Below are 56,102 nucleotides of genomic sequence, written 5' to 3' on the forward strand. Positions count from 1 at the left end.
GCCTGGGGGGGGGGGGGGTGGGGGGCCGGAGCCTCCGGAGCGGGCGGCATCCAGCCCGCGGGCGCCGCCGGTGCGCCGCCCTCGTCGGCGGGTGCCGGCTCGGGGGGCGGTGGCATCCACCACGGTGCCGGCTCGGGTGCCGGGGGCGGAGCCATCGGGTTGTCCAATGCGACGGTCTCGCCGTTCTCGGCCGGGGGGTCACTGGGAACGTCGCGTTGCGTGGGAGCGGACAGGACGCGACCGCAGACCGGCCACGCACCGCGTCCCTGGCGCGCCAGCACGTTCTCGGCGATGGCGATCTGCTGCTCGCGGCTGGCCTGGTGTGCCACCGGGGCGTACTTGCCGCCGCCGTTGCTGCTCCAGGTGCTCGGCGAGAACTGCAGGCCGCCGTGGTAGCCGTTGCCGGTGTTGATGCCCCAGTTGTTACCGGATTCGCATCGGGCGACGTGGTCCCATTCGTCATCGGTGGCCGCGGCGGCGTGCCCGGCGAGGGCAAGGCTGCCGCCACCGATCACTGCACCGGTGAAGGCGATTTTGGCGATGTTGACGTTCGACTGGGTGGGCTTGCGATGCCGTCCACTCATACGGTGGTGAATTCCTCTCTGTCTACGCCTGCGAGGTCAGCGTCGGGTTCGGGCCAACACAACTGCCCGGCATTAACGCACCGTGGTGCGTGCTATGGCTTCACCCCAAGGGGCCGAGGGTGGCCCCAGGTCCGCTCGCGGCGGACCGGTCGGGTCCCCCGCCTCCATCCATCAGGTATTCGTCGGTTTCCCCGCCCGTTGGATGGAGTTCGGCGCTACGGGAGGGGAAAGGCGGATCGATCGGAAGATTTTCGATGCACCCGGAGATGTACCGTAACCGGTCTTACTGGCATCGTCACGCTTGGCGCGCCCGGGTGTTTTCACTGCTGGTTCTTCTCAAAACACCAGGAAACGGCCGCGTTAGCGCAGGTCAGAGCATGGTCTACCAAGCTGTTGTCAGTCCGTGATCAATTCGTTATGTGACGTAAATCATGTCCCCCGCCGGGGTTGATTCGACGGTCCAGCTTCGCCTCTCCCTCGTCGAGGCTCGCTATCCGCCGGCGAATGGCGGCAGTACGTCGATGGTCTCGCCGGGCTGAAGCGGCGCCGCCTGGTCGCGCACCGCGACCCCGTCACGTAGGTAGGAGCAGCGTCCCAGGACCGTCGCCAGCCGCTCATTTCCGCGTGCGAGCGTCTCGGCGAGCTCGGCGACGCCGGCGCCGGTCGGAACCTGGATGCTCTCCGATTCGACGCCGGCGGCCGCTCGCGCCGCGGCGAAGTAGCGGACGGTCACCGCAACGGCGGTGGGGCTGTCGATCTGCTGCGTCATGGGTCAACCACCTATCGCACTCATCGGGCGATCCGGCTGAATGAAATCCGGATCGTTGATGCCATGGCCGGCCTTCTTGGTCCACATGGCGGCACGCCATGCCTGCTCGATGGCGTCGTCGTCGGAGCCGTTCCGCAACAGGGCCCGTAGGTCGGATTCCTCGGCGGCGAACAGGCAGTTGCGGATCTGGCCGTCGGCGGTCAGCCGGGTCCGGTCGCAGTCACCGCAGAACGGGCGTGACACCGAGGCGATGATCCCGAAGGTGCCGGCCGGGTGGTCCGGGCCCTCGTCCACCAGCCAGACCTCGGCCGGCGCGGAGCCGCGCGGCTTCGGGTCGGGTCGCAGCGCGAACTGGGTCTGCACCAGCTCCAGCAGTTGCTCCACACCGAGGCCGGCGTCGCGGTTCCAGTTGTGGTCGGCGTCCAGCGGCATCATCTCGATGACCCGCAACTGGTAGCCGTGCTGCAAGCAGAAGCGCAGCAGGTTGACGATGTCCTCGCCGGCGACCTTGGGCGCGAGTACGGCGTTGACCTTGATCGGCTTCATGCCGGCCTGCGCGGCGGCGTCCAGGCCGTCGAGCACGTCGGGCAGCCGGTCCCGCCGGGTGATCTCGGCGAAGTGGGCGCGGTCGACGGTGTCCAGCGACACGTTGATCCGGTCCAGTCCGGCCGCCACCAGGGCGCCGGCGCGCCGGGCCAGCCCCAGGCCGTTGGTGGTCAGCGCGATCTCGGGACGCGGCTGCAGGCTCGCCGCGGCGGCCACCACGTCCTCGAGGTGGCGGGCCAGCAACGGCTCGCCGCCGGTGAACCGGATGTCGGTGATGCCCAGCCGGGTGACGCCGATCCGCATCAGCCGGATCAGCTCGTCGTCTTGTAGGAGGTGCTGGCTGGGAATCCAGTCCAGGCCCTCGGCCGGCATGCAGTAGGTACAGCGCAGGTTGCACCGGTCGGTCAGGGAGATCCGCAGGTCGGTGTGCACTCGGCCGAACGTGTCGACCAGCGGGCCAGCGGTCGGCATCTGTTGGGCGATGGCTCGCTGCACGGCTTCATCGAAGGCTTGCCGGGCGACGACGTTCTTGTCGTCCGCGCCGGCGTCCACCTGCGGTGATGGGGTCTGCAGATCCCGTTGCCTCAACGTCATGTGCGTATCCGATTCGGTTGGCCGGAGGGCGACCAGAACCCGTTCGGCGTCTGGCGCACGTCGTCTCCAGCGGCGCCACCAGCTTACCGAGTAAACCGGGGTGCTCATGCGGGCCTGGTCCGAGTAAGATTGGCAGCCGACGCGTCCTGCGCAGGCGGGACGCTTCCTTTATGTCCCCCGAGTGCGTGATCGTCCAAGACAAGCAGGTGAGACCAGTGCCGACCGGCAAGGTGAAGTGGTACGACGCCGCCAAGGGCTTCGGCTTCCTGTCCCAGGAGGAAGGCGAGGACGTCTACGTCCGCGCCTCGGCCCTGCCGGACGGCGTGGAGGGTCTCAAGGCGGGCCAGCGGGTGGAGTTCGGCGTCGCCGCCGGCCGTCGCGGACCGCAGGCGCTGACCGTCACGCTGATCGATCCGCCGCCGAGCCTGACCCGCAGCCGCCGGGAGGCCGCGCCGGCCGAGCACAAGCACAGCCCCGACGAGCTGCACGGCATGGTCGAGGACATGATCACCCTGCTCGAAGGCACGGTGCAGCCCGAACTGCGCAAGGGCAAATATCCCGACCGCAAGACCGCCCGGCAGATCTCCGAGGTGGTCAAGGCCGTGGCGCGCGAGCTCGACGCCTAGCCAAGGCCGAGGTGTAGCGGAAGGCCTGATCGGGGAACACCGGTTGATAATCGCTCGACGACGAGCGCCGTCAAACCGGGAGGTGCGGTGATGGCACAGCAGGTCACCGAGGAGCAAGCCAGGGCCGTCGCGGAGGAATCCCGCGAAAGTGGTTGGGACAAACCGTCCTTCGCCAAGGGACTGTTTTTGGGGCGTTTCCCGCTCGAACTGATTCACCCGTTTCCCCGGCCGTCGGATGACGATGCCGCGCGCACCGAGGAATTCCTGGGCAGGCTGCGGGAGTTCCTCGACACCGTCGATAGCGCCGTCATCGAACGCGACGCCCGGATTCCGGACGAATACGTCAAGGGTCTGGCCGAGCTCGGCTGTTTCGGGCTGAAGATCCCGCGCGAGTACGGCGGTCTGGGCATGTCGCAGGTCGCCTACAACCGGGCGCTGGTGATGGTGTCCAGTGTGCACGCCAGCCTGGGGGCGCTGCTGAGTGCGCATCAGTCGATCGGGGTGCCCGAACCGCTCAAACTGGCCGGCACCGAGGAACAGAAGCAGAAGTTCCTGCCGCGGTGTGCGGCCGGGGCGGTGTCGGCGTTCCTGCTGACCGAGCCCGACGTCGGATCCGACCCGGCCCGGCTGGCATCGACCGCGACACCGATCGAGGACGGCGCCGCTTATGAGTTGGAGGGCGTGAAGCTCTGGACCACCAACGGCGTCGTCGCCGACCTGTTGGTGGTGATGGCCCGCGTGCCCAAGGTCGACGGGCATCGCGGCGGGATCAGTGCCTTCGTGGTGGAAGCCGACTCGCCCGGGATCACCGTCGAACGCCGCAATGCGTTCATGGGGTTGCGCGGGATCGAGAACGGGGTGACCCGGCTCCATGCGGTCCGGGTGCCCGCCGAGAACCTGATCGGGCGCGAGGGCGACGGCCTGAAGATCGCCTTGACCACTCTCAACGCCGGGCGCCTGGCGATCCCTGCGATGGCGACCGGATCGGCGAAGTGGTCGCTGAAGATCGCCCGGGAGTGGTCCCGGGAGCGGGTCCAGTGGGGCAGGCCGGTCGGCGAGCACGAGGCGGTGGCCAAGAAGATCGCGTTCATCGCCGCCACCGGCTACGCGCTGGAGGCGGTGTTGGAGCTGTCCGGTCAGATGGCCGACGAAGACCGCAATGACATCCGGATCGAGGCGGCGCTGGCCAAGCTGTGGTCCAGCGAGATGGCCTGTGTCATCGCCGACGAGTTGCTGCAGATTCGCGGGGGCCGCGGTTATGAGACCGCGGAGTCACTCGCCGCCCGCGGGGAGCGTGCGGTACCGGTGGAACAACTGGTGCGCGACCTGCGGATCAACCGCATCTTCGAGGGGTCCAGCGAGATCATGCGGCTGCTGATCGCGCGCGAGGCCGTCGACCCACACCTGAGCGCCGCCGGGGAGCTCGCCAACCCCAAAGCCGGTCTGCGGCAGAAGGCCCAATCGGCCGCCGGAGCCAGCGGATTCTACTCAAAGTGGTTGCCGCAATTGGTTTTCGGCGAAGGTCAGCGTCCCACCGGTTACCGCGAGTTCGGCCGGTTGGCGGCGCATCTGCGCTTTGTCGAACGGCATTCGCGCAAGCTGGCGCGCAACACGTTCTACGGCATGGCGCGCTGGCAGGCCGGCTTGGAGAAAAAGCAGGGCTTTTTGGGCCGCGTCGTCGACATCGGGGCGGAGCTGTTCGCGATGGCAGCGGTCTGCGTGCACGCGGAGGCGCAACGGGCGGCAGATTCCGCCGAAGGGCAGCAGGCCTACCAGCTGGCCGACGCGTTCTGTCAGCAGTCGCGTCTGCGGGTCGAGGCGCTGTTCGCCGCGTTGTGGGCCAACACCGACGACACCGACGTCGCGCTGGCCCACGCGGTGCTCGAGGACCGCCATACCTGGCTGGAGGACGGCATCCTCGATCCGTCGGAAGGCACCGGGCCGTGGATCGCGCACTGGGAGCCGGGTGCCTCCGAGGAACCCAATCTGGCCCGGCACTTCGGGGCCGACTCTGCTGTGCAGCAAAGCTGAGCTCAGCTTTGCACGACCGTGGCACGCTGGTAACCATGGCCTCCTACGTTGCTGCCGGTGGCGATTTCGAACGCGACACCGACTACATCACCACCCGGATCACCGCCGACGGCCGCGACGGCTACCCCGTCGAGCCCGGCCGCTACCGGCTGATCGTTGCGCGGGCCTGCCCGTGGGCCAACCGCACCATCATCGTGCGGCGACTGCTCGGGCTGGAAGACGTTATCTCCATTGGGTTTTGCGGACCGACCCACGATCAGCGCAGTTGGACCTTCGACCTCGATCCCGGCGGTGTGGACCCGGTGCTGAAGATCCCACGATTGCAGGACGCCTACTTCAAGCGCTTTGCGGACTACCCCAAAGGCATCACCGTGCCGGCGATCGTCGACGTGCCCACCGGTGCGGTGGTCACGAACGATTTCGCCCAGATCACCCTGGACTTCTCCACGCAGTGGACGGCCTACCACCGCGACGGCGCCCCGCAGCTGTACCCCGAGCCGCTGCGGGCCGAGATCGACGAGGTGGCACGGCGGATCTACACCGAGATCAACAACGGCGTCTACCGGTGTGGCTTCGCCGGCAGCCAGGACGCCTACAGCGCCGCCTACGACCGGTTGTTCACCGCACTGGACTGGGTCTGCGATCGCCTGGCGGATCAGCGATACCTGGTGGGCGACACCATCACCGAGGCCGACGTGCGGCTGTTCACCACCCTGGCCCGGTTCGATCCGGTCTATCACGGGCACTTCAAATGCAACCGCCAGAAGCTGTCCGAGATGCCGGTGCTATGGGCCTACGCGCGGGACCTGTTCCAGACGCCCGGCTTCGGCGACACCACCGACTTCGTGCAGATCAAGCGGCACTACTACATCGTGCACGCCGACATCAATCCCTCGGGGATCGTTCCCGACGGCCCGGACCTGGCGAATTGGCTTTCGCCCCATGGGCGAGAAGCGCTGGGCGGCAGGCCATTCGGGGACGGGACTCCGCCGGGGCCGGTGCCGGACGCCGAGCGGGTGACCGCCGGGCACGGAGCATGAGGCTCTCGCTCCCGCATTTCGCCGTGCGAATCGCCTTAGCGCGCCGAACGTGTACTGACTGCGACATTCGCCGCGATTTTTCGCATTCGATGCACGTTCGGCGAATCAGGAACTGTCGCCCCGGTGCCACTGCAGGCCCACCGCCCATTCGGCGTGCGGCACCGCGAACGTCTCGTCGGTATCCCGGTCCACGACCAGGGTGAGCAACTGCACCACCAGACCGCGTAGCGGGCCGCGTTGCGGATCGACGGTGGGGACGGTGACCGCCAGGGTGCTGCCCGGCGAATACATCTCGCCGGTGGCATCGCCCGGGTCGTCGTAGAGCCGCAGCAGCCGCCACGGCGCCCGGCTGATCACGCTGCTCACCGAGAGCTGGACCGGATGGCGCTCGTCGACCGCCAGCGTGCCCTTCGCCTCGGTCACGAAGCACTCGTCGAGGTCGAGTACATCGCAGTACAGGTACGGCCCGGCATGGGTGAGGCGCCCGTGGGAGTAGGCGCTGATCTGCGGCGGCGTCGGGGTCCCGCGGCTGAACCACCAGGTACCGAACCCGGCGAGCGCCGATACCGCCACCACCAGCACCGCCACCAGCACGGCCATCGAGCGTTTCACCTGTTCATCACCCCTGTCTCGCCGGGTCGCGGCGGGCGCCGTCGTGCTCGATCAGCACCGGGCGGTTGCCCCCCAGACCGGGGATCAACGAGTCGCCGTGGAAGGAAAGGATGGTCTGGGCCAGCCCCGGGATCAGCAGCGCGGTGATCGCGGTGAAGCCCACCCACAGGTCGGTATATACCAGTACCCCCAGCGCGCCGCCGAGCACCCAGGCCAGTTGCAGGGTGGATTCGGTGCGGCCGAACGCCGACGCCCGCGACTCCTCGGGCAGGTCGTCCTGCAGCGCGGCGTCCAGCGACGCCTTCGCGACCGCGCTGGCACCGGAGGTGATCAGGGCGGCGATGGCCGCCATCACCAGGGTTCCGGCCACCGCCGCCGCCAGCGCGACGGCGGTCACGGCCATGGTGCAGCGCACCACCAGCACCGCGGGCCGGCCCAGTTGCAGCCGGGCGCTGGTGAGGTTGCCGGCGAAGTTACCCAGCCCGGCCGCGGCGCCGATCAGCCCGAGAATGCCCAGCTGCACCCAGCCGTTGGCATCGTGCTGTTTGGCCACGAACGCCGGGTAGAGGAACAGGAAACCCACCATGGCCTTGATCGTGCAGTTGCCCCAGACCGCGGCGATGATGTTGCGGCCCAGCGGTTGGCGCAGCGGTTGGCTCAGTGCCCCGCCGGCCCGTTTGACCTGTTCGGGCCAGCTGCGGCGACGCTCGTTCGAGCGGTAACTCAAGGTGGTCGGGATCTCGCCGGTGGTCACCTCGACCCACCGCGGGATCCGCATCGCCAGGCCGGCACCTGCCATCGAGACCGCGACGACCACGAACAGCGCCCCGGGCTGGTGAAGCAGCCGGGTGAAGACGTATTCGGCGCCCGCGGCGATGCCGCCGCCGACGATCGTGCCGCCGAGCAGACCGAACATCGTCAATCGGGAATTGACCCGCACCAGGTCGATCGACGGGGGCATCACCCGCGGCGTCACCGCGCTGCGCAGCACCGTGAACGACTTGGAGAACACCATCATGGCCAGCGCGCACGGGTAGAGCACCCAGGAGCCGAAGGTGCCGGCGGCGCCGTCGTAGTTGGCGATCAGCACCAGAGCCAGCACGGTACGCAGCGCGAACGACAAAGCGAGCGCCGCACGCCGGCCGTGCTGGATGCGGTCCAGCGCCGGTCCGATCAGCGGCGCGACCACCGCGAACGGGGCGATCGTCACCAACAGGTACAGCGCCACCCGGCCCTTGCTCTCCCCGGTGGCCGCGGCGAAGAACAAGGTGTTGGCCAACGCCACGGCCATCGCCGCGTCCACCGCGAAGTTGGCGACCACCGGCCAGGTCAGCGCGGTCAGGCCGGACTTGTCGGCGCCGTCGGCGGTGGCGGCCCGCTGCACCAGCCCGTACATCCGGGAGCCCATTTCGCGGCTGCGGGCCGCGGCCACCCGGGTCACCGTGACGCGGTCCGCGGTGCCGGCGCCCTCGGGCGGGCTGTGCCGGCGGGGCGCCTCGCTGTGGTCGCGCAGCGGCGGCAGGTAGCGGTTGGCGCTGGGCATCGGCGGGCGCTGCCGCTGGTCACTGGGGTAGTTGGCCATGCCGGGATGCTCGGCGGCCGAGCCGTTTCCGGGTCCGGAGCCAGGACGACGGCGCCGGCCCGGGTCGGGGAGATCACGCCGCCGTGCAGACACAATTCGATTCTTCCCTATGACGAACGCCCCGCCGTGCAGGCCGCGATTGTGCCTGCGTGTGGCTGAGCGGACCGTGCTGCGGCAGTATAGGGACGTCATTCCAGTGAAAAGGACCCGCGTGATGCGACCCAGCGCAGATTCAGACACCGCGACCATCGCCGTGCCCGCGGTGCTGGCCGCGGCCGTCGACCAGGCCCGCGCGGCCGTGGCCGAGTTCAGCGGCGCCGACACCGTCGGTGAGCACCTGGGCGTCGACTACGAGGACGCGACCGCTGCCACCCATCGGTTCGCCGCGCTGCTGCCCGGCTACCAGGGCTGGCAGTGGGCCGTCGTCGTCGCCGCCATCCCGGGCGCCGCGCACTCCACCATCAGCGAGATGGTGCTGGTTCCCGGACCCACCGCCCTGTTGGCGCCGGAGTGGGTGCCGTGGGACCAGCGGGTCCGGCCCGGCGACCTGGGTCCGGGGGACCTGCTGGCACCGCCCGCCGACGATCCGCGACTGGTCCCGGGCTACACCGCCAGCGGCGACCCGGAACTCGACGAGGTGGCCGGTGAGATCGGTCTGGGCCGGCGGTGGCTGATGAGCCCGTTGGGCCGGGCCGAGGCGGCCCAGCGCTGGCATGACGGCGAGTACGGTCCGGAGTCGGCGATGGCGCGCTCGACCAGACGGGTCTGCCGGGACTGCGGCTTCTACCTGCCGCTGGCCGGCGTGCTCGGCACGGCGTTCGGGGCCTGCGGCAACGAGATGTCCGCCGACGGCCGGGTGGTCGACGCCGAGTACGGCTGTGGCGCCCACAGTGACACCCCGGCACCGGCGGGCACCGGTTCCCCGGCCCATGACCCTTACGACGACGGCGTGCTGGAGATCGTCGAGAGCGCTGCCCCCGCCGAGATCGCCCCTGCCGAACCGGCTGAAGAGGTGGCCGCCGAACCGGCTGAAGAGGTGGCCGAAGCCCCGGCCGAAACCGGCACTGCCGTCGAAATCGACACTGCCGCCGAAACACCGGCCGCCGAAACACCGGCCGCCGAAGCCCCCGCCGAACCGGAAGAGCCGGACACTCCTTAGCCGAAGTTGAACAGGTACTCGCCCGGGAGCACCAGGGCCATGGTGTAGATGGTGTTGATCACCAGCCCCGGCAGCCCGAGCACATAGTTGATGATGTCCCGCGGGATGTCGATCGCCTCGCTGAAGGCCATCCCGAAGTCGAGGCTGGCCAGGCTGGTGATGACGTTCTGGACGTCGTTGAACAACGTCCCCGGCAGGCTGAACAGGCTGTTGAAGAACCCTTGGGCGGCAGCCAATTCCGCGTTGAACAGACCGGCGATATCGAACGCGTCGGCGGTGCCCGGTGTATCGAAGGCGGCCACGTCGGCGATGATGCCGTCGATGCCGTCGACCAGCGCGCTGCCGGTCAACGCCACCTCGGTGGAGACCGCGGCTACCTCGGCGGCCGCCTGCGTGACGATCTCCGGTGCCGCTGCCACCGGCGCCAGGCCGGCGGCCAGCAGTACCGCGGTTGCTGCGATGCCGCTCAGCATTCGAGTGCCGGACTGCGTTGCCTCCATGGCTCCCTCCCACTTTCGTCGAAGGACATTACCCCACTTGCGGGACGCGTCAGCGGTGTTCGGCGGCTGCCTTGATGCGCGCCAATGAGGCGTTCATGCCCGCGATCAACTCCTGCTCGAAGTTCTCGACCCCGCCCATGAACTTGTTCGTCAAAAACGTGGACACCGAGGTGATTCCGTCGTCGGCGTGCCGGCTCTCGGTGACCCGGGTGCCCTCGGCGGTCGGCTCGAGTTCATAGCTCCACACGCTGTGGTTCTCGGTGACCCGGAAGGCCAGCTTGCGATCCGGGACGTACTCGGTGATGACGGAGCTGGTGGGCCAGTAGAGCCTGCCGCGCCGGTTGACGTTGATGGTGCGGGTGCCCGAACGAACCGCGCCCAGCGGTTTCATCCACCGGCACTGCGGGCTCCACTCCGGCATCCGCCGGAAGTCGGAGATCAGGTTCCATACCTCGGTGACCGGTGCTTTGATGTCGATCTCTGCCTGCAACAGCGGGGCTGCCATTTCATTCCTCCTTGAATCCGCAACTTTATTCGTGTTCCAGCCCGGATTGGGCGCCGCGCGCGCCGCGCCGTGCCGCGCCGCGCTGCAACAGAAAGATCGTGGTGCCCAGCACGCCGACGCCCAAGCCGGCAACGCTGACCGGCCGCCACTCCTGGAGCGCCGGTACCGCGAACGCCGCGACGGTCGCGCCGCCGAAGCCGGCGACCCCGGCGCCGATCACCGGCCAGACGCGCAGCAGCGCGGCCGGCAGCGGCGGCGGCTCGGGGGAGGGCTCAGGCGGCAGCTGGGGGGTCATCGCCGTTGACGTTAGCGCGTCGCCGGTAATGTTCGGCCAGTGGCCAGGGTCATCGACGTCGTCGATATCACTGACCCCGCCGATTCTCGGCTGGACGATTTCCGCGACCTGAACAGCATCGACCGTCGCCCGGACCTGCCCACCGGCAAGGGGCTGGTGATCGCCGAAGGGGTGCTGGTGGTGCAGCGGATGCTGGCCTCGCGCTTCGCACCCCGGGCGTTGCTGGGCACCGAGCGCCGGCTCACGGAGTTGGCGCCGGACCTCACCGGCGTCCCAGGAGTGCCCTATTACCGGGTGTCGCCCGAGGTGATGGCCGAGGTGGTGGGTTTTCACCTCAACCGCGGTGTGCTGGCCGCCGCCTCACGAGTGTCCGAGCCGACGGTGGCAGATTTGGTCGCCGGCGCCCGGACCATCGCGGTGCTCGAGGGTGTGAACGACCACGAGAACCTGGGGTCGATCTTCCGCAACGGCGCCGGCCTGGGCGTCGACGCGGTGGTATTCGGCAGTGGCTGCGCCGACCCGCTGTACCGGCGTGCGGTGCGCGTGTCGATGGGGCACGCCCTGCTGGTGCCGTTCGCCCGGTCGGCGGACTGGCCGGCTGATCTGGCGATGCTGCGGCAGAGCGGGTTTCGCCTGCTGGCCATGACCCCGGACCCGGGGGCCGAGACGCTGTCGACGGCGATGGCGAAGGTGCGCGGCGAGCCGGTGGCCGTGCTGGTCGGCGCCGAAGGACCGGGTCTATCGCAGCAGACCATGCGTGCCAGCGATGTTCGGGTGCGCATCCCGATGTCGCGAGGCACCGACTCCCTCAACGTCGCGACGGCGGCCGCGCTGGCGTTCTACGAGCGCACTAGGCTGCCGGAATGAGTTCCACCCAAACCACGCCGTGGGCAACGGGTTTGACCGTGGCGGCGTTCGTCGCAGCAGTCTCGGGAACCGCCATCGCGGTGCTGAGCCTGGGATTGACCCGGGTGCACCCCGCGGTGGCAGTCGGGCTCAACCTGATCGCGGTGGGCGGGCTGGCGCCCACGGTCTGGGGCTGGCGGCGCGCCCCGGTGTTGCGGTGGTTGGCGCTGGGCGCCGCAATCGGCGTGGCGGGAGCGTGGCTCGTGCTGGTGGTGCTGGTCGCTCAGCGCTGACCGGTCGAGCCGGTTGAGCGCACCCCGAGCAGTACGTCCTCCCAACCGGGGACCGACGGCTTGCTGCGACGGGACCGGGCCGTCGAGCGCTGGCGGACCGGCTCCTCGTCCGCCACCGGCGGGGCGGCCGGCTCCTCGAAGTCCAGCTCGGCGACCGTGGCCACCGGCCGCAGTGGACGGTCGAAGTCCGGGTCGATCAGCTCCATCGCCGAGTCGTCGACGGCCGTCACCGTGCCGCCGTGCGCGCCCGGGGCGAACCGGAAGTGCGCGACGTTGTCGGAGCGGCCCGCCTTCCAGGCCAGCTGCACCGTCCAGCGTCCGTCGTCGTTGCGCCACGCGTCCCAACTGCTGTGATCGGGGTTGAGGCCGCGCCCCATCAGCGCACTGCTGACCACCTCGAGCAGCGTCGCCACCGCCGGCCCGTCGGCCAGCACCGGGTGCGCGGCGGCGGCCAGCTCCGCGGCGCGCGACCGCTCCAGCAGCACCGGGTGGGCGAACCGCTCCACTCGGGAGACGTCCACGCCGGCCGCCGCGGCCACCTGCTCGACCGACGCACCGGCGCGGATACGGGATTGGATGTCCTTCGGACGCAGCATGATCCCTCCCAGATCGATCTGGGTCTGCCCGACACGGTTGCCCTCTCCGCGCACCGATGACCGCAGCCGGTCGTCGATACGCAGTCGGAACATGTCGGCGCGTTCGTCCTCACCGCAGACGCTCTCGCAGATGACGTGTTTGCCGTCGACGTCAAGACCTACGACTGTCAATTCCTTCATGACTTCTCCTCGCGAAGGCCCGTTAGCTGCGGACTCTAGTGCAGCAACCGGCCGCGGCAGCGGTGACACGCTGGCCTTATAACGAGTTGATTACGGCGGTTCGGCGGGTCGCGCTCAGAGCCTTTCCACGACCCAGTCCACGCACTGCGTCAGTGCGCTGACGTCGTCGGGCTCGATTGCCGGGAACATCGCGATCCGCAGCTGGTTGCGGCCCAGCTTGCGGTAGGGCTCGGTGTCGACGATGCCGTTGGCTCGCAGCACCTTGGCCACCGCGGCGGCGTCCACCTCGTCGACGAAGTCGATGGTGCCCACCACCTGTGACCGCAGCGCCGGGTCGGCGACGAACGGTGTGGTGAACGGCCGCTCCTGCGCCCAGGAGTACAGCCGCTGCGACGAATCCGCGGTGCGCTTGACCGCCCAGTCCAGCCCGCCGTTGCCCAACATCCAGTCCAGCTGCTCGGCCATCAGCGCCAAGGTGGCGATCGCCGGGGTGTTGTAGGTCTGGTTCTTGGTGCTGTTGTCCACCGCGATCGGCAGGGACAGGAACTCCGGCACCCAGCGGCCCGACGCGGCGATCGCCTCGATACGAGCCAGCGCGGCCGGGCTCATGATCGCCAGCCACAGCCCCCCGTCGGAGGCGAAATTCTTCTGCGGGGCGAAGTAGTAGGCGTCGGTCTCGGTGATGTCGACCGGCAGGCCCCCGGCGCCGGACGTCGCATCGATCAGCACCAGGGCGTCACCGGCGCCGTCGGGCCGGTGCACCGGCACCGCCACCCCGGTCGAGGTCTCGTTGTGCGCCCACGCGATGACGTCGACGGACGGGTCGGCGGCCGGCTCGGGGGCGCTGCCGGGCTCGGCCTTGATGATGATCGGGTCACCGACGAAGGGGTTCTTGGCCACCGCCGAGGCGAACTTCGCACTGAACTCGCCATAGGTCAGGTGCAGGGAGCGTTTGTCGACCAGGCCGAACGCCGCGGCGTCCCAGAACGCGGTGGAGCCTCCGTTGCCCAGCACCACCTCATAGCCGTCGGGCACCGAGAACAGCTCGCGGACCCCGGCGCGGACCCGGCCGACCAGGTCTTTGACCGGCGCCTGGCGGTGCGAGGTGCCGAACAGCGGCGCCGCCGTGGTGACCAGCGCGTTCAACTGCTCCGGCCGGACCTTGGAGGGCCCACAACCGAACCGTCCGTCGGCGGGCTTGATGTTGTCCGGGATCGTGAGCTGCTCAGCCATGGTCTCTAGCGTAGACAGCGCCCGGGGGCCGCCTGCACGGCAGGTTTATCGTGACAAAGATCACGCCCGGCGCTCGACACCTGTCACGACCACAGGCGTGGTGCAAGGTCTGGACGGGTAGCCGATACCTGCGGTACCGTTGTACATAACAAGCCCAAATGTAAACGTCAGTGGGGGTGTCTCCGATGGCTCAAAAAACGGCTCAGAAACCGGCCCGAACCGGCATCGTGCGGCGGTGGCGGGCCAACATGGAAGTGTCCGACGACACTGCCTACGTCGACATGCTCAACACCCTGTCGGAAGGCTCGGTGCGGCGGCACTTCAACCCTTACCTCGACATCGACTGGGACAGCCCGGAATTCAAGGTGTTCGAGAATGATCCGCGGTGGATCCTGCCGGCCACCGATCCGCTGGGTAAGCACGCCTGGTACCAGGCGCAGCCCGAGGACCTGCAGATCAAGATCGGCATGTGGCGCCAGGCCAACGTGGCCAAGGTCGGCCTGCACTTCGAGTCCATCCTGATCCGCGGCCTGCTCAACTACGCGTTCTGGGTGCCCAACGGCTCACCGGAGTACCGCTACTGCCTGCACGAGTCGGTCGAGGAGTGCAACCACACCCTGATGTTCCAGGAGATGGTGAACCACATCGGCGCCGACGTGCCCGGCATGCCGCGGTTCCTCAAGTGGCTGGCGGCGTTCATTCCGCTGGTTGCCGGCCCGTTGCCGATCCCGTTCTGGTTCGGCATCCTCGCCGGCGAGGAGCCCATCGACCACATTCAGAAGGACATCCTGCGCGAGGGCAAGACGCTGCACCCGATCATGGAGAAGGTGATGGCGATCCACGTCGCCGAAGAGGCGCGGCACATCTCCTTCGCGCACGAATACCTCAACAAGCGGGTTCCGACCCTGCCGCGTCGCAAGCGGTTCTGGCTCTCGCTGTTCGTGCCGGTCACCATGCGAATCCTGTGCTCGGCGATCGTCGTTCCGCCGAAGGCGTTCTGGCAGGAGTTCGACATTCCCCGCTCGGTGCGCAAGGACGTGTTCTTCGGGTCGGCCGACGCCCGCCGGATGCTGTCGGACATGTTCGCCGACGTGCGGATGCTCTGCCACGACACCGGGCTGATGAACCCGGTCGCCAAGCTGGTGTGGCGGATGTGCCGGATCAACGGGGCGCCGTCGCGCTTCCGGGCCCAGCCGCAGCGCGCGCACCTGTCGCGCGTCGCCTAAGCCAGCGAGTCCGCCGCCTCATGCCGCACGTCATCAGCCAGGCATGCTGTAACGACGCGTCCTGCGTCTTCGCCTGCCCGGTCTACTGCATTCATCCCAGCCCGGATGAACCGGACTTCGCCACCACGGAGATGCTCTACATCGACCCGGACGCCTGCGTGGACTGCGGGGCCTGCGTGCGGGCCTGCCCGGTCGGCGCGATCTACCCGGACACCGCGCTGCCGCCCGAGCAGCTGCCGTTCATCGAGATCAACAAGTCCTACTACCCCAAGCGGCCCGAGGGTGTGAAGCTGCCGCCGACGTCCAAGCTGGCCCCGATCCTGCCGGCCGCCGAAGTACACAAGCGCGGCAGGCATCCGCTGACGGTGGCCATCGTCGGCTCGGGCCCGGCGGCGATGTATGCCGCCGACGAGCTGCTGACCCAGCCCGGTGTGCTGGTCAACGTGTTCGAGAAGCTGCCCACGCCCTACGGGTTGGTGCGTGCCGGGGTGGCCCCGGACCATCAGCACACCAAGCTGGTCACCCGCTTGTTCGACGAGATCTCCCGGCGGCGGGGCTTCAACTTCTTCTTCAATGTCGAGGTCGGCAAGCACCTGAGCCACGCCGACCTGCTTCAGTACCACCACGCCGTGCTGTACGCCTCCGGCGCGCTGCATGACCGCCGGTTAAAGGTCGACGGCATGGACCTGGCCGGCACCGGCACCGCCACCGAACTGGTCGGCTGGTACAACGGGCACCCCGACTTCGTCGATCTGCCGGTCGATCTGAGCCACGAGCGGGTGGTGATCGTCGGCAACGGCAACGTGGCACTCGATGTGGCCCGCATCCTGACCTGTGACCCCGACACGCTGGCTGGCACCGACATCGCCGATCATGCCCTGGCGGTGCTGCGCGAGTCCCGCGTGCAGGAAGTGGTGATCGCGGCACGGCGCGGGCCGATCGACTCCGCGTTCACCCTGCCCGAACTGGTCGGCCTGACCCAGACCGCCGAGGTGGTGCTCGACGCCGAGGACCATGCCCGGGTGCGCAACGACCTGGCGACCGTGCGCGACGACTTCACCCGGCAGAAACTGGAGATCCTGGCCAAGCTGGGTGACGCCGCCGCGCCGGCCTCCCGGCCCCGCATCCGGTTCGCCTACCAGCTGACCCCGGCCCGGGTGATCGGCGAGAACCGCGCCGCCGCAATCGAATTCACTGTCACGGGCACCGACCAGGGCCGCCGGATCGAGGCCGGGCTGGTGCTGACCTCGATCGGCTACCACGGCACCCCGATCGCCGACCTGCCGTTCGACGACGCCGCCGGTGTGGTGCCCAACGAGGGCGGTCGCGTCGTCGACCCGGCCACCGGGCGGCCGGTTGCGGGAGCGTACGTGTCCGGGTGGATCAAGCGTGGGACCAACGGCTTCATCGGTACCAACAAATCCGACTCGCTCAACACGATCCAAGCCCTGGTCGCCGACTACAACGCCGGGGAGCTCAGCGAGCCGATCGGCGGCCCGCGCGCGGTGGCGCGGATGGTGCACGCCCGTCAGCCCGAGGTGATCGACGCCGCCGGCTGGAAGGCCATCGACTCCGCTGAGATCGCCAGCGGCGACGCACAGGACCGGCCGCGGGTGAAGTTCACCCGGGTGCCCGACATGCTCGACGTGGTGGACGATTACTCCGACGTGCCGCTGCTGCAGAACCTGCTGGGAGCGCTGCGGCGGCGTTGATCAGTGATGCCTCGGCGCACCCTCGCCGAGCGTGTACTCGCTGCGAAAAACGCGCAGAATTTCGCGGTGGTCACACGTTCGGCGCAAGTACGACCACGGATCAGCCCACGGGGTGCGAGAGCCGATCCCAGCCGGCAACCGAATCCGCGCTGCGCGGGCCCGGTCCGACGTAGATCGCCGACGGGCGCACCAGCTTGCCCAGCCGCTTCTGCTCCATGATGTGGGCGCACCAGCCCGCGGTGCGCCCGCAGGTGAACATCGCCGGCATCATCGCCGGAGGCACCTCGGCGAAGTCCAGGATCACCGCCGCCCAGAACTCGACGTTGGTCTCGATGGCCCGGTCCGGGCGGCGCTCTCGCAGCTCGGCCAGTGCCGCCTGCTCCAGGGCCGCGGCCACCTCGTAGCGGGGCGCGGCGAGTCGCTTGGCGGTGGCGCGCAGCACCCGGGCGCGCGGGTCCTCGGCGCGGTACACCCGGTGACCGAAGCCCATCAGCTTCTCGCCGCGATCCAGGATGCCCTTGACCACCCCGCGGGCGTCGCCGGAGTCCTCGACCTCGGCGATCATCGGGATCACCCGGGCCGGGGCGCCGCCGTGCAGCGGGCCGCTCATCGCGCCGATCGCACCGGACAGTGCCGCGCCGACGTCGGCGCCGGTGGAGGCGATCACCCGGGCGGTGAACGTCGAGGCGTTCATCCCGTGCTCGGCCGCCGATACCCAGTAGGCGTCGATCGCCTCGACGTGGCTGGGGTCGGGTTCGCCGCGCCAGCGGGTCATAAACCGCTCGGTGATGGTGGAGCAGCCGTCGATCTCGGACTGCGGCACCGGCGTCTGCGAGCCGCGCGCCGACTGCGCGACGTAGGACAGCACCATCACCGCCGCGCGCGCCAACTGGTCACGGGCGGTGGCGTCCTCGGTGTCCAGCAGCGGCTTGAAGCCCCACTGCGGCGCCAGCATCGCCACCGCGGCCTGGGCGTCGACTCGCACATCACCGGTGCGCACCGACAGTTCCTGCGCCTCGGCGGGGGCCAGTGGGCGATTGAAGTCGCCGTCGACCAGCAGGGCCCACACGTCGCCGAAGCTGACGCGAGAAGCCAGGTCCTCGATGTCGACACCGCGGTAGCGCAGCGCGCCGCCGTCCTTGTCCGGTTCAGCGATCTCGGTGGTGAAGGCCACCGTGCCTTCCAGGCCGGCGACGAAGTTATCCGGGACTGCAGCAGTCATGCCTCCGATTCTCCCACTCGCAGACCCGGCAGTTGCTACCGGTCGGTAATGACGGCCGGGATGCGCAACGGCGTAGCGTTGTGCGGTGCACGAGACAGGCCCCGACAACGAGCACCTGGCGGCGATGCGAGTGGAATACCGGGAGAAGGACAACAGCGGCGACCTCGACGTGGACTGGCTCGAGGACGGCTGGGAGGTTTTGCTGCGCAACTGGATCGGCGACGCCGAACGCGCCGGCGTCCCCGAGCCCAACGCCATGGTGCTGGCCACCGTCGAGGACGGCAGACCGGTCAGCCGTTCGGTGCTGTGCAAGAACCTCGACGGCAACGGCGTCACCTTCTTCACCGACGACGGCTCGGCCAAGGCCGCCCAGCTGGCCGCCACGCCGTACGCATCGGCGACGTTTCCCTGGTATCAGCTGGGCCGCCAGGTCCACATCCGCGGCCGGGTCACCAAGACCGACGCCGCGATCCCCGCCGAGTACTGGGCGCACCGGCCCCGGGCGTCGCAGCTGGGTTACTGGGCATCGCAGCAGTCCCAGCCGATCGCCTCGCGCGCGGCGCTGCTCGAGCAGCTCGTCGAGGTCACCGCGCGATTCGCCGACGCCGAACAGGTTCCGGTCGCGCCCACCTGGGCCGGATATGTCATCGCGCCGGAAGTGGTGGAGTTCTGGCAGGGCCGGGAAGGCCGGCTGCACAACAGGATCCGGGTGAGCGGCGGGCGCATCGAGCGCCTACAGCCCTGACAATCGGGTTCTGCCGGTTACTGACTTTACTTTGTAGTAACTTCTCATTCTATTCGGAATTTCTCAGGTTCACGGTTCCAGTAGCGGGAAGGCCGGCGTGAGATGGCTCTTGGCTGTGTTGACGCGAATCGCCGGTCGGCTGCGGTTTCTGCCCGCCGGCGCACTCGGGTGATCGGCGCGGGTGCGGCACTGAGCGCGGTTATAGCGTTCGGCATGGCCGCGCCGGCTCCAGCTGGCGCGGAGGTGATCGACGATGTGCTCGATCAGGTATTGGCGCCGTTCGCAGATGCGGCGACTAACACCGTGGACTGGGCCGCGCTGTGGAGCCCGGCCGCGTGGGAGGCGTTCTTCGATCCGGCGCACTGGGATGCCGCCTTCGCCGCGGTAGCGACTCCCGGCGTCGCGGATGCGACCGCGTGGATTGACCAGCTCATCTATACCCCGCTGCACACCGGCATCGAGGCCTGGATCAACAGCGCCGGTCCGACCCCGATCCTGGACGGGCTCAACGACTTCAGCAAAGCCCTCGGTTGGGGCGCGATGATCGCCGACGGCACGGCCGGGACCGAGGCGACCCCCGACGGTGGTGCCGCCGGGTGGTTATTCGGCGACGGCGGGGCCGGTTGGGACAGCACCGTCGCCGGCGGCGCGGGTGGTGCCGGCGGCGCGGCGGGGATGTTCGGCAATGGCGGTGATGGCGGTGATGGCGGTGCCGGCGCCGACGGCATCAACGGTGGGCACGGCGGGGACGGCGGCGCCGGCGGATGGCTGATGGGCAACGGCGGCCGCGGTGGCGACGCCGGCCACAGCGGGATCGGCGGCGCTTCCACCGCACTGCCCGCTCTCGGTGGGACCGGCGGCACCGGCGGATCCCTGTTCGGCGACCACGGCGCGGCCGGCCATTACGGCACGCGGACCGACGCACCGCCGGTCACCGACGACGGCGGGTTGGCCATCACCGGACGTTGGTTCACCGACAGCGACGGTCGGGTCGTCGTCTTGCACGGGCTCAACCACAACTACAAGGTGCCGCCGTACGAGCCGTCGGCGGACGGATTCAGCGACGACGACGCGAAGTTCCTGGCCGACAACGGCTTCACGTCGGTACGGCTGGGGTTCGCTTGGGAAGCCGTCGAACCCGAGCCCGGCGTATTCGACGCGGCCTACCTCGCCTCCGTCGCGCAGACCGTGCAGACCCTGGCCAACCACGGCATCGTCAGCCTGCTCTACCCGACCCAAGGCCTCTACAGCAGCACCTTTGGTGGCCAAGGCTTCCCGGACTGGATGGTGCAGACTGGGGGATTGCCCAACCCCCAGCTGGGCTTCCCGCTCAACTACGTAGTCAATCCCGCGGAGAACCACGCCTGGGATGCCTTCTGGAACAACGCCAAAGCGCCCGACGGCGTCGGGCTGCAGAATCACTACGCCTTGATGTGGCAATACGTCGCCAACTACTTCCAGGGCAACCCCAATGTGCTGGGCTACGAGCTGATCAACGAACCGTGGCCGGGCTCGCAGTGGCTGGGAAGCCTGTTCGGCAACCCGCACTTCGACAGCCAGGCGCTGACCCCCTTCTACAACCAGGTGGGTGCCGCGATCCGGTCCGTCGACCCGCACACTCCGGTGTTCTTCCAACCGAACACCATGTTCGGCAATCTTCCGATAGACACCCATCTGGGCAAGGTCGACGATCCGAACACCGTCTTCTCCTTCCACACCTACTGCCTCCAGTCGGCAGTCTTCGGCATCGACTTCGGCTGCGGGGCCTACTACGACCTGGCGCTGACCCGCGGCGAGGACTACGCGGACTCACACGGGATTCCGGCCTTCCTAACCGAGTTCGGATCCACCGCGCGGCTCAAGGCCATCGACGCCATGATCCCGGTCGCCGATCGGTTCCGGCTCAACTGGACCGAGTTCGCCTACGCCACCAGCGAGGTGACCAGCTCGGACCCGATCGGCCAGGCGTTGGTCTTCGACCCCAGCAAGCCGCCGGTCGGCGACAACGTCGATTGGGACAAGCTGGCAATCATCGCCGCGCCGTACCCGCAGGTCGTCGGCGGCACCCCGGAATCCTGGTCGTATCACGACGGTGTGTTCCAGTTGAGCTACTCCACCGAGCGGGCTGACGGGCTGGGCAGCTTCGCGGCCGGGACCCAAACGGTCATCTCGGTGCCGCCCATCGAATACCCGGACGGCTACCACGTGGAGGTCACCGGCGGCACGGTCGTCTCAAATGCCAACGCTCCGGTGTTGTTCATCGAATCCACCAGCGGCGCAAGCACCGTCAGCGTCGTCGTGCGCCCTGCCTGAGTTGTCGTGCGCCCTGCCTGGACGTCACGGCAGCTGGTCGCGGTCTTGCGGACAGTAGATGGTCGCCGCCGCCGCGATGAATTTCACGATGCTGCTGGTGCGAGGGAGGATGGCGCCGTCACCGGACTGAACCTCGTCGGAGCCGTTCGTCAGGCGCTCGACCAGGTCGCGGAACGGCACACCGCCGTCCAGTTGGTCGCAGACCCGGTGGGCCTGGGTGATGAGCTCGGGAGCGTTTGGCACGGCGGCTGGATTGCGCTGGCCGAGTAACGTCAGAAACCGCTCGTCCTGGCTCGGGGCCGCGACTGCGGGCCCGGCCAACGGCAGTGCCGTCCCAAACAACAGCGCGAGAGCAGCGCAGCGGCGAAGGCGCATGGGCACGGTATTCACCGTCGCACATAGCCCCCGGTGCGTACAGCGGTTTCGACGGCCCGGCGACTAGGATTTCGTCCGTGCCGGAGCTAGTCGAGGCAGCCCGCTGAGGCTGTTCGCCGACACCACACCGCTGCGCAGCCCCGACTCGCCGACGCCGTGCACGGAGCGGCCGGCGCGGTGGTGGGAACGGCCGCCGCGGCGGCCGGCGGTGGGGTGCTGGTGATCGTCGGAGTGCTGCTCGCCGCCCTCGTGGCGCCGGCTTTCCTCGGCTACCGCCGGCCGGGACCGGCAGTGCCGCGATGACGGTTCCGCGATACCCGGCCCCGGACGGGCGCGTCGGCCCCGAACCGACTACCTTTTCCTATACACGTTCCTAGTACACGCCCGATCGACTGGTTAGCCGAATAGCGCAAAGGGGTTCCTTGTGGCCGCAACCGACGAATTCGCCACCCTGAAGTACCCGGGCGGCGAGCTGGAGCTGCCGATCGTCCAGGCCAGCGAGGGGTCCGACAGCCTGGCCATCGGTTCGCTGCTCGCCAAGACCGGCTACACCACGTTCGACAACGGCTACGCCAACACCGCGCCCGTCAAGAGCGCCATCACCTACATCGACGGCGACGCCGGCATCCTGCGCTACCGCGGCTACCCGATCGAGCAGCTCGCCGAGAAGTCCACCTTCATCGAGGTCAGCTATCTGCTGATCTACGGCGAACTGCCCACCGCCGAGCAGCTGGCGACGTTCACCGGCCGGATCCAGCGGCACACCATGCTGCACGAGGATCTCAAGCGGTTCTTCGACGGCTTCCCGCGCAACGCCCACCCGATGCCGGTGCTGTCCAGCGTGGTCAACGCGCTCTCCGCCTACTACCAGGACTCGCTGGACCCGTCCGACAACGAGCAGGTCGAGGTATCGACCATCCGGCTGCTGGGCAAACTGCCCACCATCGCCGCCTACGCCTTCAAGAAGTCCGAGGGGCAGCCGTTCCTGTACCCGGACAACTCGCTGAGCCTGGTGGAGAACTTCCTGCGGATGACCTTCGGCCTGCCGGCCGAGCCCTACGAGGTCGACCCGGAAGTGGTGCGCGCCCTGGACATGCTGTTCATCTTGCACGCCGACCACGAGCAGAACTGCTCGACGTCGACGGTGCGGCTGGTCGGCTCGTCGCGCGCCAACCTGTTCACCTCGATCTCCGGCGGTATCAACGCGCTGTGGGGCCCGCTGCACGGCGGGGCGAACCAGGCGGTGCTGGAGATGCTGGAGCAGATCCGCGATCAGCACGGCAACGTCGGCGACTTCGTCAAGAAGGTCAAGAACCGCGAAGACGGCGTCAAACTGATGGGCTTCGGCCACCGGGTCTACAAGAACTACGACCCGCGGGCCCGCATCGTCAAGGAGCAGGCCGACAAGATCCTCGGCAAGCTCGGCGGCGACGACGAACTGCTCAACATCGCCAAGGACCTCGAAGAGGCCGCGCTGACCGACGACTACTTCATCGAGCGCAAGCTCTACCCCAACGTCGACTTCTACACCGGCCTGATCTACCGGGCGATCGGCTTCCCGGCCCGGATGTTCACCGTGCTGTTCGCGCTGGGCCGGCTGCCCGGCTGGATCGCGCACTGGCGCGAGATGCACGACGAGGGCGACTCCAAGATCGGCCGGCCGCGTCAGGTCTACACCGGCTACACCGAACGCGACTACGTCACCATCGGCGGGCGGTAACCGCCGTGACGAACCCGGGCAAGCCCCAGATCACCGTGCCGAGCGGTCCGGCCCCCACCGAGCTGGTCATCGAGGACATCGTCGTCGGAGACGGCCCGGCGGCCGCGCCCGGCGCTCAGGTCAACGTGCACTACCTCGGTGTGGACTACGACACCGGCGCGGAGTTCGACAGCTCGTGGAACCGCGGCGAGTCCCTGGAGTTCCCGCTCGACGGGCTCATCGCGGGCTGGCAGGACGGCATCCCGGGGATGAAGGTGGGCGGCCGGCGCCAATTGGTGATCCCGCCCGAGCTGGCCTACGGCCCGGCCGGCACCGGACACCAACTGGCCGGCAAGACCCTGGTCTTCGTGATCGATCTGCTCGGCACCCGCTGAGTGCGCGCCCGGCTGATCACGGCAGCGCTGGTTGCGGTGCTGCTGGGCGCGTCCGGCTGTGAGCGGCAACAAGATTCGCCGCCCGGCACCGATCCCGGCGCCGCGGTGCCGGTCTCGGTGGTCCGGCACGGCAACGAGATCACCGTGGCCGGAACGGTGTCCGACCCAGCGGCCCGACGGGCGCTGCTGGACGCGGTGATCACCTCCACCGACGACGTCACCGTCATCGATCGGCTCGACGTGGCGCCGGGCGTCACGACACCGAACTTCTCCGGATCGGCTCCGGTCTTCGAAGCAGCGGCCGCGATCGGCGATTTCGCGTTGAGCGTCAGCGGCGACACCGTGACGCTGACCGGGACCGCGGCGAAGGCCGCCGAAGCGGCCGCCGTAGCGGAGGCGGCGAAGGACGCCTGGCCGCGGGCGGGCATCGCCAACGAGCTGGCGATCGGCTAACCGAGCTCAGCGCGGCGGCGGCAGCCGCAACATCAGCCGCGCCCCGCCCATCGGGCTGTCTTCCAGCGTTGCCGTGCCGCCGTGCAGCCCGGCTTGCTGAGCCACCAGGGCCAGCCCGAGACCTGAGCCCGAATGCGATGCCGTCGACCCGCGGGAGAACCGTTCGAACACCACCTGGCGCTCCTCCTCGGGAAGCCCGGTGCCGTTGTCGTCGATGGCGATCTCCACGCCCGCGCGGGAGGTGACCGCCGACAGCTGCACCTGGGTGGCGCCGCCGTGCTTGACCGCGTTGGCGATCGCGTTGTCCACCGCCAGCCGCAGCCCGGCCGGCAACCCGACGATGATGCAGGTCGGCGATGGCACCAGTGAGACGTTCAGGTCGGGGAAGACCCGCATCGCGTCGTGCGCCGCCCGGTCGAGCAACTCGGTGATGTCCACCGGCACCTGGTCGTCGGCCGTGGACAGTTCGCCTTGGGCCAGCCGCTCCAGCGCCGACAGCGTGGCCTCGATCCGGGTCTGGGTGCGCACGACGTCGTTGAGGACTTCTTTGCGTTGATCATCGGGCAGGTCCAGGGTGGTCAGCACCTCGAGATTGGTGCGCATCGCCGTCAGCGGGGTGCGCAGCTCGTGGGAGGACACCGCGGCGAAGTCGCGTGCCGACGCCAGCGCCTCTTTGGTGCGGTCCTGCTCTTTCCAGATCCGCTGCAGCATGCCGCGCATCGCCAAGGCGATCTCGACGGCTTCACTGGCGCCGCGCACCTCGATCTCCGGTCGCTCGTCGCCGGCGTCGATGGAGCGGGCCTGCTGGGCCAGCCGGCGCAGCGGCCGCACCGCGAACGCGGCCAGCAGCCAGCCCAGCACGGCGGCCGCGCCGATCGCGAAGGTACACAGCAGCAGCACCCGCCGGTGCAGGTTGTTGGTGTCGGCGACGGTGGCGTCGTAGGTGGCGCCGACCGCCAGCGACCGCGGCCCCGGCCCGGGGATGTCGACGGTGCGCACCCGGTAGCGCACCCCGTCGATCTCGGTGTCGGCGTAACCGGGCTCGAGCTGGGGCAGCACCACCGCGGAGTTCGACGTCACCTCACCTGCCCGGCGCAGGGTGATCACCGCGTCGGTGGCGCCGGCTGATCGGGGCAGCTCGCCCAGACCGATCAGTGGGACCGTCAGACCGGCCGCCTCGTCGAGCCGGCGGTCCAGCCAGTACTTGCGGTCGTTGGTGACCCCGACCCACACGATGGCGCCGATGATGACCGTCACGATCGCGGTCCCGATGGCGGTCGCCAGCACCACCCGGGTTCGCAGCGACGGCGTGCGGGCGAAGAGGCGCCGCAGCGCGTTCATGACGTTCATCGTGGTCCTCACTGCGTGCGCAGCACGAATCCGACGCCGCGCACGGTGTGCAGCAGCCGGGGCGCGCCGCCGGCTTCCAGCTTGCGCCGCAGGTAGCCGATGAACACGTCGACGACGTTGGTGTCGGCGGCGAAGTCATAGCCCCAGACCAGCTCGAGCAGTTGGGCGCGCGACAACACCGCGGTCTTGTGCTCGGCGAGCACCGCCAGCAGGTCGAACTCCCGCTTGGTCAGGTCCACGTCGACGCCCTTGACCCGGGCGCGCCGGCCCGGGATGTCGACCTCCAGCGGGCCGACGGTGATGGTCTCCGACGACGAGCTGGCCGACGACCCACGCCGCCGCAGCATCGCCCGCACCCGCGCCACCAGTTCGGCGAGCACGAACGGCTTGACCAGGTAATCGTCGGCGCCGGCCTCCAGGCCCGCGACCCGGTCGTCGACCGAACTGCGGGCGGACAGCACGCAGACCGGCACGTCGTCGCCCATCGCCCGCAGGGCGGTCACCACGCTGACGCCGTCCAGCACCGGCATGTTGATGTCGAGCACGATCGCGTCCGGCCGGGCCTCCTTGGCGCTGCGCAACGCTTCGGCGCCGTCGGCTGCGGTGGCCACCTCGAAACCGGACAGGCGCAGTCCGCGTTCCAGCGAGGCGAGTACATCGGAGTCGTCGTCGACGACCAGTACCCGGGGGGAGGCTGCGGCGTTGGCGGGGTTGTTCATGGCCGCCATTTTGCCTGAATATCGCCGCTGAGCGCGGGATGCTCCTCGGGGCGGTCACTTGGTTCTAGGGTCGATTGGGTGAATCCGGCCTCCGCGCTGCGCAATTTGCTGCCGTACCTGCGGCCTTATCGGGCGCGGTGGCTCACCATGATCACCATCGCCGTGGTCAGCTTGGGCGCGACCGTGGCGATCCCGCTGATGACCAAGGCGGTCATCGACGGGCCGGTGGCCCACCGTGACCAGCCCGGCCTGTGGGTGCTCGGGACGGCAGCCGCCGCGCTCGGCGTCGGTGAGGCGCTGCTGTGGCTGGTGCGGCGCTGGCTGGTGGCGCACGCCACCATGGGCGTCGAAGCTGACCTCCGCAAGGATCTCTACGCCCGGCTGCAGATACTGCCGCTGACGTTTCACGGGCGCTGGCAGTCCGGGCAGTTGCTGTCGCGGATCATGAATGACCTGGCGACCATCCGCCGGTTCTTGTCGTTCGTGGTGGTGTTCCTGCTGCTCAACACCTTGCAGATCGTGGCCGTGACGACCATTCTGCTGCTGTTGTACTGGCCGCTGGGCGTGGTGGCGGCCGTGTCGATGGTGCCGGTGACGCTGGCGGTGCAGCACTTCCGGCGCCAGTACACCCGGCTGTCGCGCCGCGCGCAGGACCAGGCCGGCCAGGTCGCCACCGCCGTCGAGGAATCCGCGGGCGGCCTGCGCACCATCAAGGCGTTCGGTCGCGAGGACTACGTGTTCGCCCAGTTCGATACCCAGGCCAAGACGCTGCGCGACCTGGGTATCGACAAGGTGGTGGTGTCGTCGAGGTTCTGGACGCTGCTGGAGGTGATTCCCAACCTCACGCTGATCGTGGTGCTGGGGATCGGCGCGTACGCGGCCGGCAACCACCTGGTCACGATGGGCACCCTGGTCGCGTTCATCACCTTGATGCTGTCGCTGGTCTGGCCGGTGTCCTCGCTGGGCTTTCTGCTGTCGGCGACCCAGGAGGCGATGACCGCCGCCGACCGGATCACCGAGATCTTCGACGCGCCCGTCGAGATCACCGACGGGCACGATCCGGTGCCGCCGTCGGGGCGACTGGAGCTGCGCGACGTCGGATTCCGCTTCAACGGCCCGTGGGTGCTGCGCGGCGTCAACCTCACCGTCGAACCCGGTGAGATCGTGGCGGTGGTGGGTGTCACGGGATCCGGAAAGTCGGTGCTGGCGATGCTGCTGTCGCGGCTCTACGACGCCTCCGAGGGGCAGATCCTTATCGGCGGGCGTGACATCCGCTCGCTGACGCTGGCGGCGCTGCGTTCGGCGGTGATCACCGCGTTCGACGATCCGACGCTGTTCTCCATGTCGGTGGCCGAGAATCTGCGGCTGGGCAGGCCCGAGGCGAGCGACGCGGAGCTGGCCCGCGCCCTCGAGGTGGCCTCCGCCGGTTTCGTGTACGACCTACCGTCGGGGCTCGACACCCGCATCGGCGAACAGGGGATGAGCCTGTCGGGTGGGCAGCGTCAACGGCTTTCGCTGGCCCGGGCCCTGGTGGCCGCACCGACGATCCTGGTGCTCGACGACACCCTGTCGGCGCTGGATGTGCACACCGAAGCCGCCGTCACCGACGCGCTGCGCCGGGTGCTGCGGGAGGGGGCGATCACCGGCATCGTGGTGGCCAACCGGGCCTCGACCGTGGCGCTGGCCGACCGGGTGGCGTTGCTTGCCGACGGGGCCATCGCCGCGGTCGGCACCCACGCCGAGCTGCTGGCCGCGGTGCCGCACTACCGCTACCTGCTGGCCGCCGACGACGAGCTCGACGACGGCGCCGAACACCTCGTCGACTGGGCGCGGCAGTGACGCCGGCGCGCGCCCTGCTGTGGTCGCTGCTGCGGCCCTATCGTGTCGCGGTGGTGCTGCTGGCGTTGATCGTAGTGGTGGAAAACGCTGCCCGCCTCGCGGTTCCGGTGCTGGCGCAGCGCGGTATCGACCGCGGCATCCCGTCGATCGCCGACGGCTCGATGCGGGTGCTGACGGTGATCATCATTGCGCTGGGGGCCGTGGTGCTCACCCAGGCCGGCAGCCGGCTGCTGTTCCTGCAGTGGTCGGGACGGATCGGCCAGCGGGTGCTGCTGGAGTTGCGGCGCCGAGTGTTCCGGCACTTCCAGCGCCTGGATATCGGCTTTCACGACCGCTACACCTCGGGCCGGGTGGTCAGCCGGCTGACCAACGACATCGACGCGATCCAGGAGATGCTGCTGTCCGGGTTCGACAGCCTGGTCAGCGCTGCCCTCACGCTGGTCGGCACCGCGGTGCTGCTGGTCGTGCTGGACTGGCGGCTGGGCCTGATGTGCCTGGCCGCCTTCCCGGTGCTGGCGGCGTTGCTGCGCTGGTTCCGGACCGAGTCGTCGAAGACCTACACCGCGGTGCGGGAACACGCCGCGCGGGTGATCGTCCAGTTCGTCGAGACGATGACCGGGATCAAGGCGGTACAGGCCTACCGCCGCGAAGCCCGCAACGAGGAGATCTTCGCGGGCGTCGCCGACCGCTACCGCGCCGTCAACGAGAGGGCGTTCAAACTGGTCGCCGTCTTCAGCCCCGGCGTCAAGCTGGTCGGCAACCTCACCACCGGCGTGGTGCTGCTCTATGGCGGCTGGCGAGTTCTGCACGGGCACATGACGATCGGGACGTTCACCGCGTTCCTGCTCTACCTGCGGATGTTCTTCGAACCGATGCAGGAGATCACCCAGTTCCTCAACACCTTCCAGTCGGCGACCTCGGCGCTGGAAAAGCTGGCCGGGGTGCTCGCCGAGAAACCCGCGGTCGCCGACCCGGACGCCCCGGTCGCCCTCGGCGAGGCCCGCGGCGAGATCGCCTTGCATGACGTGTGTTTCGGCTACCGCACCGACGCCCCGGTGCTGACCGGGCTGTCGCTGCACATCCCGGCGGGCCAGACCGTGGCGCTGGTCGGTAGCACCGGCGCGGGCAAGACGACCATCGCCAAGCTGATCGCCCGGTTCTACGACCCGACGTCGGGAGCGGTGACACTCGACGGCGTCGACCTGCGGCACCTCACCCAGGCCGAGCTGCGCCGGCACGTGGTGATGGTCACCCAGGAGAACTTCTTGTTCTCCGGGACGCTGGCCGACAACATCCGCTTCGGCCGTCCCGAGGCGACCGACGCCGAGGTGGTCGCCGCCGCGGCGAGCGTGGGCGCCGAGGCGTTCATCGCCGACTTGCCCGAGCGCTATGACACCGACGTGGCCAAGCGCGGCGGCCGGCTCTCGGCGGGACAGCGTCAACTGGTGGCCTTCGCCCGCGCGTTCCTGGCCGATCCGGCGGTGCTGATCCTCGACGAGGCGACGTCGGCGCTGGACATCCCCGGCGAGCGGATGGTGCAGCGGGCGCTGCGCAGCGTGCTGGCCGACCGGACTGCGCTGGTGATCGCCCACCGGCTCTCGACGGTCGAGATCGCCGACCGGGTGCTGGTGATCGAGGGCGGGGTCATCGTCGAAGACGGGCCACCGGCCGAGCTGATCCGCGCCGAGGGGCATTACGCCGCGCTGCACGAGGCCTGGCAGCGGTCTTTGGCTTAGAGCCCGATCCGGCGGTAACGCTGCAGTCGGGTGGCCAGGCGCTGCTCTTGGGGAACATCGCGCAGCGCGTGCAACTCGGCCGCGATGGCCGCCGACATCCGCTTGACGAAGTCGATCGGCTCGGCGGCGGCGTCGGGATGCTCGGGCACGATCACGTCGACGATCCCGTGCGCCTTCAGATCCGCCGACCGGATGCCCTGGGCGTCCGACAGTTCCGGCGCGTGGTCGGTGTCGCGGAACACGATGGCGCTGGCCCCTTCCGGGGGCAGCGGCGCCAGCCAGCCGTGCTGCGCCGCCAGCACCCGATCCGCCGGCACCATCGCCAGCGCGGGCCCGCCGCTGCCCTGGCCGAGCAGCACCGACACCGTCGGCACCTCGAGCGTGACCAGCTCGGCCAGGCAGGCCGCGATCTGCCCGGCCAGCCCACCCTGTTCGGCCTCCACCGACAGCGCCGGCCCCGGGGTGTCGATGGCCAGCACCAGCGGCAGCCGCAGGTCGGCGGCCAGCGCCATGCCGCGGCGGGCGTCTTGGAGCGCGACGGGATCGGTCAGGCGATCCGGCCCGCGCAGCTGGCCCAGCACCACCGCCGGCTGGCCACCGAATCGGGCCAGCGCCAGCAGCATGGTGGCGCCGCGTTCGGCGCTTCCGGTGCCCGACAGGAAGACCCGCTCGGTGGCGCCGTGGCGCAGCAGAAACCCGCACCCCGGCCGGTCCGGGCGCCGCGACGCGCACACCGAGTCCCACGCCGGGACGTCGGGAATCGGCGCCGGAGCGGGTCGGGCAGGGGCGGGACCGGGGCCGTCGAGGATCACCTTGAGCGCCCGCGCACAGGTGCGCCGCAGCCACTTCAGCGGGATCACGCCGTCGATCACGCCGTGGGCCTGCAGATTCTCGGCGGTCTGAATGCCCGGCGGGAACGGTGCGTCGTAGAGCTGCTCATAGACCCGCGGTCCCAGAAAGCCCACCAGCGCCCCGGGTTCGGCCAGCGTGATGTGGCCGAGGGAACCCCAGGATGCGAACACCCCGCCGGTGGTCGGGTGGCGCAGGTAGACCAGGTAGGGCAGGTGAGCGCGTTTGTGCAGCTCGACGGCGGCGGCGATCTTCACCATCTGCAGGAACGCGACGGTGCCTTCCTGCATCCGGGTGCCGCCCGAGCTCGGTGATGCCAGCAGCGGCAATCCCTCGGCGGTGGCGCGCTGGATCGCGGAGGTGATCCGCTCGGCGGCCGCCACCCCGATCGAGCCGGCCAAGAAGTCGAAGTCGCTGGCGATCACCGCGACCCGTCGCCCGTTGATCCGGCCCTCGCCGGTGATGACCGCCTCGTCGCGGCCGGTGGCGGCACGGGCGGCGGCCAGCTCGGCGGCGTAGGAGTCGCTGACCGGCAGCGCCAGCGGCTCGTCATCCCAGCTGATGAACGAGCCGCCGTCCAATACCGCCTCGCGCAGTTCGTCGGCCCCGGTCCGGCTCACCCCCGCAGCCTAATTAGGCTGGTTCGTCATGATCGGTGTTACCCGCGACGAAGCCGTCACCACTATCGAGTTGCAGCGCCCCGAGCGGCGCAACGCCCTGAACTCCCAGCTCGTCACCGAACTGCGGGCGGCCATCGTGGACGCCGCCACCCACGACGTCCGGGCGATCGTGCTGACCGGGCAGGGAACCGCGTTCTGCGCCGGCGCCGACCTGTCCGGCGACGCGTTCGCCGCCGACTACCCCGACAAGCTGCTCGCCCTGCACCAGAGCATCGCCGATGTCCCGGTGCCGGTGATCGGCGCGATCAACGGCGCCGCGATCGGCGCCGGTCTGCAACTGGCGATGGTCTGCGATCTGCGGGTGGCCACCCCCGAGGCATTTTTCCAGTTCCCGGTGGCCCGCTACGGGTTGGCACTGGACAACTGGAGCATCCGCCGGCTCTCCACCCTGGCCGGCTACGGGCGGGCCCGCGCGATGCTGCTGACCGCCGAGAAGCTGACCGCCGAGACGGCGCTGCTGACCGGGATGGTCAACCGGATCGGCACGGTAGGCGACGCGCAGGCCTGGGCGCACGAGATCGCCGGACTGGCGCCGCTGGCGCTGCAGCACGCCAAACGGGTGCTCAACGACGACGGCGCCTACCAGGAGCAGGAGCCGTCGCACAAAGAGTTGTTCGACCGGGCCTGGGCCAGCCAGGATGTCATCGAAGCCCAGGTGGCGCGCATCGAGAAGCGGCCGCCGAAGTTCCAGGGCGCCTAACAGAGGCAGCGCGGTGATCGCAAACGCGGCGGAGCCGGGTGCAGCGGGTCACCGCCATAGACTCGGCATCATGTTGCGCGGAACACTTCGGCTGGTGGTGGGCACGGCGTCCCTGGCCGCCGGTAGCTGGACGCTTCGCGCGCTGCGCGGCACACCCGGGGCCCTCGGTGCGGCACCGCACGACATAAGCGCGGTGGCCGCCCGGTCGTCGCACTACCGCGACGGGATCTTCCACAACATCGAGCGGGTCGCGGTTGTCAACATGGACCGCGAACAACAGCGCCTGATGCTGCGGGAGCTGTTCGCCGATCGCGGCGCAAGCCGACCCGCAGCAGCCGTGCCGCTGGTGGACCCCGATTTCAGCGGCGCCGCCGAACCGCTGTCGATCACCTGGCTGGGCCACGCCACGGCGCTGGTCGAAGTCGACGGCTACCGCGTCCTGACCGACCCGGTGTTCAGCGAACGCTGCTCGCCGTCGGACGCCGTCGGTCCCCGGCGGCTGCACCCGCCGCCGGTCGAGCTGGCGGCGCTGCCCGCGGTGGACGCGATCGTGGTCAGCCACGATCACTACGACCATCTCGACATCGACACCATCACCGCACTGGCCCGCAGCCAGCGGGCGCCGTTCGTCGTCCCGCTGGGCGTGGGTGCGCACCTGCGGACGTGGGGCATCCCCGCCGGCCGGGTCGTGGAACTCGACTGGGACGAGCATGTCGCGCTCGGTGAACTCACGCTGACCTGCACCCCGGCCCGGCACTTCTCCGGGCGGTTCCTGACCCGCAACCTGACTCTGTGGGCGTCGTGGGTGATCGCCGGACCCAGCCACCGGGTGTACTTCGGCGGGGACAGCGGATACACCCACAGCTTCGCTCGGATCGGCGCCGAGCACGGCCCGTTCGATGTGACCCTGATGCCGATCGGCGCCTACAACACCGCCTGGCCGGACATCCATATGAACCCCGAGGAGGCGGTCCAGGCGCACCTCGACTTGAATGCCTCGGCGTCGGGTCTGCTGGTGCCGATTCACTGGGGCACGTTCCGGTTGGCGCCGCACCGCTGGGCCGAGCCGGTGGAACGGCTGCTGGCTGCCGCCGACGCCGCGGGGATTGCGACGGCGGTGCCCAAACCCGGTGGCCGGGTGCAACCGGGCGCCGCCGCGTCCACACCGTGGTGGAGGGCGTAACGCCATGATCAGGTGGGCAGCCACTGTGCTGACCGTTGCTGTGAGCGCATGCACTCCGGCGGTGACTCCGGCCGCGCAGCACGATACCCCGCCCAACGAGGTGTCAGGCGTGGAGATCCCGGCGGGCCGCGTCGATGCGGCGGTGACCAAACTCGACGGTCTGGCGCGGGAACTGATGGACAGCACCGGAATACCCGGACTGGCCGTCGCGGTCGTCCACGGTGGAAAGACCCGGTACGCCAAGGGCTTCGGTGTTCGCGACACCCGCAAGGGTGACGGAGCGGACAATGCGGTCAACGCCGACACGGTGTTTCAGCTGGCTTCGATGTCCAAATCCGTCGGCGCCACCGTGGTGGCGCAGCAGATCGGCGCGGGGAGCATCGCCTGGGACACCCCGGTGGTGACGCAGCTGCCCTGGTTCGCGCTGTCGGACCCCTACGTCACCGACCACATCACCATCGCCGACCTGTACGCACATCGGTCCGGGCTGCCTGATCACGCCGGCGACCGCCTGGAAGACCTCGGCTACGACCGCCGGGAAGTGTTGCAGCGGCTCAAATACCTACCGCTGGCGTCCTTCCGCAACAACTACGACTACACCAACTTCGGGCTGACCGCCGCCGCAGAGGCGGTTGCCTGCGCCGCCGGCGTCCCCTGGGAGCAGTTGTCGGCCGACGCGCTGTATCGACCGCTGGGAATGGCCTCAACCAGTTCCCGCTACGCGGATTTTCTCGCCCGCCCCAACCGCGCACTCACCCACATCAAGACCGACGAGGGTTATCAGCCGCGATACCAACGCAATCCGGACGCCCAGTCGCCGGCCGGCGGGGTCAGTTCCTCGGTGAACGATATGGCCCGCTGGTTGGCCATGGTACTGGCCAATGGCAGCTATGAGGGCACCCGGATCATCGCGCCCGAAGCGTTGCTCCCCGCGATCACGCCGCAAGTGATCAGTGCCCCCGCCGCGGTCGGCACCGCCCGGCCAGGGTTCTACGGCGAGGGATTCAACGTGTCGATCACCTCATCGGGGCGCACCCAGTATGGCCACTCGGGCGCATTCCTGCTGGGTGCCGCGACCGCGTTTTCGGCACTGCCGTCGCAGGACGTCGGAATCGTCGTGCTGGCCAACGCCACACCGATCGGGGTCCCGGAGACCTTGATCGCCCAATTTCTGGACCTGGTCCAGTACGGCGAGGTCCGCGAGAACTGGCCGACGCTGTACCGGCAGGCGCTGGCGCCGATGTCGCAACCCGAAGGAACGTTGGTGGGCGCCGAACCGCCTGCTCATCCCGCCCCTGCCCGGCCACTGTCGGAATACGTCGGGGAGTACACCAATCCCTACTGGGGTCCGGCTGCCGTCACCGAGGACCACGGTGCGCTCGATGTGACCCTTGGGCCGCGGCACCAGCGATTCCGGTTGAGCCACTACGACGGTGACACCTTCACCTTCGCCCCGCAGGGCGAGAACGCTCCGGACGGAACGATATCCAAGGCCATCTTCACCAAGGACGCGGTGGAACTGGAGTACTTCGATCACGACAAGCTGGGAAGGTTCACCCGTTGACGGCGCGAACCGCAGGGCTCACCGACGACGAAGTCGCCCAACGGGTTGCGCAGGGCCAGACCAACGACATCCCAGTGCGTGCCGCACGCAGTGTGCGCGAGATCATCCGGGCCAACGTCTTCACCCGGATCAACGCGATCCTGGGCGTGCTGCTGGCCATCGTGGCGACCACCGGATCGCTGATCAACGGGCTGTTCGGGCTGCTCATCGTCTTCAACAGCGTCATCGGCATGGTGCAGGAGATCCGGGCCAAGCAGACGCTGGACAAACTGGCCATCGTCGGCCAGGCGAAACCGTTGGTGCGCAGGCAATCCGGGACCGCAGAGCTCCCGGCCCGCGAGGTGGTGCTCGGCGACGTCATCGAACTCGGCCCCGGCGACCAGATCGTCGTCGACGGCGAGATCGTCGAGGTGTCCGATCTGGAGGTCGACGAGTCCCTGCTGACCGGTGAAGCCGACCCGGTCGGCAAGAGCATCGGCGATCAGGTGATGTCGGGCAGTTTCGTGATCTCCGGCAGCGGCGCCTACCGGGCCACCCGGGTCGGCAGCGAGGCCTACGCGGCCAAACTGGCCGAGGAGGCCACCAAGTTCACCTTGGTGAAATCCGAACTGCGCAACGGCATCAATCAGATCCTGAAATTCATCACCTACCTGCTGATCCCGGCCGGGCTGCTGATCATCTACACCCAGCTGTTCACCACCGACGTGGGTTGGCGGGCATCGGTGCTGGCGATGGTCGGCGCGCTGGTGCCGATGGTTCCTGAGGGTCTGGTGCTGATGACGTCGCTGGCGTTCGCGGTCGGAGTGGTGCGCCTCGGGCGGCGGCAGTGCCTGGTGCAGGAACTGCCCGCGATCGAGGGGCTGGCCCGCGTCGACGTGGTCTGCGCCGACAAGACCGGCACCCTCACCGAGAACGGCATGCGGGTGGCCGAGGTCGCCGAACTTCCCGGCGCTAAAGGGCTTCCGGTACACGAGGCGCTGGCCGCGCTGGCTGCCGAGGATACCCGGCCCAACGCCAGCATCCAGGCCATCGCCGAGGCGTTCCCGGCACCGCCGAGCTGGACGCCGAGCGGCTGCGCGCCGTTCAAGTCGGCCACCAAGTGGAGTGGCGTCTCGTTCTCCGAGCACGGCGACTGGCTGATCGGTGCCCCCGACGTACTGCTCGAACCGTCGTCGGAGGCCGCCGAACAGGCCGAACGGATCGGCGCGCGCGGCCTGCGGGTGCTGCTGCTGGGCCTCAGCGACCGGCCCGTCGATCACCCGGACGCGCCCGGGCAGGTCACCCCGGTGGCGCTGGTGGTGCTGGAGCAGAAGGTGCGGCCCGATGCCCGCGATACGTTGGACTATTTTGCCGAGCAACAAGTCTCGGTGAAGGTGATCTCCGGCGACAACGCGGTTTCGGTGGGTGCGGTGGCCGAGGAGCTGGGGCTGTCCGGGGGCGCGATGGACGCGCGCAAGCTGCCGACCGAACCGGACCGGCTGGCCGGGGCATTGGAGGAACACACCGTCTTCGGCCGGGTACGCCCCGATCAGAAGCGGGCCATGGTGCGCGCGCTGCAGTCACGCGACCACACGGTGGCCATGACCGGCGACGGTGTCAACGACGTGCTGGCGCTCAAGGACGCCGACATCGGCGTGGCGATGGGCGCGGGAAGCCCCGCTGCGCGCTCGGTGGCGCAGATCGTGTTGCTGGACAACAAGTTCGCCACCCTGCCCTATGTGGTGGGCGAGGGACGCCGGGTGATCGGCAACATCGAACGGGTGGCGAACCTGTTCTTGACCAAGACGGTGTATTCGGTGCTGCTCGCCCTGCTGGTCGGCCTGGTCGGGCTGGCTTCGGCGCTGTTCGGCACCAAACCGCTGCTGTATCCGTTCCAGCCGATCCATGTCACGATCGCCGCCTGGTTCACCATCGGCATCCCGGCGTTCGTCCTGTCGCTGGCGCCGAACAACGAACGGGCGCAACCGGGATTCGTGCGACGGGTGATGAGCGGGGCACTGCCGGCCGGGCTGGTGGTGGGCATCGCCACCTTCAGCTCCTACCTGCTGGCCTACCGCGGCAGCGAAGCCACCCCGGTGCAACAGATCCAGGCGTCCACCACCGCGCTGATCACCCTGCTGATCACCGCCGGCTGGGTGCTGGCCGTCGTGGCGAGGCCGTATCAGTGGTGGCGGCTGACGCTGGTGATCTGCTGCGGCCTGGCCTATGTGGGCATCTTCGCGATCCCGTTGGCGCGGGAGAAATTCCTGCTGGACCCCTCCAACGTCGCGCTGACGTCGCTGGCGCTGGGGGTAGGGGCCCTGGGCGCCGCTGCTATCGAGGCGATGTGGTGGGCCCGCGGCGTGATGCTCGGTGAGCGGCCCAAGTTGTGGCGGGAGCCGGCAACGACCACAATGACCCACCGATAACGGGGATATGAGGAGAAGAGAATCACATGGCCAAGCTCTCCGGATCCATCGACGTCCCGCTGCCTCCCGAGGAGGCGTGGAATCACGCGTCGGATCTGTCGCGCTACAAAGAGTGGCTGACCATCCACCGGGTGTGGCGCAGTGTGCTGCCCGAAACCCTGGACAAAGGCACCACACTCGAGTCGATCGTCGAGGTCAAGGGCATGCCCAACCGGATCAAGTGGACGATCGTGAACTACAAGCCCCCGACCGGGATGACCCTCAACGGCGACGGCAAGGGCGGCGTCAAGATCAAGCTGCTCGCCAAAGTCAACCCGGCCGGCGACGGCTCGAAGGTCAGCTTCGACGTTCATCTGGGCGGGCCGGCGCTGTTCGGCCCGATCGGCATGCTGGTGGCTGCCGCGCTGAAGAGCGACATCGACGAGTCGCTGCGCAGGTTCGTCACGGTTTTCGCTCCGGCTTAATTAGGTTGCACGCCCCGACAATCCGCAACTAAGGTGGCGGGCGTCGGTTTCACAGGAGGTAGGGAATGACAGGCATCGCCGGTCTCGCGCCGTTGTCCGCGCGCTGATCACCGACGAATCGCCGTAAGTCGCGTCCCGGTTGTCAGCGCCCCCGCTGACTTTCCCGGAGACCCCGTGTCCTGCTCTGATTTCGATTCCGTAGCCACCCTGACCGATGTCGGCTTCGACTGGCCTGACGGCAGCACCGCGCTGGCCGGCGTCAGCGGTTCGTTCGGGGCCGGCCGCACCGGCCTGGTCGGTGCCAACGGAGCCGGCAAGTCCACCCTGCTGCGGCTGATCGCCGGGGAACTCACCCCCACCGCCGGAAGCGTCACCACGGCCGGCGAGGTCGCCTACCTGCCGCAGCGGTGTCCCCTCGATGCCGATGTCTCGATCGCCGAATTGCTCGGTGTCGCTGACCGTCTCGCCGCCCTTCGGGCCATCGAAAGCGGTGACGCCGCGGCCGTCCATTTCGAGGTCGTCGGCGACGACTGGGATATCGAAGCCCACGCCGCTGCGGCATTGCGCGACATCGGTTTCGGCTCGGGTGACCTCGACCGCCGGATCGGCGAACTGTCCGGTGGGGAGGCGATGCTGGTGGCGTTGACCGGTCTGCGACTGGCGGCCGCCCCGATCACCCTGCTCGATGAGCCGACCAACAACCTGGATCGCGGCGCGCGCGCCGCGCTGATGCGGATGGTCGCAGCATGGCCGGGGACGCTCATCGTGGCCAGCCATGACACCGCGCTATTGGAGCAGATGGGCTGTACCGCAGAGCTTTACGGTGGGCGGCTCACCACCTTCGGTGGGCCCTACCGCGCGTGGCGGGCGCACCTGGACTCCGAGCAGGCCGCTGCCCGCGCGGCGGCCCGCACCGCCGAACAGGCGGTCAAAGTCGAAAAGCGCCAGCGCATCGAAGCCGAGACCAAGCTCGCCCGACGCAGCCGCGCGGCCCATGTCGCCGCGCTGAACAAGCGCGCCCCGAAGATCGTGATGAACCAATGGGGGTCGAACGCGCAGGTTTCGGCGGGCAAGCTGCGCAGCCGGCTCGATGGCCGGGTGCGCGACGCCCAAGCCGGCCTGCATGTTGCGTCCGCCCGGGTTCGCCACGACGAACACATCCGCGTCGAGCTGCCCGACCCGGACGTGGCGTCCACCCGCCGGCTGGCCGAACTGCCCGGCAGCGCCGGGCCGATCATCGTGCAGGGCCCGGAACGGATTGCCCTGGACGGCCCCAACGGGGTCGGCAAGACCGCACTGCTCGAAGCGCTGCTGGCCGGTGCGGGCGGAAGCCTGCGCACCGACCGGGTCGGCTATCTCCCGCAGCGCCTGGATCACCTGGATGACACGGCGTCCGCGTTCGACGCGGTGTCGGTGATATCGGGCAGCGAGCCGCGGGTCGTACGCGCCCAACTGGCCCGGTTCCTGCTGGATGCCGATTGCGTGGCCCGGCCGATCGGCACCCTGTCCGGCGGTGAGCGGTTCCGGGTCGCACTGGCCCAGCTGCTGCTCGCCGACCCGGCACCGCAGCTGTTGCTGCTCGACGAACCCACCAACAACCTCGATCTGGCCAGCGTGGACCAGCTGGTCGACGCGCTGGCCGGCTACCGCGGGGCGTTCATCGTGGTCAGTCACGACGACGACTTCCTGGCCCGGCTCGGCCTGACCCGGACCTGGGCGATGCCGCGCCGCGGTGAGCTCGTCGATGCGAGCTAGTGTCACAACATGACTCGCTCGCGTCCCGGTTGGCTCATCGCGCTGTTCGCCGTGATCCTGTCGGTCAGTGCGTGGTTGCCGTGGCTGGCCACCTCGGCCAACGGCGGTGGGCGTGCCAGCGCGATCGGTGGCAGTGCCGGCAGCATCGCGTTGCCATCCCGTTTCGGCGTCGGCCAGCTGATCGTGCTGCTGGCGGCCGTACTGCTGGTAGCCGGTGCGATGATCGGCCGCGGACTCTTCAGCACGGTGGCATCGGTTGCCGCGCTGGTGATCTCACTGGGCATCGCCGCACTGGGCGTCGGGTACTACCGGCTGAATGTCGTGGCGCCGATAACCGCCGGATACGGGCTGTACATCGGGGCGGTCAGCGTGGCCGGCGCCCTGGTCTGCTCGCTGTGGGCGTTGGTGTCGGCTATACGGTGAACCCGCCGTCGACGTTCCAGTTCGCGCCGGTCACGAAGCCGGACTCCGGCCCGGCCAGGAAGCTCACGATCGAGGCGACGTCGCTCACGTGGCCGTAGCGGCCGACTGCCGTTACCTTCTTCAAGCTCTCCGGGAAGTCACCGCCGTTGTCGGGATTGGCGTCAGTATCGATCGGACCCGGCTGGACGTTGTTGACGGTTATGCCACGGTGGCCGAGGTCGCGGGCCAGTCCCCGGGTGAACGACGCCACCGCACCCTTGGTCATGCCGTATACCGACAACCCGGGGCTCGGAATCCGATCGGCGTTGATGCTGCCGATGTTGATGATCCGCGAGCCCTCCCCGAGATGCTTCACCGCGGTGCGGACCGCCCAGTACATTCCGCCGATGTTGACCGCCACGAGACGGTCGAACTGCTCGGCCGGGAAGTCATCGATCGGCGCCGCATAGGCGACGGCGGCATTGTTCACCAGCACATCCAGGCCGCCGAGTTCGGCGACGGCCTGCTCCACCGCGGCGGCGACCTGGACGCGGTCGGCGGAGTCGGCCTGGATCGCAACGGCCTTCCCCCCGTTGGCGGCGACCTCGGCGACGAGTTTCTCGGCGTCGGCTGCCGAAGCCGAGTACGTGAAGGCGACGGCGGCTCCGTCGGCGGCCAGTCGCCGTACCGTCTCCCGGCCGATCCCGCGGGAGCCTCCGGTGACCAGTGCTCGTCGTCCTGTCAAAGCCGCTGTACCCATTTCGTCGCCTCCAGGAAATTACGAACCGATATGTTACTTAGTATGATGAGGTCAAAGCGCTATAGCGACGGGGCATTCCCGGTGTGAGTGACGTCACAGGGAGAGGTGGACGGGCAATGGCGGTGGGACGACCGCGGGAGTTCGACCCCGATCAGGTTGTGGACGAGGCGATGAAGCTGTTCTGGGCGCGCGGCTTCGATGGCGTCTCGATCTCCGATGTCACGGCCGCGACCAAGGTCAACCGCCGCAGCATCTATTCCGAGTTCGGCTCGAAAGAGAAGCTGTACGAGCGGGCCATCCAGCGCTACCTCGCCGGGCACGGAGGTTATGTCGTTGCGGCGCTGGCGCTGCCGACCGCCCGTGGTGTCGCCGAAGCGATGGTGCACGGTGCGGCCGACACGACCAGCGGCGACCCGCACGGTTGCCTGACAGTAGACAATGGCCCGGGACTCGCCGACATACGCGAGGCCACCGTGCATCGGATCGCCGAACGATTCGACGATGCGGTGGCCGACGGCGAACTGTCCGGAGTCGACACCGTGGTGCTCGCGCGCTGGATCGCCGCGGTGTGTCAGGGCATAGCGATCCAGGCGCGCAGCGGAGCGAGCCGCGCCGATCTGCACGCGCTGGCCGACCTGGCGTTGGCCGGCTGGCCCGGTCCGCGGTAGCCCCGGGTCAGCGCAGCGCGGCGATGACCTTCGCGAAGGCTTCGGCGTGGTTCTGCTGGACGGTGAAGTAGCTCAGCCCGTATCTGCGGCGGTATTCCCGCAACGTGTCCGCCATCTCGTGCGGTGACCCGGACAACACGGCGGGCATGGCCAGCAACTCCTGGTCTGACAGGGTCGGGGCGAACCGGCGGGTCAGAGACAGGTCGGGCAGCCCGGAGGCATCGGTCGGCACCGCCGTGATGGCCAGGTTCAGTTCCAGATCGTCGAACCGATCACCGGCGGCCGCGCGGACAAAGGAGATCCGTTCTGCCAGTGCATCGGCCGCGCCGGCCACCCGCGCCCCGGTCATGCCGATGATGCCGGCGTGCCGGGCCGCCACGGTGAGCAGCCGATCACCGCTGCCGGCAATCAGGATCGGCACCCGCGGCTGATGCGTCGCCACGTAGGTGGTCAGGTGCTCCAGGTACTCGATGCGCCGGCCGGCGCTGGGGAACGGCACCTCGGCGGCTTCGAACTCCGCGCGGACGTAGCCGGCACCGAGACCGATCTCCAGCCGGCCACCGGAGAGCAGGTCGGTGTCGGCGATGTCGCGGGTCAGCAGCGCCGGCTTGTAGAAGCAGGCGTTGAGCACGTAGGTGCCCAGCCGGATCGTCGTGGTGGCCGCCGCGGCAGCGACCAGTGCGGGGAAGGGGGCCGGGGCACCGAGATGATCGGGCACGTGGAGCACGTCGTACCCGGACCCCTCCAGCCGTCGTGCGGTCTCGGCCAACACGGCAGCGGACCGCACCGTGTGCAGGCCCACGCCGAAGCGAAACTGCTTGTCCACCAACTACCTCCTACACAGTCCAGGAGCGGGCTGCGGCGGCCAGACCGCGTACCAGCGCCGCGGTGACCGGCGACAGGCCGTCCTCGCCGGGCGGCTGGCTGCGCGGGCTGATGCCCCGCACCCGAGGCGACAGCTCCAGCTGGGTGCCCCCGCCCCGGACCTGGTTCACCGGGTTCGCCGGGTGCAGGCCCCGCAATCCCACCGGGATCGCGTCGAGATCGGTGATGACCTGATAGCCCGGCAGATCGAGGCATCGGGTGACGTGCGCAGCCAGCCCGCGGTTGCGCCCGCCCGCCAGCAGGTGGGTACTGCGTCCGATCCGGCCATATCCGTGCAGCGAAACCACGACGTCGACATGTGCCAGAAATGCGGCAAGCCGTGCGGACTCCGCGGCGAGGTAGCGCGTCGAGGGCAGGTGTCGCGCATAGTCCTCGGGGTGCCGCACCAGATACACCGACGCGTCGGCGGCGTCGGCGGCGCGGTCGGCGATCACATCGGTCATCTGCTCCAGGCCGCCGCCGTGAATGGCCAGGAAACCGAACCGCGACCGCAGCCGGCTCTCCTCGACGACCCCGGACTCGGACAGCAGTTCCGAAAGCGACTGCGGCGCCGCGTTATTGGCGGGCGAGGTGCGCAGCGGCCACTGGAGCGGATCCCAGCGGCGCAGGAACTCGATCCACGCCGGGGGCAGCCGGTGCTGGACGGCGGCGCCGATGATGCGCTCCAGGTAGCCGTCGCGCGGAGCGCCGGGCTGCACTCGATGGTCGATGTACACCCAGGCCGGCGCCGGCCCGTCGGTGGTGTGCACCGTAAGCCGGTCGCGGCGGTAGCGCACCGGGACACCCTCGGCGCTGTCCAACGCGGCCAGGTCGCGGTCGGACACCCGCCACAGCACCCCGTGCACCCTTGAGCCCGGGAACGGCTCGACGGTGGCGACACCGCGCTGATTGATCAGCCAGTCGTGGTCGGCCAGCGTCGCCGGGCGAGGATCCGACGCCTCGGGACAGCGGCGCGCCATCTGCTGCACGCACAGATTGGACCCGTACGCGAAGTAGATATGGGGCGCCATCGGTCGTCAGCGTGGCGGACGTGCCGGGGGAGCCGGGGGTGAGGGCGGTGGCCGGGTGTCGGCGCCGGACGTCTCTTCGGGTTGCGCCGCCGGGAAAACCCACTTGCCGGACAGGATCTCCTGTCGCGGCTGGTAGAGCCGCACCAGATAGTTCCATCCCGGCGTGATCGGCAGGCAGTTGACGACGTTGGGCGAGCACCCGCCGAACTGCACGGTCACCGATCCATCTTGCGCCTTCACCGCGGTGATGTCATTGACCGAGTAGGCCTGCTGCGGGTTCTCGGTGAAGTAGCCGTTCTTGTTGTAGACACTGACCGACCAGAAGGCTTTCACCGGAACGTCTTCGACGGTGAGCCGGTACACGGTGTTGCCGTCGTTGCGGGCCGGGGTGACGTTGAGGTACAGCGCATCCTTTTCGGGGTTGCCGCCCCAGGCCGCGGCGGCTCCGATCAGGTGCCGCACCGGGTCGGTGTCGGCCAGGGTGCCGAACATGCCCCGGGTGTCGGGGATGGTCTCGGCCAACACCAGCAGCGCGTCGCCGACCTTCTTCTGGCTGACCGGGTCCCACCGCGGCACTTCGAAGCTGCCGGAGTCCTCCTGGCTCACGATGATCTGGTCCTGCAGCCGGCGGGCCGCACCCAGATCCGCCGGGTCCTTGGGGTCGGCCAGGATGCGGACGGCCACCATGACGTAGCGGGTGCCGACCTGCTGTTGATCCAGGGTGTGCTCACCGCCGCCGTAGAACATGTCGGTGACGTATTCGTCCTGGTTGATCACCTGCGCCGACATGTACCGCTCACCCGGATCGGGCAGTGTGATCGTCACCGGAGCGGCCTGCAGGTCGAACACCGCGGCCGAGTACAAGGTGTCGCGGTTGGACCGCACCACCAACTGACGGTCGATCGGGGTGACATCGCGCATGTGGAAGAAGCGGCCGAAGCCGTTCTCGTTGACGACGTTGGTGAATTCCTGATCGGTCACGGCCCGCACGAAGTTGTCCGGTGACACCAGCACCATGCCGTTCGGGGTGCTGCGGGGCGCCTGGTGCGCCAGCGGGTCCGGTCCGGACTTGGTCACCGTCAGTCCGCATCCGGCGAGTGCGAGCACCGCCGCCGCCAGGCCGAACGCAGAAACCCGTCGCTTCGACATGCAGCGCAACCTACCCGCCGCCGCCGGCCGATGTCGGCAATGGGGATGCGGACACAGGCACCGGCGCACGGCACCGCGGTTGCGCGGGAACTCTTGCACCGGGTCTGGTCCGGACGTATGGTCCAACATTAGATTTTGCTGTTAATCAGACGAGTAACTCGTTAATCCATAATCGGGGGAAGTGGCCGTGGACTTGACCGCGAGTGCCGGATCGAAACGCGCGTCCCAGGTTCGCGGGCGGCGGTACGGGATCGCCGCAGCCGCCGTCGGCACCGCGCTGTCGATGCTGGCCGGCGCCCCGTTTGCCACCGGCGGCAACGCCGCGCCCGCGGTGACATTGACCGCGGGATATCAGCAGGCACTCGATGCCCTGCTCGACGCCATGAAGCAGGCGCAGGCCTTCGACCTGTCACTGCCGTATGCCTCGCCCGGCGACGCGGACACGCTGATGACGATGATCCAGAACACCAACTATCAGCTGATCACGACCGGATTGTCGCGGGTCACCGAGCTGTTCAACGGGGTGTTCTTCCGATCGCCGGAAGTGGTCGCCGGTACCGTCGCCGACTCGCGCCAGTATTTCGACTACTTCACTCCCGACATCAACTACCACGTCACCGCGGGGCTGGCGCCCGGTGCGACCTACGTGCTCACCGGAACCGTCGGTGGGGCGACCGAGCACATGTCGATCAGCACCATGGCCGTCACTGGTGCCACCGCGCACACCATCGAGGACCTGGAACTCAACCACGGCCTGGTGGTCGATGCCAACGGCAACTTCACCGTCTACATCGGACCGGAAGCGCCGGCGGGTGCGGTCAACTTCCTGGACTCCACGGACGCCACCGTCGGCGGCGCCGCGTCCCTGCTGATCCGCGACATGATGGGCGACTGGGCCAAGGGTCCGGCCAACATCAGCCTGCAGTGTGTGGCCGACTGCCCGCCGTTCTTCGCCATCCCGGCCGGCGGATTCTTCCCCAGCGACGGCGGCGGAACCGACGTGCCGACCGAGCCGGCCAACATCGGTTCCGTCGACGACGTGTTGAACATGCTGTTCAGCGCCTTCGCCCAGATCGTGGTGCCGTTCAACCAGCGCAGCATCGAAGGTGGCGCATCGGTGGGCATGGAGGTGCCCGCCAACACGATGATGCACCTGGCGCCCGAGACCAGCTTCGGGGTCGGCCTGGAGTCCGCGGTTGTCACCGGCGGCAACTGGGAGCTGGATCCCGGTGAGGCACTGATCCTGAAGGTGCCGACCCTGGACGGGGCCTACAGCGGCATCGAGTTGATGAACGTCTACGGCGGGGCATTGCCCTACGTCATGGCCCAGACCACCCTGAACAACACCACCACCTACCACGCCGAGGACGGCTACACCTATTACGTCATCAGCGGCGAGAATCCGGGTGTGGCCAACTGGCTGGACACCGGCGGACTCAGCACAGGTGAGATCTTCGCGCGCTTCGAGAACCTCGACGATCGTGCCGCCGCGATCGGCTTGGGCGTGGAGACCCATGTGGTGCCGATCAGCGACATCGACGAGTACCTGCCCACCGACACTCCGACCGTCAGCCCGGAGGAGTTCGCCGCCGACATGGCCCGGCGCGTGTTCTCCTACGACTACGCGCTGGACGTGGCCCGGATCCACGCCCAGCCGGCCTGGGTGCTGCAGCACCTGGAGCTGAACGCGCTGTCGGCTCTGATGGGCAGGGATAACTTCGAGTCGGTGTTCGGCAGCCAGCCCTTCACCCCGATCGAGTTGCGGTTCACTGACGCGCTGAGCCCGGACTGGGATGTCGTCATGCGCAGCGTCTTCGACCACCCGATGGAAAGCCTGACCTCGGTGTGGAACGCCCTGCCGGTGTTGAGCAGCGATATCACCTTGCCGATCACGCTGGCGCTGGCCCAGACCGCCATGTCGGTGGTCATGCCGCAGATGCTGCTCACCGCTATCGACGACGCGCTGTTCAATCCGAACACCAGCATCCTGGCCGGGCTGCTCAACGCCCGCGACGACCTGGCGACGGCGATCTTGAGCGGTAACGACGATTGGCCCACCGAGCTGAGTGCGCAGGCGGCCCAGCAGTGGGCGAACATGGCGGACCTGATCGCGGACACCCCGAGCTTCAGTCTGGCGGATCTGTTCGGCGGCTGACCCGGCAGTTTTTCTTCGGTTTTTCCTTCAAGGCAGCTTCGAAGCTTGGTAGCCTGAGCTGTTTCATTTGCCGATGCCGCCTGAGGAAGGTTAGGCCATGGCTCGTCGACGTCTCAGGGGAAAAGGCCCGACAACACGTAAGGCGATGGGGCGTCACCGCCGGAGCGCGGTCGGGATGACGGGCGCCATCAGCGCATTTGTGACGGTGGGACTGGGGCAGCTGGCCACGCCCGAAGCTCAGGCCGATGAGTTCGACCTCTTCATCGACCAGGTCCTCACGTCGATCACCGGTTTCTTGGAGCAGGACTGGGTCAGCAACGCCTTGGGGGCGCAGCTGGACACCGAGCTCGTCAGCTGGCTCACCAGCCTGGATCCGGTTGGCGCGGTCGGCGCCGACGCGCAGTTGATGAGTCAGAACCTGCTGGTCAACCCCGGCTTCGAAATAGCGGACCCCTCCGGGTCGGGCTACAGCGGGGTGACCATCCCGGGCTGGACCGAGACCGGCACCCCGACCGTCATCGCCTACGGCACCCCGGTCGGTTATCCGTCGCCACTCTCGTCGCCGCTCCCTACGGTGACGGGGTTGTTCGGCTTTCCGCAGAACGCGCCCCCGGGCGGCGGCGACAATTTCGCCGGCGGCGGACCGGTGGGCACCTCCACCATCAGCCAAACCGTCGACCTCACCGGTGCGGCCGGAACGCCGTACACGCTGAGCGCGGACCTCGGCGGCCAAACCTGGAACCCGTCGTATGCCACCGTGCAGGTCAGCTTCCTCGACGCCAACGGGCACGTGCTGGGCACCGGCGCGCTCAACCCGGTCACGGTATGGGATCGCCTGGGCTTCACCGGGTTTGAGGAACGCGAGATCACCGGGACGGTTCCCGAGGGCACCACCTCCGCGCAGGTGACCACGACCTTCACCGACACCAACCAGTACCTCGGCGCCTACAACGGCGCCTACGCCGACAACGAGTCGTTCACCGTCGGCGATCCCAACCTCGCCCCGGCGCCGCTGCTCCCACCGGACTCCGATGTCGGTCACCTGGATCACGTGTTCGTGATCTACATGGAGAACAAGGGCTTCGACGACATCGTCGGCAGCCCCAACGCGCCATACATCAACAGCTTGATCAACACCTACGGGTCTGCGAACAACTACTACGCGCTGAGCCATCCCAGTGATCCCAACTACATCCGGGTCCTGGGCGGCTCCGACTTCGGCATCGACTACAACTCCGCCCCGAACTCCATCGACGCACCGAACCTCATGCAGGAAATGGATCAGGCGGGCATTTCGTGGGCCGGCTACGCGCAGAGCATGCCGTCCCCAGGTGCCATCGTGTCATCGGGTGACTACGCCGCCGACGAGCTGCCCTTTACCCAATTCAGCTACGTCTACGGCAACACCCCCGATTACCTGGAAGAGCACCTGCTTCCGCTGACGCAGTTGGCCACCGATCTCGCTCACCCGAGCACCTTCCCGGGATTCACCTGGATCGCCGCCAACGAGGACAACAACATGGAAGGCCCGGTCGATACGTTTAGTGGGATTCTGCAGTTCATCGCCACCCAGTTGACCGACCATCAGTACAACGTCGCGGCGGGCGACCAGTTCCTCCAGCAAGAGATCTCCACCATCGAGAACTCGGCACTGTGGAATGACCCGACGCAGAAGGACGCGATCATCATCACGTTCGACGAGGACAACAACAACCTGTCGCTGGGCTTCGGCAACCAAGGCAATCACGTTCCGATGATCGTCATCCCGAGCGAGGGCGCGGTGACGCTCGGTGGAATGCAATCGGGCAACTTCACCACCGACGACTACTACAACCAGTACAGCCTGATGGCCACGATCGAGGACGCCCTGCGTGGTGCGCCCGGAACACTGGCCCCGCTCACCGACAACGACATGTACGCCACACCGATGAATGCCTTCTGGAAGTAATGGTGCCCCCGGGCAGATTCGAACTGCCGACACCGGCTTTAGGAGAGCCGTGCTCTATCCCCTGAGCTACGGGGGCGGGGACCTGCGACCTATCGGAAGCGGTGGGGAGAACTCTAGTGGATCGTTGCGAGACGCACGCTGCGAGACGGGGCGTTCCTGGCTTCACTCGCTGGCGGTGCCTTTGGCGCGCTGGTAGTGCCGACGCGCCTTCATCCGGTTGCCGCAGATGGCCATCGAGCACCACCGCGCGGTGTTGGGCTTGCTGCGATCGATCAGGAACAGCCGGCAGTCGGGATTTGCGCACGGGCGAAGGCGTCCGGGACTGGCGATCCGCAACGCATCCCAGGCCAGTAATGCCCGTGCCGCGACCGGCGATGTCCCGCGGGTGGTCAGTGTCCAGGTGAGGCCCTCATCGCTGAGAGCGGGGGACAGGCCGACTCCGGTGAGGAACGGCGCCAACGCCTGCGGCGTCCGGTCCCCGCGCACCACGTCTTGCAGCGCATCCCGCAGGTCGATGAGTTCCTGTAGCTGCTGTTCGTTTGCCGGGCCGGCGTTGTGGGAATTCAACCAGGCTCGTGCTGTGACCGGGTCCTCGAGTTCGTCGCGGGCCACGCCGTCGATGACGGGGGTGGAGTTGAGCAACTCCAACAGCAGCGCCTCGTCGGCGGGCCCGGCCGCAACGATATCCATGTAACCCCTAAACGTGTATTGACAGGTTACACCTGAGGTGTTTGACTCGTCCTAACTGGCAAAACTGATTTAAGGGGTTAGATATGGTTTCCATGGTGCGACACCACTACGCGACCGTCGACGGGCACCGGTTGTTCTACCGGGAGGCGGGTAACGCCGATGCGCCGGCGATCGTGCTGCTGCACGGCTTCCCGACGAGCTCCTACATGTTCCGGGACCTCATCCCCCTCCTGGGCGAGGACTATCACGTCATCGCCCCCGACTACCTCGGCTTCGGCTACTCCGACATGCCGCTGGTGGCCGACTTCGACTACACCTTCGACAATCTCGCCCAGCTCACTCAAGGGCTCCTGGACCAGCTCGGGCTGGACCGCTATGCGATCTACGTTCAGGATTACGGCGCGCCGATCGGCTGGCGGCTGGCCCTGAGCCGGCCGGGATCCATCAGTGCGATCGTCACGCAGAGCGGCAACGGTTATGACGAGGGCTTCATCGAGGGCTTCTGGAAGACCGTCTGGGACTACCAGCGTGAGCAGACCCCCGAGACGGAAGCGGCCATCCGCACGGCGCTGGAGCCGGAGTCGCTCGCCTGGCAGTACCTGGCCGGTGTACCCGATGAATCCCTGGTCAGCCCCGATACCTGGACCCTGGACAGCGCCCTGTTGTCGCGGCCGGGCAATGACGAAATTCAGCTCAAGCTGTTCCGGGACTACGCCACCAATGCGCCGATGTATCCCGCGCTGCACGACTACCTGCGCACCAGCGGAGTCCCGGTGCTGGCCGTCTGGGGACAGGGCGACCCGATCTTCGGGCCGGACGGTGCCCGAGCGTTCAGCCGGGACGCCCGCGACGCCGAAATCCATCTGCTCGACGGCGGCCACTTCTTACTGGAGACTGCCGCAGATGAAGTCGCGCAGTTGATCAAAGACTTCTTGCACCGAGTCAACGGGCGCTGACCGGCATGGCCGGCGCAGTGCGGCCCGCGGTGCTGGTGTTCGACGTCAATGAGACGCTCATCGACATCGAAGCGTTAGAGCCGTTGTTCGCAAGGGTTTTCGGCAGACCCGGGGTGCTTCGGGAGTGGTTCGGCCAACTTGTCATCTACTCGATGACCGTCACCCTGGCGAACTGTTATACGGATTTCTTCACCCTCGGGCAGTCCGCGTTGCGCATGCTCGCCGAGATACACGGCGTTGAGTTGGCCGACGGCGATGCGGCGGCCCTGGCCGACGCGATGGCCACCATGCCGGCGCATCCCGACGTCGCTGAAGGGCTGTCGCGACTGCGCGACGACGGTTACCGGTTGGTGGCGCTGACCAACTCGCCGATCCGTCCGGATCGCCCGACGGCATTGCAAAACGCAGGCCTGGAAGGCTATTTCGAGCGCCGGTTCAGCGTCGACGAGCTACGGCTCTTCAAGCCCGCAACGAGGTTGTATCAGTACACGGCACGTGAACTGGACGTGCGGCCTTCGGCCTGCATGATGGTCGCCGCGCACGCCTGGGACATCATCGGCGCACGATCCGCCGGGTTCGGCGGTGCCCTCATCACCCGTGCCGGCAACGCGCCGTTGCGGGCCGACGGGGTTCCCCACCCCGATGTCATCGCGGCTGACCTCGTCGATCTCGCTCGGCACCTGGCGCAAGCCTTCGAAAAATAGCACACACCAAAAGTATTCAGAGGAGATCACCATGGCTACCACCTCAACAATCCCGACTCACCCCACGGTGGTGCGAGAAACCCCGGGCGGCCCGACCATGCGCGCGATTGTGCTCAACGGCTTCGGGGGACTGGAGGCTTTGACCTACACCGAGATCCCCAAGCCGCTGCCCAAACAAGGTGAAGTGGTGATCAGGGTCAAGGGATTCGGCATCAACCACGCGGAAATGCACATGCGTCGGGGCGAATGGGCCGAGGCCGCAGAAGTAAGCGGCATAGAGTGCGTCGGCATCGTCGATTCCTGCCCCGGAGGGGAATTCCCGGTCGGCGCCAAAGTCGCGGCCCTGATGGGCGGACTCGGTCGCACCATCAACGGCAGCTACGCACAATTCACCCGGGTGCGCGCCGGCAATGTCGCGCTGATCGAATCGGAACTGCCGTGGGATCAGCTCGCCGCGTTGCCGGAAACCTACGCCACCGCATGGACCTGCCTGTTCCGCAACCTCAGCCTGAGCGCGGGGCAGACGATCGTGATTCGCGGGGCGACATCGTCTTTCGGCCAGGCGGCAGTGAAACTGGCCGTGGAAGCGCAAGCGCACGTCATCGCAACCACGCGTAACCGCGACCGATTCGAGCTGCTGACCTCGCTCGGCGCTGACCGTGCCGAGCTGGAGACTCCCGATCTGGGTGCCCACATCGCCGAAGCCAAACAGGTGGACGCCGTCCTCGATCTCGTGGGCAACAGCACGATTCTGGACTCCTTGGACATGCTGCGCCGGGGCGGTACGGCGTGTCTGGCCGGCTGGCTCGGCGGCCTGGACCCGATCGCGGACTTCAACCCGCTGTTGCAGATGGCCAGCGGTGTCAACCTGAGCTTCTTCGGCAGCTTCGTGTTCGGCAGCCCCGGGTTTGCGCTCTCGGATGTTCCGCTACAGGACATCGCCGACAAGGTGCGCGACGGTCGACTGGCGGCCGCGCCTTCACACGTGTTCTCCTTCGACCAGATCCGCGAGGCGCATCGCGTCATGGAAAATGGGGAAGCCGCCGGAAAAATGGTGGTGGTACTCGACTGAGATCGTCGGCGATCGGACTTCACCGCGAATCCGGCCCCAGCGCCACGATCAGTTCCAGAATCGTTCGCGGGTCGTTCAGCCGGTCGCCGTAGAGCTCGCGCAGCTGCGTCATCCGGTAGCGCACGGTCTGGGCATGAACGAACAGGTCGGCGGCGACGGCCGTTCGCTGACCCTGGTGCACCACCCAGGACCGCAATGTCTCGGTCAACCGGTCAGCGGTGCTGGGCCGCAGTCCGGCCAGCGGGGCGAGGACCTGGCGTCGAAGGTCGTCGGTGGCCTCGCGGTCTGCGGTCAGGACCAGTTCGAGGAGGTGCTCGTCGGTGTCGACTACGTCGACGTCGTCGGGGACCGCCAGGGCACGAGCCCGCAGCGCACGGTGATAGGACGACTGGGTCGACGTCCACGGCCGCGCCGGCCCGACCAGCGCCCGTCGGCCCCGCAATGCCGAGCACAGTTGGCCGCGGTACTGGCCGTCCAGATCGGGGACCAGCAGCACGGCCAGCGCAGCGGCTGGGTCGACGCCCGGCAGGTCCTCGCTGAGTTGCAGGGTCGACGGGCCGAATCGTGCTGCCAGGCCGCGGGTCTGCGTCTCGGCCATGACCACCGCGGTCAGGGTGGCCGGTGGCTGCCAGCCGGCCTTGTCCGCGCTGGCGCGCAACGTCTCGGGTGACTCGCCGGCGAGCAGCTGGCGGGCCAGTTGTTCGAGATAGCGTTGCCGGACCCGTCCCGTGGTGGCCAGCTCGTCGGCGTGGCCGGCCACGCTGGAGGCCGACAGTTCGTCGATGAACGCGAACACCAGCTCGGCGAACCGTGCCACGGTGCCGGCGGCCAGACCGGCACCCACGACGGTGGCCGACAGTTCCCGCCAGGCCACCCGGGCACCGACGCGGTAGGCCGACAGCAACACGTCTGCGGAGCGGCCCTGGCGGGCCTCGCCGCGCCCGAGTTCGTAGGCCCCGTCCAGCGCGGGTGACAAGGTCGCGGCCGGATCGGAACCCTGAGCGCCCACCGCCAGCCGCAGGAAGGCGCTGAGTGCCATCTGTACGGCGTTCTCGATGGTCTGACCCATTCGACCGCTGAACGCGTCGCGGTAACTGGGCACCTCGACGGTCACCGCGCTGACGGTGCGCGCGGCCATCCGCGGAAGCACTGCCTGCAACGACGCAGCGACGTCATCGGGCAGCTCCAAACCAGTGAAGCGCGGGGGATGCTCCGGCAAATTTGTTCCCTAATGATAAAAAATTCCTGACGCTTCACACTTGACGGCCAAGAGTTTATACCCAAAGCGCAGCGATAGTGGTGGTATGACAACAACAGCACCCCGACCCACCGTCGTCGGCGCGTTGCGTGACCACGTCATCAAGCTCGCCGAACGAGTCACCAGCCCGCTGGTTCCTTCGGACTATCTCGACGTCATCGACCCGCTGCGCTCCTCGAGCGACCTGCGCGGACGCATCGTTGCCATTCATCCCGAAACGCGCGACGCGGTCAGCGTGGTCATCAAGCCGGGACGCGGCTGGCGCACCCACATCCCCGGCCAGTACATCCGCATCGGAGTCGACGTGGACGGCGTCCGGCAATGGCGCGCCTACTCGCTGACCTCCACCACCGGGCGGCCCGACGGCCACATCGCCATCACCGTCAAGGCCATTCCCGACGGGGTGGTCAGCAACCACCTGGTCCGGCGTGCCACCGTCGGCACCGTCGTCCAACTCGACCAGGCCACCGGCGACTTCACCCTCGGCGCCCGACCGCCCGCCAAGATCCTCTTCGTCACCGCGGGCAGCGGCATCACCCCGGTGATGGGCATGCTGCGCAACCTGTCAGATCGGCATGCTGATGTGGTGGTGGTGCACTCGGCGCCGACCGCCGAGGACGTGATTTTCGGCGGCGAGCTGCGGATGATGGCGAGCCAGGGCCGTATCCGGCTGGTGGAGCGGCACACCGACGTCGACGGGATGCTCGACGTCGCCGACCTGGATAGCCTGGTCGGCGACGTCGCCGAGCGGCAGACCTGGGCGTGTGGCCCGGCCGGGATCCTCGACGCCCTGCAGGCACGCTGGGACGCCGACGGCATCACCGATCAACTGCACATCGAGCGGTTCCGGCCGGCCGTGATCGCCGCGGGCGACGGCGGCACCGTCACTTTCCAGAAGTCTCGAACCGTCGTCGAGGCCGGCGGGACGCAGACCCTGCTCGACGCCGGCGAAGCCGCGGGCGTCCTGATGCCGTCGGGCTGCCGGATGGGCATCTGCTACGGCTGCGTCGTCCCGCTGCGCCAAGGCGCCGTGCGCGACTTGCGCACCGGCGACCTCACCACCGCAGCGCCCGGCGACAACGTCGCCATCCAGACCTGCGTGTCCGCCGCGGCGGGCGCCTGCGACATCGACCTGTAGAAACCCCTCTCGCAAGGAGAACCGATATGACTGCCCTGCAACGCAAAACCGACAACCCGATCGCCCACCTCACCGAGGAGGACATCGAGAACCTCGGCGCCGAGCTCGACGCCATCCGCGCACAGGTGATCGCCGGCCGCGGTGAGCGCGACGCCGCCTACATCCGCAAGGTCATCGACGGCCAGCGAAAGCTGGAACTGAGCAGCCGCGCCATCCTGCTGTTCTCGCTCTTCCCGCCGGCCTGGATCGCCGGCACCGCAGGCCTGGCCGTCTCCAAGATCATCGAGAACATGGAGATCGGGCACAACGTGATGCATGGTCAGTGGGACTGGATGCGCGACAACAAGATTCACTCCACCACCTGGGAATGGGACAGCGCCTCGCCGTCGGAGATGTGGAAGCACTCGCACAACGAGTTGCACCACACCTACACCAACGTGCTCGGTAAGGATCAGGACCTGGGCTACGGCATCATGCGGGTCGATGAAGACCAGCGCTGGAAGCCGTTCTACCTCGCTCAGCCGCTGACCAACTTCGTCAACGCCTGCATCTTCCAATACGGCATCGCAGGCTATGACCTGCAGATCGGCAGATTCCTGAAGGGCAAGACCGACGAGGATGTGTTCCGCCGCCAGGCCAAGGAGGTGCTGGTGAAGATCGGGCGGCAGATGCGCAAAGACTATGTGCTGCATCCGCTGATGTCCGGACCTTCGGCGCCGGCGACGTTCACCGCGAACCTCACCGCCAACCTGATCCGTAACCTGTGGACGCACTCGGTGATCATGTGCGGCCACTTCCCCGAGGGGGTGCAGACCTATGAGAAGACCTCGATCGACGGCGAGAGCCGTGGCCAGTGGTACCTGCGCCAGATGCTCGGCTCGGCCAACATCTCCGGCAGCCCGTGGATGCACTTCATGACGGGCAATCTGTCGTTCCAGATCGAGCACCACCTGTTCCCCGACCTGCCCAGCAACCGTTACCAGGAAATCGCACCCAAGGTGCAGGAACTCTTCGTGCGCTACGGACTCGACTACGTCAGCGGACCACTGCCCCAGCAGGTCGCCTCGGCCTGGAAGAAAGTGTTCCGCCTCTCCCTCCCGAACGACTTCGCGCGCAAGGCCGCCGCGGCGATCAGCCCTGGCAACGTGACCCAGGCGATCTTCGGCAGGTTGCCGGCCCAGACGGGCGAAGCCGCCTGATGGCGGCACAAACCGCCACCGCACAACACGGATCACCAGCGGCCAACGGCGCGGATTGCGCAGGCTGAGGCGAGGATCAGGGCGTGCGGCCGGATCGGCTCGTGTTACGTCCCGACGCATCAGGCCGTGATACCGCAACCACAGTCAGCAATTCGTCGAGCCCTCGGAAGTCTTCGGCGTTGGTGGTGAACAAGGGAAGATCTTCGGCGACAGCAACCGCGGCGATCATCAGATCGGCGACTCGGCGGCGCGGTTTGCGCCCCGCACTGATGACCGCAGCGCACAACCTGCCGTAGATCCGTGCGGCCTCCGCGGTGAAGGGGATCGGGTCGAACTCGTTCTCGGCACGCTGGAGCACGTCCAGGCGGCGGGCCCGTTCGGTGGGCTCGTCGTACTCGTCCTGCTCGTCGTTTCGGCGCACCTCGTGCGGTCCCGCCGACAGCTCCGCCAGGGTTATCGCGCTGATCGCCATCGCCTCGGGTAACTGCTGCGGGTCGATCCACCGGCGCAGAATCATGATGTTGGTGTCGAGGAGCCCCTGTTCGTGGTCAGCGGGCATACGGATCGCTTACATCCTGGTCGGCCAGGGCATCCTGGTCGGTACGGAATGCGTCTAGCGAAATGGCCGGAGCGCCGCGTGACATCGCCGCGAACTCCGTGCGGGACACGAACCGCTTACGGCCGCGTAGCGGAACCAATTCGCCGATCTGATGACCATCTCGGGTGACGG

Annotated in this window: 54 protein-coding genes, 1 tRNA gene and 1 riboswitch; of the genes, 31 read left to right on the top strand and 24 right to left on the bottom strand. The window is 68.3% G+C overall.

Annotation, left to right across the window (positions count from 1 at the left end; translation table 11 throughout):
* The 3 genes from A5771_RS18895 to moaA all read right to left on the bottom strand — a co-directional run.
* The coding region (locus A5771_RS18895) for a transglycosylase family protein (RefSeq protein WP_165612861.1) at positions 1 to 584 on the bottom strand (584 nt) is incomplete at its 3' end.
* 9 nt (positions 585 to 593) lie between these two features.
* Positions 594 to 809: riboswitch (cyclic di-AMP (ydaO/yuaA leader) on the bottom strand.
* 265 nt (positions 810 to 1,074) lie between these two features.
* Positions 1,075 to 1,353 carry a MoaD/ThiS family protein gene (locus tag A5771_RS18900; protein WP_064856729.1) on the bottom strand — a complete coding sequence of 93 codons (279 nt, stop codon included), beginning with the start codon at positions 1,351 to 1,353 and terminating at the stop codon, positions 1,075 to 1,077.
* A 3-nt stretch (positions 1,354 to 1,356) separates the two neighbouring features.
* Complete coding sequence (moaA, locus tag A5771_RS18905; RefSeq protein ID WP_109401206.1) at positions 1,357 to 2,493, bottom strand: GTP 3',8-cyclase MoaA; 1,137 nt, start codon at positions 2,491 to 2,493, stop codon at positions 1,357 to 1,359.
* Between the two features lie 215 nt (positions 2,494 to 2,708).
* On the opposite strand from moaA, the gene A5771_RS18910 reads away from it, so the two are divergent.
* The 3 genes from A5771_RS18910 (at position 2,709) to A5771_RS18920 (ending at position 6,190) form a co-directional block, all read left to right on the top strand.
* Positions 2,709 to 3,119: a cold-shock protein gene (locus tag A5771_RS18910; RefSeq protein ID WP_064856730.1), complete on the top strand. Its 411-nt coding sequence runs from the start codon at positions 2,709 to 2,711 to the stop codon at positions 3,117 to 3,119.
* Positions 3,120 to 3,209: 90 nt separating this feature from the next.
* Complete coding sequence (locus A5771_RS18915) at positions 3,210 to 5,150, top strand: acyl-CoA dehydrogenase family protein (RefSeq protein ID WP_064856770.1); 1,941 nt, start codon at positions 3,210 to 3,212, stop codon at positions 5,148 to 5,150.
* Positions 5,151 to 5,185: 35 nt separating this feature from the next.
* Entirely contained in the window at positions 5,186 to 6,190 is a 1,005-nt protein-coding gene (locus A5771_RS18920; RefSeq protein WP_064856771.1) for a glutathione S-transferase family protein, read from the top strand.
* Positions 6,191 to 6,295: 105 nt separating this feature from the next.
* Here A5771_RS18920 and A5771_RS18925 read toward each other — a convergent pair whose 3' ends face one another.
* Positions 6,296 to 6,802, bottom strand: coding sequence for a DUF2771 domain-containing protein (locus A5771_RS18925; RefSeq protein ID WP_064856731.1), 507 nt, complete (start codon positions 6,800 to 6,802; stop codon positions 6,296 to 6,298).
* A gap of 7 nt (positions 6,803 to 6,809) precedes the next feature.
* The gene (locus A5771_RS18930; RefSeq protein ID WP_064856732.1) at positions 6,810 to 8,477 is read right to left on the bottom strand and encodes an MFS transporter; all 1,668 of its coding nucleotides are present in this window, start codon (positions 8,475 to 8,477) and stop codon (positions 6,810 to 6,812) included.
* Between the two features lie 121 nt (positions 8,478 to 8,598).
* On the opposite strand from A5771_RS18930, the gene A5771_RS18935 reads away from it, so the two are divergent.
* Positions 8,599 to 9,543 (top strand): DUF3027 domain-containing protein, encoded by a 945-nt coding sequence (locus A5771_RS18935; protein ID WP_064856733.1) that lies wholly within the window; start codon positions 8,599 to 8,601, stop codon positions 9,541 to 9,543.
* On the opposite strand, the gene A5771_RS18940 is transcribed toward A5771_RS18935, so the two are convergent.
* The 3 genes from A5771_RS18940 to A5771_RS18950 are packed head-to-tail and all read right to left on the bottom strand — an operon-like array spanning position 9,540 to position 10,843.
* A complete protein-coding gene (locus A5771_RS18940; protein WP_064856734.1) occupies positions 9,540 to 10,043 on the bottom strand; it encodes a hypothetical protein in 504 nt (167 codons plus the stop codon). The two genes, A5771_RS18935 and A5771_RS18940, sit on opposite strands and share 4 nt — an antisense overlap.
* Positions 10,044 to 10,092: 49 nt before the next feature.
* Positions 10,093 to 10,548, bottom strand: coding sequence for an SRPBCC family protein (locus A5771_RS18945; protein ID WP_064856735.1), 456 nt, complete (start codon positions 10,546 to 10,548; stop codon positions 10,093 to 10,095).
* Between the two features lie 25 nt (positions 10,549 to 10,573).
* Positions 10,574 to 10,843 (bottom strand): DUF2530 domain-containing protein, encoded by a 270-nt coding sequence (locus A5771_RS18950; protein WP_064856736.1) that lies wholly within the window; start codon positions 10,841 to 10,843, stop codon positions 10,574 to 10,576.
* A 39-nt stretch (positions 10,844 to 10,882) separates the two neighbouring features.
* Here A5771_RS18950 and A5771_RS18955 point away from each other — a divergent pair, with 39 nt between their 5' ends.
* Together A5771_RS18955 and A5771_RS18960 are read left to right on the top strand one after the other, a co-directional pair.
* The gene (locus A5771_RS18955) at positions 10,883 to 11,710 is read left to right on the top strand and encodes a TrmH family RNA methyltransferase (RefSeq protein ID WP_064856737.1); all 828 of its coding nucleotides are present in this window, start codon (positions 10,883 to 10,885) and stop codon (positions 11,708 to 11,710) included.
* A complete protein-coding gene (locus A5771_RS18960; RefSeq protein WP_064856738.1) occupies positions 11,707 to 11,982 on the top strand; it encodes a DUF2537 domain-containing protein in 276 nt (91 codons plus the stop codon). Before A5771_RS18955 ends, A5771_RS18960 begins: the two co-directional genes overlap by 4 nt.
* On the opposite strand, the gene sepH is transcribed toward A5771_RS18960, so the two are convergent.
* Both sepH and serC read right to left on the bottom strand, forming a co-directional pair.
* Positions 11,973 to 12,758 (bottom strand): septation protein SepH, encoded by a 786-nt coding sequence (gene sepH / locus A5771_RS18965; RefSeq protein ID WP_064856739.1) that lies wholly within the window; start codon positions 12,756 to 12,758, stop codon positions 11,973 to 11,975. The genes A5771_RS18960 and sepH overlap by 10 nt on opposite strands.
* A gap of 114 nt (positions 12,759 to 12,872) precedes the next feature.
* A complete protein-coding gene (serC, locus tag A5771_RS18970) occupies positions 12,873 to 13,991 on the bottom strand; it encodes a phosphoserine transaminase (RefSeq protein WP_064856740.1) in 1,119 nt (372 codons plus the stop codon).
* A 185-nt stretch (positions 13,992 to 14,176) separates the two neighbouring features.
* On the opposite strand from serC, the gene A5771_RS18975 reads away from it, so the two are divergent.
* Together A5771_RS18975 and A5771_RS18980 are read left to right on the top strand one after the other, a co-directional pair.
* Positions 14,177 to 15,217 (top strand): AurF N-oxygenase family protein, encoded by a 1,041-nt coding sequence (locus A5771_RS18975; protein WP_064856741.1) that lies wholly within the window; start codon positions 14,177 to 14,179, stop codon positions 15,215 to 15,217.
* Between the two features lie 20 nt (positions 15,218 to 15,237).
* Positions 15,238 to 16,929: an FAD-dependent oxidoreductase gene (locus A5771_RS18980; protein WP_064856742.1), complete on the top strand. Its 1,692-nt coding sequence runs from the start codon at positions 15,238 to 15,240 to the stop codon at positions 16,927 to 16,929.
* Positions 16,930 to 17,029: 100 nt separating this feature from the next.
* On the opposite strand, the gene A5771_RS18985 is transcribed toward A5771_RS18980, so the two are convergent.
* Positions 17,030 to 18,151: a citrate synthase 2 gene (locus A5771_RS18985; RefSeq protein WP_064856743.1), complete on the bottom strand. Its 1,122-nt coding sequence runs from the start codon at positions 18,149 to 18,151 to the stop codon at positions 17,030 to 17,032.
* An 85-nt stretch (positions 18,152 to 18,236) separates the two neighbouring features.
* On the opposite strand from A5771_RS18985, the gene pdxH reads away from it, so the two are divergent.
* A complete protein-coding gene (gene pdxH, locus A5771_RS18990; RefSeq protein WP_267887476.1) occupies positions 18,237 to 18,896 on the top strand; it encodes a pyridoxamine 5'-phosphate oxidase in 660 nt (219 codons plus the stop codon).
* 213 nt (positions 18,897 to 19,109) lie between these two features.
* A complete protein-coding gene (locus A5771_RS18995) occupies positions 19,110 to 21,209 on the top strand; it encodes a cellulase family glycosylhydrolase (RefSeq protein WP_064856773.1) in 2,100 nt (699 codons plus the stop codon).
* A 24-nt stretch (positions 21,210 to 21,233) separates the two neighbouring features.
* Here A5771_RS18995 and A5771_RS19000 read toward each other — a convergent pair whose 3' ends face one another.
* Positions 21,234 to 21,584 (bottom strand): DUF732 domain-containing protein, encoded by a 351-nt coding sequence (locus tag A5771_RS19000; RefSeq protein WP_234783120.1) that lies wholly within the window; start codon positions 21,582 to 21,584, stop codon positions 21,234 to 21,236.
* A 177-nt stretch (positions 21,585 to 21,761) separates the two neighbouring features.
* Between A5771_RS19000 and A5771_RS24395 the strand changes: the two genes are divergently transcribed.
* From A5771_RS24395 to A5771_RS19015, 4 genes are all read left to right on the top strand, one after another.
* A complete protein-coding gene (locus tag A5771_RS24395; protein WP_267887478.1) occupies positions 21,762 to 21,887 on the top strand; it encodes a hypothetical protein in 126 nt (41 codons plus the stop codon).
* Positions 21,888 to 22,008: 121 nt separating this feature from the next.
* Positions 22,009 to 23,304 (top strand): citrate synthase, encoded by a 1,296-nt coding sequence (locus A5771_RS19005; RefSeq protein ID WP_082947326.1) that lies wholly within the window; start codon positions 22,009 to 22,011, stop codon positions 23,302 to 23,304.
* Between the two features lie 5 nt (positions 23,305 to 23,309).
* A complete protein-coding gene (locus tag A5771_RS19010) occupies positions 23,310 to 23,678 on the top strand; it encodes an FKBP-type peptidyl-prolyl cis-trans isomerase (RefSeq protein ID WP_064856745.1) in 369 nt (122 codons plus the stop codon).
* Complete coding sequence (locus A5771_RS19015) at positions 23,679 to 24,131, top strand: BON domain-containing protein (RefSeq protein ID WP_064856746.1); 453 nt, start codon at positions 23,679 to 23,681, stop codon at positions 24,129 to 24,131. It abuts the gene before it with no gap.
* Positions 24,132 to 24,137: 6 nt separating this feature from the next.
* Here the strand turns inward: A5771_RS19015 and A5771_RS19020 are convergent, their stop codons facing one another.
* Entirely contained in the window at positions 24,138 to 25,472 is a 1,335-nt protein-coding gene (locus tag A5771_RS19020) for a HAMP domain-containing sensor histidine kinase (RefSeq protein WP_064856776.1), read from the bottom strand.
* Between the two features lie 17 nt (positions 25,473 to 25,489).
* Complete coding sequence (prrA, locus tag A5771_RS19025; RefSeq protein ID WP_064856775.1) at positions 25,490 to 26,200, bottom strand: two-component system response regulator PrrA; 711 nt, start codon at positions 26,198 to 26,200, stop codon at positions 25,490 to 25,492.
* Between the two features lie 147 nt (positions 26,201 to 26,347).
* Between prrA and A5771_RS19030 the strand changes: the two genes are divergently transcribed.
* Positions 26,348 to 28,039, top strand: coding sequence for an ABC transporter ATP-binding protein (locus A5771_RS19030; RefSeq protein ID WP_234783121.1), 1,692 nt, complete (start codon positions 26,348 to 26,350; stop codon positions 28,037 to 28,039).
* On the top strand, positions 28,036 to 29,775 hold the full coding sequence (locus A5771_RS19035) for an ABC transporter ATP-binding protein (protein WP_234783117.1): 1,740 nt from the start codon (positions 28,036 to 28,038) through the stop codon (positions 29,773 to 29,775). Before A5771_RS19030 ends, A5771_RS19035 begins: the two co-directional genes overlap by 4 nt.
* Here A5771_RS19035 and A5771_RS19040 read toward each other — a convergent pair.
* Positions 29,772 to 31,244, bottom strand: coding sequence for an acetyl-coenzyme A carboxylase carboxyl transferase subunits beta/alpha (locus tag A5771_RS19040; protein WP_064856749.1), 1,473 nt, complete (start codon positions 31,242 to 31,244; stop codon positions 29,772 to 29,774). The two genes, A5771_RS19035 and A5771_RS19040, sit on opposite strands and share 4 nt — an antisense overlap.
* 28 nt (positions 31,245 to 31,272) lie before the next feature.
* On the opposite strand from A5771_RS19040, the gene A5771_RS19045 reads away from it, so the two are divergent.
* The 7 genes from A5771_RS19045 (at position 31,273) to A5771_RS19075 (ending at position 39,801) form a co-directional block, all read left to right on the top strand.
* A complete protein-coding gene (locus tag A5771_RS19045; RefSeq protein WP_064856750.1) occupies positions 31,273 to 32,004 on the top strand; it encodes an enoyl-CoA hydratase in 732 nt (243 codons plus the stop codon).
* A gap of 70 nt (positions 32,005 to 32,074) precedes the next feature.
* Positions 32,075 to 33,187: an MBL fold metallo-hydrolase gene (locus A5771_RS19050; RefSeq protein ID WP_109401210.1), complete on the top strand. Its 1,113-nt coding sequence runs from the start codon at positions 32,075 to 32,077 to the stop codon at positions 33,185 to 33,187.
* A gap of 4 nt (positions 33,188 to 33,191) precedes the next feature.
* Positions 33,192 to 34,751: a serine hydrolase gene (locus A5771_RS19055; RefSeq protein WP_064856751.1), complete on the top strand. Its 1,560-nt coding sequence runs from the start codon at positions 33,192 to 33,194 to the stop codon at positions 34,749 to 34,751.
* Positions 34,748 to 37,159, top strand: a complete 2,412-nt coding sequence (locus A5771_RS19060; RefSeq protein ID WP_064856752.1) for an HAD-IC family P-type ATPase — start codon at positions 34,748 to 34,750, stop codon at positions 37,157 to 37,159. Before A5771_RS19055 ends, A5771_RS19060 begins: the two co-directional genes overlap by 4 nt.
* A gap of 26 nt (positions 37,160 to 37,185) precedes the next feature.
* Positions 37,186 to 37,623: a type II toxin-antitoxin system Rv0910 family toxin gene (locus A5771_RS19065; RefSeq protein WP_064856753.1), complete on the top strand. Its 438-nt coding sequence runs from the start codon at positions 37,186 to 37,188 to the stop codon at positions 37,621 to 37,623.
* A 174-nt stretch (positions 37,624 to 37,797) separates the two neighbouring features.
* Positions 37,798 to 39,378: an ATP-binding cassette domain-containing protein gene (locus A5771_RS19070; RefSeq protein ID WP_064856754.1), complete on the top strand. Its 1,581-nt coding sequence runs from the start codon at positions 37,798 to 37,800 to the stop codon at positions 39,376 to 39,378.
* Positions 39,379 to 39,387: 9 nt separating this feature from the next.
* A complete protein-coding gene (locus tag A5771_RS19075; protein ID WP_064856755.1) occupies positions 39,388 to 39,801 on the top strand; it encodes a hypothetical protein in 414 nt (137 codons plus the stop codon).
* On the opposite strand, the gene A5771_RS19080 is transcribed toward A5771_RS19075, so the two are convergent.
* On the bottom strand, positions 39,791 to 40,540 hold the full coding sequence (locus tag A5771_RS19080) for an SDR family oxidoreductase (RefSeq protein WP_064856756.1): 750 nt from the start codon (positions 40,538 to 40,540) through the stop codon (positions 39,791 to 39,793). The genes A5771_RS19075 and A5771_RS19080 overlap by 11 nt on opposite strands.
* Before the next feature lie 116 nt (positions 40,541 to 40,656).
* Here A5771_RS19080 and A5771_RS19085 point away from each other — a divergent pair, with 116 nt between their 5' ends.
* Positions 40,657 to 41,208, top strand: a complete 552-nt coding sequence (locus tag A5771_RS19085) for a TetR/AcrR family transcriptional regulator (RefSeq protein WP_064856757.1) — start codon at positions 40,657 to 40,659, stop codon at positions 41,206 to 41,208.
* A 7-nt stretch (positions 41,209 to 41,215) separates the two neighbouring features.
* Here the strand turns inward: A5771_RS19085 and A5771_RS19090 are convergent, their stop codons facing one another.
* From A5771_RS19090 to A5771_RS19100, 3 genes are read right to left on the bottom strand one after another with little or no spacing between them, the layout of a single operon-like run.
* Positions 41,216 to 42,034, bottom strand: a complete 819-nt coding sequence (locus A5771_RS19090; RefSeq protein WP_064856758.1) for a TIGR03621 family F420-dependent LLM class oxidoreductase — start codon at positions 42,032 to 42,034, stop codon at positions 41,216 to 41,218.
* Positions 42,035 to 42,044: 10 nt separating this feature from the next.
* Entirely contained in the window at positions 42,045 to 43,103 is a 1,059-nt protein-coding gene (locus tag A5771_RS19095) for a poly-gamma-glutamate hydrolase family protein (RefSeq protein ID WP_064856759.1), read from the bottom strand.
* 6 nt (positions 43,104 to 43,109) lie between these two features.
* A complete protein-coding gene (locus tag A5771_RS19100) occupies positions 43,110 to 44,111 on the bottom strand; it encodes a DUF1214 domain-containing protein (RefSeq protein WP_234783122.1) in 1,002 nt (333 codons plus the stop codon).
* A gap of 328 nt (positions 44,112 to 44,439) precedes the next feature.
* On the opposite strand from A5771_RS19100, the gene A5771_RS19105 reads away from it, so the two are divergent.
* Positions 44,440 to 46,407: a hypothetical protein gene (locus A5771_RS19105; protein WP_064856778.1), complete on the top strand. Its 1,968-nt coding sequence runs from the start codon at positions 44,440 to 44,442 to the stop codon at positions 46,405 to 46,407.
* Positions 46,408 to 46,582: 175 nt separating this feature from the next.
* Entirely contained in the window at positions 46,583 to 48,355 is a 1,773-nt protein-coding gene (locus tag A5771_RS19110; RefSeq protein ID WP_082947327.1) for an alkaline phosphatase family protein, read from the top strand.
* Here A5771_RS19110 and A5771_RS19115 read toward each other — a convergent pair.
* Positions 48,356 to 48,431, bottom strand: a tRNA-Arg gene (locus A5771_RS19115).
* 86 nt (positions 48,432 to 48,517) lie between these two features.
* Positions 48,518 to 49,045 carry a CGNR zinc finger domain-containing protein gene (locus A5771_RS19120; RefSeq protein WP_064856761.1) on the bottom strand — a complete coding sequence of 176 codons (528 nt, stop codon included), beginning with the start codon at positions 49,043 to 49,045 and terminating at the stop codon, positions 48,518 to 48,520.
* Between the two features lie 83 nt (positions 49,046 to 49,128).
* Here A5771_RS19120 and A5771_RS19125 point away from each other — a divergent pair, with 83 nt between their 5' ends.
* From A5771_RS19125 to A5771_RS19135, 3 genes are read left to right on the top strand one after another with little or no spacing between them, the layout of a single operon-like run.
* Complete coding sequence (locus A5771_RS19125; RefSeq protein WP_064856762.1) at positions 49,129 to 50,001, top strand: alpha/beta fold hydrolase; 873 nt, start codon at positions 49,129 to 49,131, stop codon at positions 49,999 to 50,001.
* Between the two features lie 5 nt (positions 50,002 to 50,006).
* Positions 50,007 to 50,705 carry a haloacid dehalogenase type II gene (locus A5771_RS19130; RefSeq protein ID WP_064856763.1) on the top strand — a complete coding sequence of 233 codons (699 nt, stop codon included), beginning with the start codon at positions 50,007 to 50,009 and terminating at the stop codon, positions 50,703 to 50,705.
* Positions 50,706 to 50,736: 31 nt separating this feature from the next.
* Positions 50,737 to 51,777, top strand: a complete 1,041-nt coding sequence (locus A5771_RS19135; RefSeq protein WP_428844425.1) for a zinc-binding alcohol dehydrogenase family protein — start codon at positions 50,737 to 50,739, stop codon at positions 51,775 to 51,777.
* 19 nt (positions 51,778 to 51,796) lie between these two features.
* On the opposite strand, the gene A5771_RS19140 is transcribed toward A5771_RS19135, so the two are convergent.
* Positions 51,797 to 52,996 (bottom strand): PucR family transcriptional regulator, encoded by a 1,200-nt coding sequence (locus A5771_RS19140; RefSeq protein WP_064856764.1) that lies wholly within the window; start codon positions 52,994 to 52,996, stop codon positions 51,797 to 51,799.
* An 85-nt stretch (positions 52,997 to 53,081) separates the two neighbouring features.
* On the opposite strand from A5771_RS19140, the gene A5771_RS19145 reads away from it, so the two are divergent.
* Both A5771_RS19145 and A5771_RS19150 read left to right on the top strand, forming a co-directional pair.
* Positions 53,082 to 54,173, top strand: coding sequence for a ferredoxin reductase (locus A5771_RS19145; RefSeq protein WP_064856765.1), 1,092 nt, complete (start codon positions 53,082 to 53,084; stop codon positions 54,171 to 54,173).
* Between the two features lie 26 nt (positions 54,174 to 54,199).
* Positions 54,200 to 55,372, top strand: coding sequence for a fatty acid desaturase family protein (locus A5771_RS19150; RefSeq protein WP_064856766.1), 1,173 nt, complete (start codon positions 54,200 to 54,202; stop codon positions 55,370 to 55,372).
* A 76-nt stretch (positions 55,373 to 55,448) separates the two neighbouring features.
* On the opposite strand, the gene A5771_RS19155 is transcribed toward A5771_RS19150, so the two are convergent.
* Positions 55,449 to 55,931 carry a type II toxin-antitoxin system VapC family toxin gene (locus A5771_RS19155; protein ID WP_064856767.1) on the bottom strand — a complete coding sequence of 161 codons (483 nt, stop codon included), beginning with the start codon at positions 55,929 to 55,931 and terminating at the stop codon, positions 55,449 to 55,451.
* Positions 55,921 to 56,102, bottom strand: a 182-nt coding sequence (locus tag A5771_RS19160; protein WP_064856768.1) for a hypothetical protein, incomplete at its 5' end; no start/stop codon positions are given. The genes A5771_RS19155 and A5771_RS19160, both read right to left, overlap by 11 nt.

Origin of the sequence: Mycolicibacter sinensis (assembly GCF_001667375.1) — a bacterium.
GTDB lineage: Bacteria > Actinomycetota > Actinomycetes > Mycobacteriales > Mycobacteriaceae > Mycobacterium > Mycobacterium sinense_A.

Excerpts from the sequence above, each read along its gene's own strand:
- A5771_RS18980 (WP_064856742.1), top strand. The coding sequence starts at position 15,238 with ATGCCGCACGTCATCAGCCAGGCATGCTGTAACGACGCGTCCTGCGTC.
- A5771_RS19095 (WP_064856759.1), bottom strand. The coding sequence starts at position 43,103 with ATGGCGCCCCATATCTACTTCGCGTACGGGTCCAATCTGTGCGTGCAG.
- A5771_RS19085 (WP_064856757.1), top strand. The coding sequence starts at position 40,657 with ATGGCGGTGGGACGACCGCGGGAGTTCGACCCCGATCAGGTTGTGGAC.
- A5771_RS18995 (WP_064856773.1), top strand. The coding sequence starts at position 19,110 with ATGGCCGCGCCGGCTCCAGCTGGCGCGGAGGTGATCGACGATGTGCTC.
- serC (WP_064856740.1), bottom strand. The coding sequence starts at position 13,991 with ATGGCTGAGCAGCTCACGATCCCGGACAACATCAAGCCCGCCGACGGA.
- A5771_RS19055 (WP_064856751.1), top strand. The coding sequence starts at position 33,192 with ATGATCAGGTGGGCAGCCACTGTGCTGACCGTTGCTGTGAGCGCATGC.
- A5771_RS18915 (WP_064856770.1), top strand. The coding sequence starts at position 3,210 with ATGGCACAGCAGGTCACCGAGGAGCAAGCCAGGGCCGTCGCGGAGGAA.
- A5771_RS18985 (WP_064856743.1), bottom strand. The coding sequence starts at position 18,151 with ATGACTGCTGCAGTCCCGGATAACTTCGTCGCCGGCCTGGAAGGCACG.
- A5771_RS19145 (WP_064856765.1), top strand. The coding sequence starts at position 53,082 with ATGACAACAACAGCACCCCGACCCACCGTCGTCGGCGCGTTGCGTGAC.
- A5771_RS18975 (WP_064856741.1), top strand. The coding sequence starts at position 14,177 with ATGGCTCAAAAAACGGCTCAGAAACCGGCCCGAACCGGCATCGTGCGG.
- A5771_RS18935 (WP_064856733.1), top strand. The coding sequence starts at position 8,599 with ATGCGACCCAGCGCAGATTCAGACACCGCGACCATCGCCGTGCCCGCG.
- A5771_RS18920 (WP_064856771.1), top strand. The coding sequence starts at position 5,186 with ATGGCCTCCTACGTTGCTGCCGGTGGCGATTTCGAACGCGACACCGAC.
- A5771_RS19065 (WP_064856753.1), top strand. The coding sequence starts at position 37,186 with ATGGCCAAGCTCTCCGGATCCATCGACGTCCCGCTGCCTCCCGAGGAG.
- A5771_RS19030 (WP_234783121.1), top strand. The coding sequence starts at position 26,348 with ATGATCACCATCGCCGTGGTCAGCTTGGGCGCGACCGTGGCGATCCCG.
- A5771_RS18950 (WP_064856736.1), bottom strand. The coding sequence starts at position 10,843 with ATGACCCCCCAGCTGCCGCCTGAGCCCTCCCCCGAGCCGCCGCCGCTG.
- prrA (WP_064856775.1), bottom strand. The coding sequence starts at position 26,200 with ATGAACAACCCCGCCAACGCCGCAGCCTCCCCCCGGGTACTGGTCGTC.
- A5771_RS19110 (WP_082947327.1), top strand. The coding sequence starts at position 46,583 with ATGACGGGCGCCATCAGCGCATTTGTGACGGTGGGACTGGGGCAGCTG.
- sepH (WP_064856739.1), bottom strand. The coding sequence starts at position 12,758 with ATGAAGGAATTGACAGTCGTAGGTCTTGACGTCGACGGCAAACACGTC.
- A5771_RS19135 (WP_428844425.1), top strand. The coding sequence starts at position 50,737 with ATGGCTACCACCTCAACAATCCCGACTCACCCCACGGTGGTGCGAGAA.
- A5771_RS19155 (WP_064856767.1), bottom strand. The coding sequence starts at position 55,931 with ATGCCCGCTGACCACGAACAGGGGCTCCTCGACACCAACATCATGATT.
- A5771_RS18960 (WP_064856738.1), top strand. The coding sequence starts at position 11,707 with ATGAGTTCCACCCAAACCACGCCGTGGGCAACGGGTTTGACCGTGGCG.
- moaA (WP_109401206.1), bottom strand. The coding sequence starts at position 2,493 with ATGACGTTGAGGCAACGGGATCTGCAGACCCCATCACCGCAGGTGGAC.
- A5771_RS19020 (WP_064856776.1), bottom strand. The coding sequence starts at position 25,472 with ATGAACGCGCTGCGGCGCCTCTTCGCCCGCACGCCGTCGCTGCGAACC.
- A5771_RS19120 (WP_064856761.1), bottom strand. The coding sequence starts at position 49,045 with ATGGATATCGTTGCGGCCGGGCCCGCCGACGAGGCGCTGCTGTTGGAG.
- A5771_RS19080 (WP_064856756.1), bottom strand. The coding sequence starts at position 40,540 with ATGGGTACAGCGGCTTTGACAGGACGACGAGCACTGGTCACCGGAGGC.
- A5771_RS19130 (WP_064856763.1), top strand. The coding sequence starts at position 50,007 with ATGGCCGGCGCAGTGCGGCCCGCGGTGCTGGTGTTCGACGTCAATGAG.
- A5771_RS19045 (WP_064856750.1), top strand. The coding sequence starts at position 31,273 with ATGATCGGTGTTACCCGCGACGAAGCCGTCACCACTATCGAGTTGCAG.
- A5771_RS18940 (WP_064856734.1), bottom strand. The coding sequence starts at position 10,043 with ATGGAGGCAACGCAGTCCGGCACTCGAATGCTGAGCGGCATCGCAGCA.
- A5771_RS18945 (WP_064856735.1), bottom strand. The coding sequence starts at position 10,548 with ATGGCAGCCCCGCTGTTGCAGGCAGAGATCGACATCAAAGCACCGGTC.
- A5771_RS19150 (WP_064856766.1), top strand. The coding sequence starts at position 54,200 with ATGACTGCCCTGCAACGCAAAACCGACAACCCGATCGCCCACCTCACC.
- A5771_RS19075 (WP_064856755.1), top strand. The coding sequence starts at position 39,388 with ATGACTCGCTCGCGTCCCGGTTGGCTCATCGCGCTGTTCGCCGTGATC.
- A5771_RS19000 (WP_234783120.1), bottom strand. The coding sequence starts at position 21,584 with ATGCGCCTTCGCCGCTGCGCTGCTCTCGCGCTGTTGTTTGGGACGGCA.
- A5771_RS19125 (WP_064856762.1), top strand. The coding sequence starts at position 49,129 with ATGGTTTCCATGGTGCGACACCACTACGCGACCGTCGACGGGCACCGG.
- A5771_RS19050 (WP_109401210.1), top strand. The coding sequence starts at position 32,075 with ATGTTGCGCGGAACACTTCGGCTGGTGGTGGGCACGGCGTCCCTGGCC.
- A5771_RS18900 (WP_064856729.1), bottom strand. The coding sequence starts at position 1,353 with ATGACGCAGCAGATCGACAGCCCCACCGCCGTTGCGGTGACCGTCCGC.